The organism is Pseudocolwellia sp. G5-9 (genome assembly GCF_055808995.1).
Genome location: NZ_CM147893.1, coordinates 115343 through 173013 on the forward strand (window position 1 = coordinate 115343; position 57671 = coordinate 173013).

General features: G+C 35.9%; 44 protein-coding genes (2 of these 44 running past the window's edge). 27 read left to right on the top strand and 17 right to left on the bottom strand.

Annotated elements, in window-relative coordinates:
- Window positions 1-619, bottom strand: partial view of a LysR family transcriptional regulator ArgP gene (locus AC0L5Q_RS00475; RefSeq protein WP_473613554.1) — the 5' portion only. It extends 275 nt beyond the left edge of the window; 619 of the gene's 894 nt are visible here — the first part of the coding sequence; it begins with the start codon at window positions 617-619; its stop codon lies beyond the left edge, outside the window.
- Window positions 620-747: 128 nt separating this feature from the next.
- On the opposite strand from AC0L5Q_RS00475, the gene AC0L5Q_RS00480 reads away from it, so the two are divergent.
- Together AC0L5Q_RS00480 and AC0L5Q_RS00485 are read left to right on the top strand one after the other, a co-directional pair.
- Window positions 748-1365 (top strand): LysE/ArgO family amino acid transporter, encoded by a 618-nt coding sequence (locus tag AC0L5Q_RS00480; RefSeq protein ID WP_473613555.1) that lies wholly within the window; start codon window positions 748-750, stop codon window positions 1363-1365.
- Between the two features lie 86 nt (window positions 1366-1451).
- Window positions 1452-2045, top strand: coding sequence for a DJ-1/PfpI family protein (locus AC0L5Q_RS00485; protein WP_473613556.1), 594 nt, complete (start codon window positions 1452-1454; stop codon window positions 2043-2045).
- Here the strand turns inward: AC0L5Q_RS00485 and AC0L5Q_RS00490 are convergent.
- Window positions 2042-2878 carry an AraC family transcriptional regulator gene (locus AC0L5Q_RS00490; protein WP_473613557.1) on the bottom strand — a complete coding sequence of 279 codons (837 nt, stop codon included), beginning with the start codon at window positions 2876-2878 and terminating at the stop codon, window positions 2042-2044. The genes AC0L5Q_RS00485 and AC0L5Q_RS00490 overlap by 4 nt on opposite strands.
- A 129-nt stretch (window positions 2879-3007) precedes the next feature.
- Between AC0L5Q_RS00490 and AC0L5Q_RS00495 the strand changes: the two genes are divergently transcribed.
- The 5 genes from AC0L5Q_RS00495 (at window position 3008) to AC0L5Q_RS00515 (ending at window position 6155) form a co-directional block, all read left to right on the top strand.
- Entirely contained in the window at window positions 3008-3475 is a 468-nt protein-coding gene (locus AC0L5Q_RS00495) for a YHS domain-containing (seleno)protein (RefSeq protein WP_473613558.1), read from the top strand.
- 93 nt (window positions 3476-3568) lie between these two features.
- Window positions 3569-3856: a BufA1 family periplasmic bufferin-type metallophore gene (locus AC0L5Q_RS00500; RefSeq protein ID WP_473613559.1), complete on the top strand. Its 288-nt coding sequence runs from the start codon at window positions 3569-3571 to the stop codon at window positions 3854-3856.
- Between the two features lie 29 nt (window positions 3857-3885).
- Window positions 3886-4857, top strand: coding sequence for an MbnB/TglH/ChrH family RiPP precursor modification enzyme (locus AC0L5Q_RS00505; protein ID WP_473613560.1), 972 nt, complete (start codon window positions 3886-3888; stop codon window positions 4855-4857).
- Window positions 4850-5671 (top strand): HvfC/BufC N-terminal domain-containing protein, encoded by an 822-nt coding sequence (locus AC0L5Q_RS00510; RefSeq protein WP_473613561.1) that lies wholly within the window; start codon window positions 4850-4852, stop codon window positions 5669-5671. Before AC0L5Q_RS00505 ends, AC0L5Q_RS00510 begins: the two co-directional genes overlap by 8 nt.
- A gap of 46 nt (window positions 5672-5717) precedes the next feature.
- Window positions 5718-6155: a DoxX family protein gene (locus AC0L5Q_RS00515; RefSeq protein WP_473613562.1), complete on the top strand. Its 438-nt coding sequence runs from the start codon at window positions 5718-5720 to the stop codon at window positions 6153-6155.
- 159 nt (window positions 6156-6314) lie between these two features.
- On the opposite strand, the gene AC0L5Q_RS00520 is transcribed toward AC0L5Q_RS00515, so the two are convergent.
- The gene (locus AC0L5Q_RS00520; protein WP_473613563.1) at window positions 6315-6911 is read right to left on the bottom strand and encodes a class GN sortase; all 597 of its coding nucleotides are present in this window, start codon (window positions 6909-6911) and stop codon (window positions 6315-6317) included.
- Entirely contained in the window at window positions 6898-9174 is a 2277-nt protein-coding gene (locus tag AC0L5Q_RS00525) for a marine proteobacterial sortase target protein (protein ID WP_473613564.1), read from the bottom strand. Before AC0L5Q_RS00525 ends, AC0L5Q_RS00520 begins: the two co-directional genes overlap by 14 nt.
- Before the next feature lie 463 nt (window positions 9175-9637).
- Here AC0L5Q_RS00525 and AC0L5Q_RS00530 point away from each other — a divergent pair, with 463 nt between their 5' ends.
- The 4 genes from AC0L5Q_RS00530 (at window position 9638) to AC0L5Q_RS00545 (ending at window position 17606) form a co-directional block, all read left to right on the top strand.
- Window positions 9638-11947 (top strand): beta-galactosidase, encoded by a 2310-nt coding sequence (locus tag AC0L5Q_RS00530; protein WP_473613565.1) that lies wholly within the window; start codon window positions 9638-9640, stop codon window positions 11945-11947.
- 133 nt (window positions 11948-12080) lie between these two features.
- Window positions 12081-14489: an agarase gene (locus AC0L5Q_RS00535; RefSeq protein WP_473613566.1), complete on the top strand. Its 2409-nt coding sequence runs from the start codon at window positions 12081-12083 to the stop codon at window positions 14487-14489.
- 563 nt (window positions 14490-15052) lie between these two features.
- Window positions 15053-16135, top strand: coding sequence for a 2Fe-2S iron-sulfur cluster-binding protein (locus tag AC0L5Q_RS00540; protein WP_473613567.1), 1083 nt, complete (start codon window positions 15053-15055; stop codon window positions 16133-16135).
- A 55-nt stretch (window positions 16136-16190) separates the two neighbouring features.
- Complete coding sequence (locus AC0L5Q_RS00545) at window positions 16191-17606, top strand: fatty acid desaturase (RefSeq protein WP_473613568.1); 1416 nt, start codon at window positions 16191-16193, stop codon at window positions 17604-17606.
- Window positions 17607-17823: 217 nt separating this feature from the next.
- On the opposite strand, the gene AC0L5Q_RS00550 is transcribed toward AC0L5Q_RS00545, so the two are convergent.
- From AC0L5Q_RS00550 to AC0L5Q_RS00560, 3 genes are all read right to left on the bottom strand, one after another.
- A complete protein-coding gene (locus AC0L5Q_RS00550; protein ID WP_473613569.1) occupies window positions 17824-20292 on the bottom strand; it encodes a hypothetical protein in 2469 nt (822 codons plus the stop codon).
- A 90-nt stretch (window positions 20293-20382) separates the two neighbouring features.
- On the bottom strand, window positions 20383-21183 hold the full coding sequence (locus tag AC0L5Q_RS00555) for an alpha/beta hydrolase (protein ID WP_473613570.1): 801 nt from the start codon (window positions 21181-21183) through the stop codon (window positions 20383-20385).
- 59 nt (window positions 21184-21242) lie between these two features.
- Complete coding sequence (locus AC0L5Q_RS00560) at window positions 21243-22355, bottom strand: Zn-dependent alcohol dehydrogenase (RefSeq protein ID WP_077338432.1); 1113 nt, start codon at window positions 22353-22355, stop codon at window positions 21243-21245.
- Between the two features lie 157 nt (window positions 22356-22512).
- Here AC0L5Q_RS00560 and AC0L5Q_RS00565 point away from each other — a divergent pair, with 157 nt between their 5' ends.
- Window positions 22513-23373: a helix-turn-helix domain-containing protein gene (locus tag AC0L5Q_RS00565; protein ID WP_077338431.1), complete on the top strand. Its 861-nt coding sequence runs from the start codon at window positions 22513-22515 to the stop codon at window positions 23371-23373.
- Between the two features lie 13 nt (window positions 23374-23386).
- On the opposite strand, the gene AC0L5Q_RS00570 is transcribed toward AC0L5Q_RS00565, so the two are convergent.
- From AC0L5Q_RS00570 to AC0L5Q_RS00580, 3 genes are all read right to left on the bottom strand, one after another.
- On the bottom strand, window positions 23387-23758 hold the full coding sequence (locus AC0L5Q_RS00570) for a cupin domain-containing protein (RefSeq protein ID WP_473613571.1): 372 nt from the start codon (window positions 23756-23758) through the stop codon (window positions 23387-23389).
- A gap of 129 nt (window positions 23759-23887) precedes the next feature.
- Window positions 23888-26287 carry a glycoside hydrolase family 2 protein gene (locus AC0L5Q_RS00575; RefSeq protein ID WP_473613572.1) on the bottom strand — a complete coding sequence of 800 codons (2400 nt, stop codon included), beginning with the start codon at window positions 26285-26287 and terminating at the stop codon, window positions 23888-23890.
- A 206-nt stretch (window positions 26288-26493) separates the two neighbouring features.
- Window positions 26494-27264, bottom strand: a complete 771-nt coding sequence (locus AC0L5Q_RS00580) for an IclR family transcriptional regulator (RefSeq protein WP_473613573.1) — start codon at window positions 27262-27264, stop codon at window positions 26494-26496.
- A 726-nt stretch (window positions 27265-27990) separates the two neighbouring features.
- Here AC0L5Q_RS00580 and AC0L5Q_RS00585 point away from each other — a divergent pair.
- Entirely contained in the window at window positions 27991-30855 is a 2865-nt protein-coding gene (locus AC0L5Q_RS00585; protein WP_473613574.1) for a TonB-dependent receptor, read from the top strand.
- Between the two features lie 126 nt (window positions 30856-30981).
- Window positions 30982-32526 (top strand): tryptophan halogenase family protein, encoded by a 1545-nt coding sequence (locus tag AC0L5Q_RS00590; RefSeq protein ID WP_473613575.1) that lies wholly within the window; start codon window positions 30982-30984, stop codon window positions 32524-32526.
- A 67-nt stretch (window positions 32527-32593) separates the two neighbouring features.
- Here AC0L5Q_RS00590 and AC0L5Q_RS00595 read toward each other — a convergent pair whose 3' ends face one another.
- The 4 genes from AC0L5Q_RS00595 to AC0L5Q_RS00610 are packed head-to-tail and all read right to left on the bottom strand — an operon-like array spanning window position 32594 to window position 36831.
- Window positions 32594-33625 carry an SMP-30/gluconolactonase/LRE family protein gene (locus tag AC0L5Q_RS00595; RefSeq protein WP_473613576.1) on the bottom strand — a complete coding sequence of 344 codons (1032 nt, stop codon included), beginning with the start codon at window positions 33623-33625 and terminating at the stop codon, window positions 32594-32596.
- Window positions 33618-34286: a bifunctional 4-hydroxy-2-oxoglutarate aldolase/2-dehydro-3-deoxy-phosphogluconate aldolase gene (locus AC0L5Q_RS00600; RefSeq protein ID WP_473613577.1), complete on the bottom strand. Its 669-nt coding sequence runs from the start codon at window positions 34284-34286 to the stop codon at window positions 33618-33620. Before AC0L5Q_RS00600 ends, AC0L5Q_RS00595 begins: the two co-directional genes overlap by 8 nt.
- A gap of 27 nt (window positions 34287-34313) precedes the next feature.
- Window positions 34314-35624, bottom strand: a complete 1311-nt coding sequence (locus tag AC0L5Q_RS00605; RefSeq protein ID WP_473613578.1) for an MFS transporter — start codon at window positions 35622-35624, stop codon at window positions 34314-34316.
- Between the two features lie 52 nt (window positions 35625-35676).
- Entirely contained in the window at window positions 35677-36831 is a 1155-nt protein-coding gene (locus tag AC0L5Q_RS00610; protein ID WP_473613579.1) for a mandelate racemase/muconate lactonizing enzyme family protein, read from the bottom strand.
- 450 nt (window positions 36832-37281) lie between these two features.
- On the opposite strand from AC0L5Q_RS00610, the gene AC0L5Q_RS00615 reads away from it, so the two are divergent.
- From AC0L5Q_RS00615 to AC0L5Q_RS00675, 13 genes are all read left to right on the top strand, one after another.
- On the top strand, window positions 37282-38445 hold the full coding sequence (locus AC0L5Q_RS00615; RefSeq protein ID WP_473613580.1) for an extracellular solute-binding protein: 1164 nt from the start codon (window positions 37282-37284) through the stop codon (window positions 38443-38445).
- Window positions 38442-39620: a CaiB/BaiF CoA transferase family protein gene (locus AC0L5Q_RS00620; RefSeq protein WP_473613581.1), complete on the top strand. Its 1179-nt coding sequence runs from the start codon at window positions 38442-38444 to the stop codon at window positions 39618-39620. Before AC0L5Q_RS00615 ends, AC0L5Q_RS00620 begins: the two co-directional genes overlap by 4 nt.
- The gene (locus tag AC0L5Q_RS00625; RefSeq protein WP_473613582.1) at window positions 39617-40753 is read left to right on the top strand and encodes a CaiB/BaiF CoA transferase family protein; all 1137 of its coding nucleotides are present in this window, start codon (window positions 39617-39619) and stop codon (window positions 40751-40753) included. Before AC0L5Q_RS00620 ends, AC0L5Q_RS00625 begins: the two co-directional genes overlap by 4 nt.
- A 10-nt stretch (window positions 40754-40763) precedes the next feature.
- Window positions 40764-41543, top strand: coding sequence for an enoyl-CoA hydratase/isomerase family protein (locus AC0L5Q_RS00630; RefSeq protein ID WP_473613583.1), 780 nt, complete (start codon window positions 40764-40766; stop codon window positions 41541-41543).
- Between the two features lie 191 nt (window positions 41544-41734).
- On the top strand, window positions 41735-43186 hold the full coding sequence (locus tag AC0L5Q_RS00635) for an aldehyde dehydrogenase family protein (protein ID WP_473613584.1): 1452 nt from the start codon (window positions 41735-41737) through the stop codon (window positions 43184-43186).
- An 87-nt stretch (window positions 43187-43273) separates the two neighbouring features.
- The gene (locus tag AC0L5Q_RS00640) at window positions 43274-44035 is read left to right on the top strand and encodes a phytanoyl-CoA dioxygenase family protein (protein WP_473613585.1); all 762 of its coding nucleotides are present in this window, start codon (window positions 43274-43276) and stop codon (window positions 44033-44035) included.
- Window positions 44036-44340: 305 nt separating this feature from the next.
- Window positions 44341-45453, top strand: a complete 1113-nt coding sequence (locus tag AC0L5Q_RS00645) for a mandelate racemase/muconate lactonizing enzyme family protein (protein WP_473613586.1) — start codon at window positions 44341-44343, stop codon at window positions 45451-45453.
- Between the two features lie 11 nt (window positions 45454-45464).
- Window positions 45465-46487, top strand: coding sequence for a zinc-dependent alcohol dehydrogenase (locus tag AC0L5Q_RS00650; RefSeq protein ID WP_473613587.1), 1023 nt, complete (start codon window positions 45465-45467; stop codon window positions 46485-46487).
- Window positions 46488-46523: 36 nt separating this feature from the next.
- Window positions 46524-47288 (top strand): 2,5-didehydro-3-deoxy-L-galactonate 5-reductase, encoded by a 765-nt coding sequence (locus AC0L5Q_RS00655; RefSeq protein WP_473618347.1) that lies wholly within the window; start codon window positions 46524-46526, stop codon window positions 47286-47288.
- A gap of 4 nt (window positions 47289-47292) precedes the next feature.
- A complete protein-coding gene (gene aldA / locus AC0L5Q_RS00660; RefSeq protein ID WP_473613588.1) occupies window positions 47293-48756 on the top strand; it encodes an aldehyde dehydrogenase in 1464 nt (487 codons plus the stop codon).
- Between the two features lie 376 nt (window positions 48757-49132).
- Window positions 49133-51913: a TonB-dependent receptor gene (locus AC0L5Q_RS00665; protein WP_473613589.1), complete on the top strand. Its 2781-nt coding sequence runs from the start codon at window positions 49133-49135 to the stop codon at window positions 51911-51913.
- Window positions 51914-52072: 159 nt separating this feature from the next.
- Window positions 52073-53626, top strand: a complete 1554-nt coding sequence (locus tag AC0L5Q_RS00670) for a tryptophan halogenase family protein (protein ID WP_473613590.1) — start codon at window positions 52073-52075, stop codon at window positions 53624-53626.
- 15 nt (window positions 53627-53641) lie between these two features.
- Window positions 53642-54376: a SapC family protein gene (locus tag AC0L5Q_RS00675; protein WP_473613591.1), complete on the top strand. Its 735-nt coding sequence runs from the start codon at window positions 53642-53644 to the stop codon at window positions 54374-54376.
- Between the two features lie 66 nt (window positions 54377-54442).
- Here the strand turns inward: AC0L5Q_RS00675 and AC0L5Q_RS00680 are convergent, their stop codons facing one another.
- The 3 genes from AC0L5Q_RS00680 to AC0L5Q_RS00690 all read right to left on the bottom strand — a co-directional run.
- Window positions 54443-55471, bottom strand: coding sequence for an NHL repeat-containing protein (locus AC0L5Q_RS00680; RefSeq protein WP_473618348.1), 1029 nt, complete (start codon window positions 55469-55471; stop codon window positions 54443-54445).
- 400 nt (window positions 55472-55871) lie between these two features.
- Window positions 55872-56486, bottom strand: coding sequence for a GntR family transcriptional regulator (locus AC0L5Q_RS00685; RefSeq protein WP_473613592.1), 615 nt, complete (start codon window positions 56484-56486; stop codon window positions 55872-55874).
- Between the two features lie 200 nt (window positions 56487-56686).
- Window positions 56687-57671 carry the 3' portion of a beta-galactosidase gene (locus AC0L5Q_RS00690; RefSeq protein WP_473613593.1) on the bottom strand. 1349 nt of this gene lie beyond the right edge of the window, so only the last 985 of its 2334 coding nucleotides appear in the window; its start codon lies beyond the right edge, outside the window — the gene reads right to left on this strand; the stop codon is at window positions 56687-56689.

Consider the following 57671-nt stretch of genomic DNA (forward strand, 5'->3'; position numbering starts at 1 on the left):
TAAATTCAGCATGCATTCTATCTTTGTGATCAAATAATAAGCCAGGAGCTTTTATTAAAGTATTTTTATTAATTCCTTGCTTGAAGAACTTGTTTTTGAAGCTAGGCGAGGCAACAAGGGTATAATTCATAACTCCTAATTTATCCACAACACAGCCGGATAATGGTGTTTCTTGTGTACTAATAGCACCAAAAACCTCACCGTCTTTTAACTTGTAAATAGTATTGGTTTCATTCGCAACCTCTAAATTTAGCTCGATAGGGTGCTTGTTAATTAAAGGTGTTAATACAGGCACTAACCAAGTGGCTAAGCTATCGGCATTTGTTGCTAACGAGATTCTAATAGGCGATATAGGATCTTCAGGAAATATTTGAGGCAATAAATCAGCTTCTAATTGTTGAACTTGGTAGTAATGATTTAGTAATTTCTTACCTACCTCCGTAGCTACTATAGGAGTTGAACGAATAAGAATAGGTTGAGAAATTAATTGCTCTAACTGCTTTATACGTAGTGATACCGCAGGTTGAGTCAAAAATAAAAACTCGGCGGCTTTTTCAAAACTTTGTAGTTTAATAACCGCACTAAAAGCATGTAATAGTTTATAGTCAATATTTTTCATAAAGAATGTATTAATAAATTTTATGTCTTATAAATATTATTAATTATATTTATGATTAGTTAAAGGGTAATCTTCTTTTAATTCTATACACACAACGTTTATTTAAGAAATAGAGAGGTTAAATACACATGATATTGTCAGCTATGTTTCAAGGGATTTTTCTTGGTGCGGGAATGATCATTCCAATAGGTGCTCAAAATGCTTATATTTTAGGGCAAGGTATTAATCGTAATCATCACCTCTTGGCAGCAACTTTATGCATTATTTGTGATATTACCCTCATTTTGGTTGGAATATTTGGCGCCAGCGTATTAATTAGCAGTAGCGAATTACTGATGAAAATAATTACATGGGGAGGTGTTCTATTTTTATCTTTTTATGGGCTTATATCTTTTAAAAGTTTTTTTAAAAATGCTTATGAACAATCGACTAAAAAATCCAGTTTTAAAAGTAAAAAAGTTGTTATTGCTACAACCATTGCCGTTACTTTGTTAAACCCCCACGTTTATTTGGATACTGTTATGATTTTAGGTAGTGTTGGAGGTCAATTTGAAGGTGATGCGCGACTTGCTTTTGCCGTTGGCACTATTATAGCGTCAATCATGTGGTTTTATGGTTTAGCCACTGGTGCAGCTAAAATGGGACCTCTTTTATCAAAACCTAGCGTGATAAGAGGTATTGATTTTGCCGTAGGGTGTATTATGTGGTTTATCGCTTTTACTTTGTATATGAATACACTGAATTAAATCAGGGGCTGTTGATCTTTGTTGATTGTTTCGAACAAAATTTAAACATGAAAATCAACAGTTCCTAATCTTAATAAGGAAAATTAATGACAAATATTGGAATTTACATTTACGATAATGCTGAAGTTTTAGATTTTTCAGGACCGTTTGAGGTGTTTACAACAGCAGAAAGAATTTCTCAACAACCATTATTTAATACATTTTTAATTAATCAGGCTAATCAAATAGTTAATGCTAGAGCAAATTATAAACTTGTACCCGATTATCAAATTAATAATCATCCAGAAATTGATTTATTAATCATCGTGGGTGGCGATCATACAAACGAAGTGCACAAAAAACAGGTAATCAACTGGATTAAAGCGCAGAGTGAGAAAGCCAAGTTAGTCGCCTCTGTATGCACGGGGGCATTCTTATTAGCTAAAGCGGGCGTTATTCATAATCATAAAGTAACAACCCATTGGGAAGATATCGACGATCTACAAACGCAATACCCAAACCTAAAAGTTAAACGTAATGTACGTTGGGTCGAACAAGGAAATATCACCACATCTGGTGGCATTTCAGCGGGTATAGATATGAGCTTATATCTTGTAAGTAAGTTAGCATCTGAAGAACTTGCTATAGCTACAGCTAAACAAATGGAGTTTAGCTGGATAAAAAACAAGCAGGAAGATTAAGCCGGAGTTTGTAAACTATCTAACCATTCTTTTGGTGATAAACCACAGGTTTTTCTAAATACTCTAGCAAGGGCTGAAGCTGTTTCATAGCCTACGCTGTTGGCAACAATACTGACACTTTTTCCTTGTTTTAATAAGGTTTGCGCAACACCCACTCGCCAGTTGACTAAATACTCATTGGGTGTTTGTCCAATAACTTTCTTAAATTCTTCTGCAAATTTAGAACGAGACATAGCGGCATTTTCTGCCATTATTTCTAAAGTCCAACTTTCTTCAGGAGCATTATGTAATTTCTGTAATACCTTTTTTAATTGCGGATGCATCAGTCCAGACAACATACCTTGTGCTAACTCGCCTTTGTTTATTAAAGAACGGATCATGTTAATAATAAATATTTCCATAAGGCGATTCATCACGGCTTGTCTACCTTGTTGCTCTTCTTCTCCCGCTTCTTGAATAATCCAATCAATATTGGTTTGTAAAAAAGGGGATTGCTCTAAAGGAAGAATTAATAAGTCAGGTAATGTGTCAGCCAATAAACTAGAAGTGCTACTACCATAACTTAAGGTTGCACAAATCAGCTCGGCATTATCTATTTCTCTTGCTTGTAGGCCGTGCTTAAGAGGTCTAGGAAGAAAAATAAGTGAAGGTTTATCTAATACTATTTTTTGTTTATTTAACCCAACAATTGACAAAGTACCACTACGCAGTAAATGTATATGTCCCTCTAACGCATCATTATCGTTAAAGTTTGATAAGCCACAAAGCTTACCTGTGTAAAATACTCCAGCTTGTAATGTAAAGCGATCTATTATCTGAGAAAGGTGATCCATAGCAGTATCGGACGATATGATTCAAAGTGTGGACGATTGTATCCCACAGCAGTACCGATCAACACTATTATTTCATTCGTACTAAACACTAACTAATTATTTATTAAATAACGAATGAGGAAATACATTATGTATAAAACGACGTTAAAAACGCTTTTAGCTGGTTCAATTTTAGTGGTAAGCAGCTTATCTTTTGCTGCTGATGTAGACATGAATGCAGATGTTAATGATTTAGCTATTCAAGGCTACGATCCGGTAAGTTACTTTGAAAATTCTCAACCAACAATCGGTAATGCGAACTATACTGCAACTTATAAAGGTGGCATATATCGTTTTAGTTCAGAAGAAAATCGCGACACGTTTAAAAGCAGCCCAGAAAAGTATGCACCTCAATATGGTGGATATTGTGCATTTGGTGTATCAATGGAGAAAAAATTTGATACAGATCCATTAGCTTGGAAAATTGTTGATAACAAGTTATATCTTAACTTAAACAAAAGTGTTCAAAAGAAATGGTTAACAGATGTATCAGGATATTTAAACACAGCAAACGAAAATTGGCCTGAAATTAAAAGTGTTGAAGCAACAAAACTTTAATTAATTACCAATTAAATGAAATTTAGAATCTATTTGTTCGTTCTTATAGATTCTAAACAATAATATTTTATTTTAAAAAAAGAGGAAATAACTATGAGTCATAAAGTAGCATTATCAAGCGCATTAGCAGCAGCTCTTACTTTGGGTGTTGTTACAGATACAGTAGCTGGTGAAGAAAGAGTTAAGAAAGAAAAATGTTACGGCGTATCGTTAGCTGGGCAAAATGATTGTAGTAATATTGCTGGTACGCATTCTTGTGCTGGTCAATCAACTGTAGACAACGACCCAGGGGAGTGGCGTTTGGTAACTAAAGGTCAATGTAAAATTAAAGGCGGCTTAACGAGTAAAGAAGCTCGTGCAAAAATTAAGCAACAGTCTTAACTTTTTTCGATGTTTCTGGAGTAAAATTTATGATTTCTGAGAATCTAACAACATTAAATAAACTCCCTTTAATTGGTGTTGGTTTAAGGTATGAGCATTACGATGACGCCTTAAACACTCCAGCAAACATCGACTTTATTGAAGTTCATGCAGAAAACTTTTCTGCAGAGGGCGGTGCAAGTTATCAGCTAATGAATGATATTAGCCAACACTATGCTGTAAGTTTGCATGCAACATCTTTAGGATTAGGATCGGTAGTACAAAGCCCTCTTAAGCAAATTGAGCAGTTAAATACTTTAATAAAACGTTGTAAGCCTATTTTAGTATCAGATCATGCGTGTTTTAGTTGGGCAGATATTAATGATCATAATGTACATGGTGGCGATTTATTACCAGTCCCTTTTAATGATGAAAGCCTCAATGTGATGGCGGCCAATGTTTTACGTGTACAACGAATTTTAGGTCGAACCATACTGGTGGAAAATTTATCCGCTTATATCAAATTACCTGGCTCTACGTATACTGAAAGTGAATTTTTAACTAAGTTGTGCGAGCTTACAGAGTGTAAATTGCTCATAGATTTAAATAACTTGGTAGTTAACGCAACAAATTATGCTTTGTTAAATGAATCTCACGAAAAAATTAACGTTGTTGAATATGCTAAACAATGGTTAGCTGATATTCCAACGCATATCGTGGGAGAATTTCATTTAGCGGGTTGCACGCCTGTATCGGCTAATAATTTAATGATAGATGATCACAGTAAACCTGTATCTATTGATACATGGTCAATTTATCATTTTGCCCTTACACGATTTGGCGCTATACCTACATTGGTTGAATGGGATGAAAACCTTCCGTCATGGGAAACATTAATAGCAGAAGCGAACAAAGCTCGAGACATCGCAAAACTCGTTCTTGGCGACAATAAAGCACTTGATTTTGAAAAGATAGTTAATCAAGACGATAGTATTGAATGTGAGAGTTTTCAGCATGCTTAGCCAACAGCAATCAGTACTATTAAAGGCTATATTTTGGGGTGGAAACCAAGCAGGTACAGGAAGTAAAAATAAAGGTCTTGAAATATATCAACACAGTTTAATTGCTAATGCCGCACGAGCGTTATCAATAACATTTGCAACGGTTCATTCATACCTGGGTAAAAAAAAATTTGATGCAATAGTTGAAGCGTATTTAAAAACAGAGTTAAAACAAGAATACGATTGGGGCGAGTTTGGTTGTACATTTCCTCAATTTATTGAAGCACAGAGTGTAGATAATGCCTATTTACTTTCTCAAATTGCTAAGCTCGATTTTATTTGCCATCAATCAGAGCGTAGCCAAGATGTTGATGTTGACTTAACCACACTTAACTTATTAAGTGAGCGTGATGCATACGAGCTCTATATAACCTTTTGTGCAGGTATAAAGTTGATGCAATCATCTATACCATTAGACGAAGTAAATAATACTATTACTCAACTAACACAAGAGCAAAAAATTAATCAACTTGATGATGTTACTCAGCAACTTACTGAGTTTTCAACAAGGTATAAAAACGGCAATATTCAAAATAGCACACCCTACTGTTTTGTTATTTGGCGACCAGATTTTCAAGCGCAATACACCCGTATTACGACTGAAGAATACCAATGGTTTCATATTCTGTTGGACAAAAGTAGAAAACAAAAAGCTTCTATAGGGCAAGCACTTGATGAAATGCAAGATACAGAATTTTCATTAATTGAATGGTTACCTAAAGCGATAAAAGAACAGCTTATTAATGGTATTTATATAAATTCATTAACAAGTTAATAATTATAACAACCCCTATATTTATTCAAACACAAGGAACCTTAATATGACTTTTCAAAAAGTTAGGGATTTTCACAATCAAATTTTAGATTTTACGCAGATATTAGTTGCACCTGCATTTTTATTAACACGACTTTATATTGCGAATGTTTTCTTTAAATCAGGCTTAACTAAGCTACGTGATTGGGAATCAACATTAATGTTATTTGAATATGAATACGAAGTGCCTGTATTGTCGTTTGAAGTCGCGGCTTGGCTTGCAACCGCAGGTGAATTAATACTGCCTGTTTTACTGGTATTAGGCTTATTTACACGACTTTCAGCGGTCGGTTTATTTATTGTAAACGCTGTTGCTGTTATCAGCCTTGTTGAAATTGCACCTGCAGCATTTAATGAGCATGTGTTATGGGGCAGTTTAATCGTCATGTTAATATTAATGGGTGCTCAACGATTCTCGTTAGATAGAAAATTAAATATCATTTAATTTATTTTAATGATGTTTGAAGTTCCCCCCGCGATATAAAAAGGGGTATAAGTAAAAGCAAAGTGTGTTTTTAGCACTTTGCTTTTTTTGATCTAGGGTTTGCTGATCTTTAAGGGATAAGTTTGTAAGAGTGATATTGAAATAGTAACTGAACTTAAGCTAACTTACTTTATCGCTAAGCCTTTTAGCTCGTACTACATATCGAAGGCTTCCTCCTGCACGAAGTGCGTTAAAAGGGTAACAGGTAATTAACAGTAAATTAGGATCCTCAACATCTAACAATAAAGGGGTTTCATCACTGTCTACAATATCAATATTTTCTACTTCGTATAATTGTGTATTTCCATGAATATCATTAATGGCAATAACGTCTTTCATTTTTATGTCCTGTAAAAAGCTAAAATGCGTATCTCTATGGCCAGCTACAACAAATGGATTGTTACTTTTTAAACGGGAATATTGGTGCATTACCCCAGCAGAAAAAGCGAGTGTTGTAGGATCTGTTCCTTGCAGTAAAACCAACGACTTGTTTAATCTAGGTATACTCATTTTTGCAATAGCGGTTGTGTCGGCCCAAGGCCAAGGAGGCGATGGCTTTTTAGTTATTTGGCTCGCTTCCCAGCTATACGCAATTAATTGTTGTGATAACCATGCTTTAGCGGGAAGGTACATGCTATGTGCAATAACCAAAATGGCGATCACACAAAGCACTAGCGAGCTTTTTTGTATTGATGAATATTTATTAAACTGAAACATGAGTCGCTTTTTTATTAGAGATAACAAGCCAAATAAGAGAGAAAATCAGTAATAACAAACCTAATAACAATTGTGCTTGCCAACCTACAGCGGTTTTAGGAAATACCGAAGCATGTAACGTACTGTTTTGTGCGAGTTGCTTGTTAGCCATTTTATGTTGAGGCGCTTTTTTATCTGATCTCTTCAATTCTTTTAATGCTGCTTGTTTACGCTCTTCGAGTTCGTGAGCGCTTAATACTTCTTTTTCTACCGCGATAAAACTTGTGTAAGGCGACATAATTTGATGTTTTAGTGATGTTTGAATCACTTCTTTTTTTACTATCTCTGGTTGTTTTCCTATCACTAATCCATCTAGCAAATCTTCTATCTTGGCTCTAGCCCAAACCGAACTAATACCGCTGTTTTTATTTTTAATATTTGCGTTAGAAAAATCGATTTCTTGTTGCCATCCATCATTAACTAAATCGCCAAATAATTGAATGCTGGTAGGTTTTTGAGCAGTTTTAAAAGCAATAATCAAAGGTTCATTATGGTATAAGTCAGGAATTTTTTTCGGGTATTGTTCTATGTTACCTACGTGAAGCGGATGAAATTGCACGTTAATATTTGTTAAGGCAGGGCGGCTAATTTTATCGAGTAAAACCGACATGTTTTTTTCTACTTCGTTCACATTACCAATAAAGGTATAACTGCCTTGGCCAAACTGTGCGGCTTTGCGCATAAAAAAGCCATTAGGTGCGCTGCCTATTCCTACAGTAAAAAGCCTAGGTAAGTTATGTGTATTTTTAATCAATTTAAAAAGTGATAACTCGTTACTTACGGCGCCATCAGTAATAAACAATATTTGTTTAATGGCTTCTGAATGTTGTAACTCAGTTTGCGGCATAGTTAAGGCACTAGCTAACGGTTTGTACATCTCCGTTCCCCCGTTAGCAGAAAGCTGTGTAATAAATTTAAGTGCTTTTACTATGTTTTCAGGTGTTGCCATTTGAGTTTGGTTAAATAAGTTATGTGAGTTTGATTCAAAAGCAATAATGTTAAAACTGTCTTGAGGGCTTAACGTGTTAATAGCAAAGCGTAAACTTTGTTTAGCTTGTTTAATTGACTCACCTTGCATAGAGCCTGAAGTATCAATAATAAAAGTGATGTCGCGAGCAAATGAAGAGAGCGTTTTAGGGCTAACTGTCGTGTTAGATACTTCATTGGTAATAGCGTTAATTGAAGGAGGAAGCAACATAGCCAGCGTGTATTCTTCACCATCAAGGGTTTGATTAAATAAACTCAATTGTGGAGTGTTAGAAGGAGTAGGACGCCACTGCAGTATAAAGTCTTTATCCATAGGTACTTGTACATTACCCACGCTAATTTTTACAGGTTCACCATTTAAATGTTTATTGCTTAATTTTAGCGAATGAGAAGGGCTTGTTATTTCATCTAAAGTAACGCCTGCATTTAAATTTACACGTAAATTAATGTTGTTTTTATTTAAACTTTCGAATTGTGTAAGTGCAGATATTGCTTTGTTTTCATCTATATTTGCATTATGTTCTGGGTTTATAGGCGTATATCTAGGTGTAATACTCATTGGAAACCGTAAGCTAAATTCTCCATTGTTGTAGTCAACATGCTGCACATATTTTAAGGTAACGGTTATTTGCTCGTTAGGTGCAATATTCGCTATTTTATTGGTAAATAGGTTAGGGCGATGCTGTTCAATTAAACTCGCTTTTCGTCCAGTTGCTTTTGCGTGATTAAAAATTCTTTTTGCTTCATTTTTTTCTAAAATTTTCCCTTCTATTTCTCTGTTACCTATTTGGATCTTTAAATAATTTACCGCTGAATTTTCAGGTAATGGAAAGGTATATAAACCATTAGCTATACTGTTTCCTGCATTGAGAAATGACTGTGTAACGGTAACTGTAGCGAGTATGCCATTAATATCAAATGAGGCAGCAGAGTTAAGTAATATGGCTGATTGGTACAGACGCTTTTCTTTGTGGTTAGTTTTTACCGTTTCAGACGATTCAAATAATAACTGTCCGCTACCGACTTCATCTAAAGTTGAATAATTGTTATGAGTTGTCGCAAATAAGGGCACTGCATAAAAAGCCGACACAGCGAGTAAACCCAAAATCGATACCCATTTAATAAAAGATAAAAAAGTTGAATATTTTCGTCTGCGGTATCTTCTGTCGTAGTCTGGTGCGTAATCAATTAATACTCTGTTTCTACGTGCTTTTGACAGTAAGGTTTGTTTAAACATGTTGTTGTCTTCAAATATATGGAATGTAAATGTATTAAAACAAGCAACTTAGGCGTTTATCCGACAACAAAAAGGCAATATAGCGCTGAAATAAGGCGAAAATATGGCAACGTTTAAAATAACTAAAACTTAAGCCTAAAAATTTTAATAAATTAAAAAATCTGATCTTTTTATTTTGATAATTTTTCCTTCCTGTGTATCTCTTTGAAAACATAGCATAGAGCTAATTTTAAAAAATTATATAGATAAAGTTATACGTGATAATTGATTGTTTATTGTTGACAATTACGTGGTGTTGGTAGATTGTATATTAATGAAATTAAGTAAGCTGATGGTTTATTGGTCGTTGGCTTTTCTGTTTTTATTCTAATTGCAATGAAATAGTCGACAGAGCAGATGCTTTAGACATGTGCTTATTTTTGGCTCGCACATGTATTTAAATATAAATCGAATAGGGTAAATAATGAAATTTAGCTTTAAAAAAATAGGCTTTATAGTAAGTGGGCTAAGCCTTGCTGTCCTAATGGGATGTAATAGCACCACAATAAATAACACAAAAGTAGATAAGGAAAGTACTTTGTGGGATTTTGAAGCTGGCGAATTAAGTAGTGAAATAAAACTGTATGGAGCTGATGCGTCTATTATTACAGAAGACAATAATAAAAAATTATCAGTTAAGCTTAATTCTACCAATAACTATAAATCAAGTTTTGTATTTCAGCCTGAAACTCCTTGGGATTGGAGTCAGCAAGGGCCGTTTGCTTTCGCACTTGATATTGAAAACCCGCTAGATTCATCTATACATTTTTATGTAACCGCAACAGATGCAAGTGGTAAAACCCATAACCGCAGCCTTTCTATCCCTGAAAACAGTAGCGATACCTATTACCTTGAATTAGCTGGATCTGATTTAGATATTGAAACAGGTATACGCTCTAATCCTAAAAGTTGGATCTCTGATTACACACCTATTATTTGGCGTTGGGGTGTAAAAAAGATCGATCTTAAAAACATTAAAAGTATTGAATTTAAAATACTGGGTGTTTTAGAAGATAAACAAGTTGTTATAGACAATGTACGTTTAATTAAACCTGAAAAAATAGATGAAAATTATCTTGTCGGTTTAGTTGATGAGTTTGGACAAAATGCCAAAATGGATTTTATCGGTAAAGTACATAGTGTAGAAGAACTTAGGCAAGCTTCAGCTAAAGAGCAAAGCCAGCTTAGTACTAAACCACCTGTAGGTAGATCAAAGTTTAATGGCTGGGCTGATGGTCCTAAGCTTAAAGGTACAGGATATTTTAGAACCGAAAAAGTAAAAGGAAAGTGGTCTTTAGTTGATCCTGAAGGATATTTATTCTTTTCTAATGGTATTGCTAATGTACGTATGGCAAACACTTCAACTATTACAGGCTACGACTTTGATAGCAAATATATTGAGCAACGAGATCCTAATGATAAAACGCCTGAAGATTCTTTAGGGTTAAATCAAGCGCCTAAAGCCGCATGGTCATCTAGAGCCGTTAGCTCTGAACTTAGGGCAAATATGTTTTCTTGGCTACCTAATTACGAAGATGAATTAGGTGTACATTTTGGCTACCGACGCGAAGTCTTTATGGGGGCTATAGAAAAAGGTGAAACGTATAGTTTTTATCAAGCAAACTTAGCACGTAAATATGGTAGTAACGATACCAATGTATTTATGGATAAGTGGCGTGATACTACAGTAGACAGAATGCTAAGTTGGGGATTTACCTCATTTGGTAACTGGGTTGACCCATCATTTTATCAATTAAACCGTATTCCTTATTTTGCTAATGGCTGGATTATTGGTGATTTTAAAACATTGAGTAGTGGTAACGACTTATGGAGTGCATTACCTGATGTATTTGATCCTGTTTTTAAAGAAAGAGCACTTGCTACGGCTAAGCACATAGGTGAAGAAGTACAAAATAATCCTTGGTGTGTTGGTGTATTTATTGATAATGAGAAAAGTTGGGGAATGGAAGGTTCAACAGCAACCGTTTATGGTATACCCATTAACACTTTATCTCTAAATGCTGCTAAGAGCCCAACTAAATCTGAATTTGTAAAAGTATTACGTAAAAAATATCAAACTATTGAACAACTTAATTCAAGTTGGAATATTGAAGTAAGTTCGTGGGATGAATTTGCAAAAGGCATTAAGGTGACTGAATTTAATGAGGCATTAACGGCTGACTTATCTACATTATTAACGGTTTACTCTGAGCAGTATTTTAAAGTGGTTAAAGGTGCGGTTAAGCAGTATTTGCCTAATCATTTATATATGGGCGCACGTTTTGCTGATTGGGGGATGACCAGCGAAGTTAGAGCCGCTGCTGCCAAATATGCCGATGTAGTGAGTTATAACTATTATAAAGAAGGTATCAGCAATAATCATTGGAGCTTTTTAGCTGAAATAGACAAGCCTAGTATTATTGGCGAGTTTCATAATGGCGCTGTTGATTCTGGGTTATTAAACCCAGGGTTAATTCATGCATCTTCACAAGCCGACCGCGGTAAAAAATATCAAGAATATATGTACGGTGTTATCGACAATCCATACTTAGTGGGCGCTCATTGGTTTCAGTACATCGACTCGCCATTAACAGGGCGCGCATACGATGGCGAAAACTACAACGTAGGTTTTGTTAGTGTAGCCGATATTCCTTATCAGCCTTTGGTTGATGCAGCTAAAGAAGTAAATAGTCATATTTATTCTAGGCGTTTTGGACACTTAAAAACTAAATAAACTCCATGCTAATAAATGGTTAATTAACAATGACCTTTGTGTTTGTTAAAGCAAACATAAAGTGTGTTGTTAGTCATTATTGTATTTTTTAAAAATTTATTTAAATCAATATTATTAATTAAAAGGACTCTTTATGAGTATCAATAAAGCGTTAAGTGTTATTAAACCTAAAAATATTAAATATAAATATTTAGCCACATTGATCAGTGTAGCCTTAAGTACGGTTATTACTGGTTGTGGTAATGACTCTGTTCAAAATATTGAGTCAGCTTCAAGTTCTGACGCGACTAAAACAGCTTCAGCTGTTGATGTGTTTGCCAATGAAAAAGTGCTCACCTCTTTAATTAACTTCGACGGTGAAGAAAGAAATCAATGGGTAAATAGCAACAAAACGCAATTTACTTATGTTTCAGATAACAACAATCAAAAGTTAGCGATAGAATTTTTAAACACTGAAAATATCTCAGAGCTGGTTATTGAACCAACTACTCCATGGGATTTATCAGGCTTAAAAAACTACAATTTGGCCTTTGATGTTAAAAATACAGGTAAAGAGTCTGTTCATCTTTATTTGAATATTGAAACGCCAGAAGGAAAATATCAAAAGCGTTCAATTAGTTTACCAACTCATTATAGCGGTACCGTCTATTTTCCACTTGAAGGTAAAGAAGGTAAAACCGATACAGGAATGTGGGGAGACGCAAGACCATGGCAAACTAACAATAGTTTAATGGTATGGCGTTCATGGAAAAGTGATTCAGACGACTTCAGTGTTATTAAGTCGCTAACCTTTTCTACCATTGGAATACTTGAAAATAAATCGGTTGTTATAGATGACATAAGAATACGTGAAAACCCTGAAAGCGATCCTAAATGGATGGTGGGCGTTATAGATAAATATGGCCAAAATGCCAAACGTAGTACAGCTTTAGATATTAAATCTGACGAACAATTAAAAGAAATTGCTAACAAAGAGTTAGCCGAGCTAGCCAAATCAAAAGGTATGCCTGATCGTTCTAAATTTGGTGGTTATACCAAAGGCCCTAAACTTGAAGCTACTGGATTCTTTAGAACTGAAAAAGTCAATGGTAAATGGTGGATGGTAGACCCAGAAGGTAATATCTTCTTCTCTCATGGGCCTGCTAACGTGCGCATGGCGAATATGACCACTATCACAGGTATCGACTATAACGACAGTTCTATCCGAGAAAAATCAAGTGATGAAATAACACCTGAAGATTCAATGGGGATTATTAAAATACCTAACAGCATACGCAAAGATAATTATGTAATATCTGAGTTACGCAACAATATGTTCGAGTGGTTACCTAGTTACGACGACCCTTTAGCTGAACACTATAGCTACCGTCGTTCAACCCATAAAGGGCCAGTACCTTATGGTGAAACATTCAGTTTTTACCGTGCTAATTTAGAGCGGAGATACGGTGAAACAACGCCAGAATCTTATGTTAAAAAATGGCATCAAGTCACTGCAGATCGCATGCATGATTGGGGCTTTACCTCTTTTGGTAATTGGGTAGATCCTGCTTTTTATCAATCAGAGCAAGTACCTTATTTTGCAAATGGTTGGATTATTGGTGACTTTAAAACCTTATCGGGCAAGAAAAACCATTGGGGTTTAATGCCTGACCCATACGACCCAGTTTTTGCTGAGCGCGCTAAAATTACCATTGACGCTATTGCTAAAAATATACAAAGCTCACCGTGGTGTGCAGGTATATTTATTGATAATGAAAAAAGTTGGGGCGAGCGTGAAGGTTCAGTACATGCGCGTTACGGCGTTATTTTAGATGCTTTATCTAAAAGTGTTGAAGAAAGTCCTGCTAAAAAAGCTTATTCAGCTCACTTAAAAGCAAAATATAAAAATATTGCTACATTAAATAGTGCATGGAATACAGAAATAGCTAACTGGAATAGTTTCGATAAAGGGGCTGATTTTTTTGAACGCGTATCTTATTCAGATCAACATGTTAGCGACCTATCAAAAATGTTAGAAATGCTAGGCGAGCAATACTTTATTGTTGTGCACAACACACTTGAAAAAGCATTACCTAACCATTTATACATGGGCGCACGTATGGCTAACTGGGGAATGCCTGACGAAATTATAAAAGCGTCTTTAAAGTATTCAGACGTACTTAGCTTTAATATTTATGAAGAAGGTATGCAAGACCATTTCTGGAAGTTTCTTGAAGAGGTTGACTTACCTGTAGTTGTGGGCGAATTTCATATAGGAACGGCAACGGACTCTGGCATGTATAACCCCGGTATTGTACACGCAGCTAACCAAGAAAACAGAGCTCAAATGTACAAAAACTATATGGAAAGCGTGTTAAATAAACCGTATATGGTAGGTGCGCATTGGTTCCAATATATTGATGAACCAATATCAGGTAGAGCATTTGATGGTGAAAACGCTAATATAGGTTTTGTAACAGTAACCGATATTCCGTACCCAGAAATGATCAAAGCAGTAAAAGAAGTTACCTCAAATATGTATCAACAAAGATACGAGAACTAAGCTCCCGTTGGTTTTAATTAACTAATTTACCCCTAACCATTCAATATGCTCTGAAATACGCATCTTGAGTGGTAACGGGTATAGATAGTTGCCCTTATATCATTTGTATTTAGGGGCAACAAAACTTTTTCCCTCAATTAATTTCCTTTCTTATGTAACCTCAACTCGGGATAAGCAAAGTTACTCAACAAGTTATTTTTATGCCTAACTTCGTTGAATTTGTTACTAATAGCCAGCTATTAGATAGAAAAATCCGCCTTGTTATACACAAAAATATCAATGTTGAGATATTAATATAGCTTAGGAAAATAACGATACAGATTAAGTTTTGATAAAGAAGGGGTTTAATTCATTCTCTAACATTCATTAACCCGAGTTGAGGTTATGTAGACCGATAGAAAAACAACCAAATAACAAAATTACGATACATTTGGCGCTTATTTTTCATCTATTATGCTATATGAACATATTAATGATATTTTAAGCAGGGCCTTGACACTTTTTTTATACATTTTTTGATATAAATTAACTTATGTATTAATAGACGATGTATGAGTGTTGTTATGGCGAATAAAATTTTAACGGTTTCTAAAGTTGAAGAGCTCACAAAAGATAGTAAAGCTTTCTACTTTGAAGACGACTCAACAATTGATCCTGCACTAGCTGGGCAGTTTTTAACTTTAATCACTCAGCAAAACGACAAAGAGTATAGACGTTCGTATTCTATATTTACCCCAGCAGGTGGCGGGCTTGCTGTAGGTGTTAAAAGAGTACCCGGTGGCATTGTTTCAAATTACTTAAATACCTATATAAAGGCGGGCAGTAAAATTGAAGTGCAAGGGCCAGCAGGCAAGTTTTCGTTTGATCCAAGTATTGAGAACCCCTCTCATATTTTACTTATTGCTGGCGGTAGTGGCGTTACGCCTATGATGTCGATTTTAAAAACGGCATTAGCGCAATGTAGCGATACTAAAATTTCTATGTTGTTTGTTAATAAAACAAAAACCGACATTATGTTTGCTAACGAGTTAAAACAGCTTGAAGCAGAGTTTGCTGATCGTTTTACCTTAATTCATTACCTAGATGAAGAAAATAAGCAAACAAAACAGATCAAAAAGAAAGGTTTATCTGGCTTATTTGGGGGGAAAGAATTAATAGAAATTCCTGGTTTTATAACCGCTGATAAAATTAACGATATTTTTAATACCTTACAAATAAATGCCAATGTTAATGCTTATATTTGTGGGCCAGCAGGTTTTATGAACATAGCGGAAGACGCTTTATATTCGCTAGGTTTACCGAAAGCACAGGTTAAAAAAGAAAACTTTGTTCCTTCTGTAGAAGTTAGGCCTGAACCTAACTTTACACCAACACCTTGTACTGCCGTTATAGATATTAACAATACCACGCATGAGTTTGAAATTCCTGCAGGTAAAAGTGTTTTACAAGCTGCAGTAGAAGCCAATATTGATATTCCGTTTTCATGTCGTGAAGGTACGTGTACTTCTTGTTATGGCAAATGTTCATCAGGAGAAGTAGGTATGTTAACAGATGAAGCATTAACAGATGAAGAGCTAGCAGAAGGGGGCTTTTTACCTTGTGTAGCTTATCCTAAAAGTAAAAAATTAGTTATAAATATGAATTAATACAAAGTATTAAATAAAAAGTTCCTGTAAATTTAGAATTATATTGAGTACACACATGATAGAACCAAAAAATTATATTGTTGAAGAAGAGTGGTTTAAAGCTGAACTACCAAGGCAAGAATTTAGAGCCTTTATGCAAAAAAACAACTATAGAGGCATTATTGATACGCTAATATGGTTTACCTGTTTAGGGCTAACCGGTTATTTAGCTTTTTTAAGTTTAGGTACGGCTTGGGCTATTCCTGCCTTTTTTCTGTATGGTGTATTTTATTGTGCTGCCGATGCTCGCTGGCATGAAAGCTCGCACGGTACGGTTTTTAAAACACCTTGGCTAAACACCGCCTTGTGTTTTATTGCTACATCAATGCAACAACGCGACATTATTTTTACTAACTGGTCGCATGTACGTCATCATTCATACACGGTAATTAACGATATAGATCCTGAAATTACCGTAACGCGACCTCCTACATTTTGGGAACATTTCTTAAATTTTTGGAGCTTAGGCGAAACCAAATATTACGTACCTATTTTGTTTCAACACGCTTTTGGTATTGTATCCAAAGATGCGAAAAAATTTGTACCTGAAGAAGAATACACCAAAATGTTTTGGTGGGCTCGTGCTAGTTTACTTGTTAACTTACTACCAATCGCTTTAGCGGTTTATTTTCAAACGTGGTTACCTGTACTGTATTTTGGTTTACCTAAGTTATACGGTAACTTAATACAAAGAGCATTTGTATTAGCGCAACATGCAGGCTTAGACGACGACACATGGGACCACCGTAAGAACTCTAGAACCATTTACGTAAACCCATTTTTAGGTTTCTTATATATGAATATGCAATACCACATTGAGCATCATATGAATCCACTTATGCCGTTTCATCAGCTGCCTAAATTTTCACGCAGAGTAGCGGATCAAATGCCAGTACCTTACAAAGGCATGATTGAAGTGTATAAAGAAATGATACCTGCGTTAATTAAACAAGTAGACGATCCAACTTACTTTGTAGACCGTAAAGTACCTACAAAACCAGAAGTAAGAAAAGTAAAACGTATTAAAGCCTTAGCTCCTGAAGAAGCCATGATCCCACAAGCGGCTTCGTCTAAAAAGTACAACACAAACGATTCAGACGTTATTGTTACAGACAAACCTGATGTGGCATGGCACAAAGCGGTTGAAGCAAAAGAATTAGGCGAAAACGATGCGGTAAGCGTTTGTATTGAAGGTAGCTATTACGCTGTTTACCAATTAAAAGCGGGCGAGTATTACGCAACCGACGGTATTTGTAGTCATGAGTATGCCTACCTAGCCGACGGCTTAGTGGAAGACGGTAAAGTACTTTGCCCTAAACATAACTCTAAGTTTTGTATTAAAACAGGTAAAGCTATAAACCGCCCAGCAAAAACACCCGTAGCAACTTTTCCAATTAAAGATATTGACGGCGTTTTACATATAGGAATTTAACTAAGTACTCAATTAAATGCTCCTAAAATGATAAAAACGGACTGTTGAAAAGCAGTCCGTTTTTTGTTTGATAAATGTGATTAACAGATAAGTAGCTAAAATATAAATGTGTTATATCAATATATACCCGTTATCATTCAAGATGCAGGTTCCCGTGGGAATTTAAAAAAATTTAAGCACAGATTTCATGTTTCAGACGAAATATAAGTGACTATATTTAATGTTTAATTAATTTAACAAAGCCGATTAGCAGCTCACCTTTTTTTGTTTTACCTAGCATTTTACCGACAAAGTTATCTGCAGTAAAACCATGCGATTCACCATCAAATTCAATAACTAAGTGATTATCTTGCTTAATAGTTTTTAATACTTTGCTACCATTACCAAAGTCGACTTGTTCAGGTGCGCCAAAACGTAGTGAGGTTATATCAATATCGTTATGTGCGTTAAAGCCAGCCTCTGACATGACTAAAACTCTAATAACTGTAGTCTTATCATTAATAATATTATCATCTAATAGTTTTAGTCTGCGATGAACAGTTAGAGGTAAAATAATGTTTTTGGAATTATGTTTATCTCTAGCTAAATCATCTCTTTTGGGGACATCAATCGCGGCTAAAGAAAGGTGTGTAGCTCGACCATATTGATCGGTTAAAACATGTGGACGCTCTAACTTATACCAATAAGTACGTGTACCATCTTCATAGCCAGTACTATTAGGTGTATAAGCTGTACCTGAATTAAATTTCCAGTGTATACCGTCAATAGATCGTAGGTAAATAGCACGATAATCTAAAAATGCATTGATGATCATATGGTATTGCACTTCATCTTTCCAAAGTACAGGATCTTCATAATTTGAATTACGGTATTTTTGAGGAATAATTTTGTTATTTTGTAATGGACTTGTTAATACTTTATAAGGGCCTAATGGATTAGTATTCTTACTTATCATCATAGCACCTGCTTTCGTTACAAAGAGAAAGCGACCGTCATCTAATTGTACTCCTGATAAATTACGTTCAAAACGATAAAAGGCTTTTGGGCTTTCTGGTGCGTCAGTTGTATCAATGTCCATAACTCCTAAATACTGCCAAGGACCTTGAATGGTATCGGAAACCAATAGTATTGGCTGAAAGTTAATTAATGAATACAGCATGTAACGGCCATCGTTCAATAATATAATGTCTGGATTATGCCCTAGACCATTCATATATTTGTAACTTAGATCTTTTTTTACTAAATAAGGCCCTGTTGGTTTGTCTGATACCGTATAACTTACTGTTGAGTGAGGCCATTCCCAGTGGCCTTTAGTCGCATTTGCTGGCCAACGTGTAACATGCATATGGTACTTTCCATCTTTGCCTTGTATTGGTCGTCCACCCCAATACGACCAATTGGCATCTTCAATACCATTATCAGCGTCGCGTGGTAAAACACCATCAGCTCCCCAAAGATCTGTTCTTAAAGATTTATGTATTGGCATAGGCAAGATCAAATCATTAAACGAGGCACCTTTAATCATTTTAACTTTACCAAAAACAGACTTTGATGCTTTGCTTGTATTACCACTATAATCATGGGCATAAACCACATAACGGTTATTCGTGCTTTTTTTGGGCGTGAAATCAACAAAGCTAGTTTTGTTTATGTTATGAGCAATTACTTGCATGTTTTGGCTTGAAGCATCACCTCTATAAAGCGAATAGCTAGCAACATCAACATCTTGACTTTTTTTCCAGCTAATATTAATTTCAGCTTCATGCTCTGTTACGGTTAAGTTTGTTGGTGCTTTGGGGGCAATAAGATCTTGTTTAATTAAAGTAACTTTTTTAGAAACTGTATTACGAGTATTTTGAGAAGGAGTTATAACGTAGGTATATTCTATTCCATTAATGAGTTTGTTATCTAAAAAATGTGTAGCTTGGGTTGTTGCAATTTTAGTGTATTGAATACCTTTTTTATTTTTCTTACCACGATATACATTAACGCTATTTCCTGCTTTTAATGTTTTCGATTGCCAGTTTAAATATACTCCATTAGGTGTTACTTCGCCTTGTAAATTCAGTTCGTCTTTTACTGTGTCTTCAATACTAATATTTACATAATTAAGAAAGATTTTAATGCCGTGTGATGTGTAAAACGTTACTCTTACAAAAGGTAAACTTGCTTGAACATCTTCTTGTAATAGTTGATATTTACCTGAAAAATGTTCTACTAATTTATCTGAGCCAGTTAATGTAATATTTTTAGCTAAGATTCGTTCATGTTCACCAAATACTAAACTAAATGTTATTTTACCATCGCTGATATATTCCAAATCAGCGCCAAACTCCCAACGTATAATATCTCCAGCTTTCATTTGCTGATAATTAGGATGAGTATTTAGTATATTAGATTCAGCAATACCTACAGAAGCATTTGAATATAAACTTCCTAAATGCAATCCCATTTTACTGTCTTTTTCAGCAGAAACAATTCGAGTAGTCCAAAAAGGTGATTGTTTAGCCGCTCGCCAAGAAGACCAAACAGTAGTGAAGTTACCATCATTAACATTGGCGTAAGGAGTATTCTCTCCCATTAAAACAACACGCGCGTAGCTTGGAGAAATAAATATGTTAGCAATTATAGTAACTAAAAATATGTCTTTTATTTTTTTAACTAATCTCCACTTAAACTTTTGCATATCTTTATCCCTTCAAAAAGAATGGCTTTATTCGTGTTTTTAATATGCTATCCGATGTAAATCAATGCTAAATATAATAATTAGATAGCACTAATTATTCTTTTCTAGTGAATCAAAAAAGTGTAATGTTTTTGCTACGTTTTTATGCCAGTAAGGCCATTCGTGACAACCGCTTAATGATTCGAAGTGATGCTCAATATTGTTACTTTTAAGCTGTTCAACAAAGTTGAGGTTACTTTCAAATAATGTGTCTTCTGCGCCACAGTCTAAACGTAACGGGGGTAAGTTATTTTTGTTATTGTTAAGCCAATAAATAATGTCGCTTTCGTTGCTGTTGTCGCATTGGTATTGGTTAAGTGGTGTTTCGGTAAAGTGCTTTAAATCATCTAACTTGGTAATGGCTGAATGAGCTGAAATACCGTTAAATAATTCTGGGTATTTAGCGCCTAATCTTAATGCGCCATAACCACCCATTGAAAGCCCCGAGATATAAACATTGCTTGATTCAGACACTGCATTTACCGTTTGTTTTACCGCGGTTATTACGTCGTCTACTATCCATTGTTCATAGTTGCCATGATCTTTTAAAGGTAAATATGACGAGCCATCCCATAATCCACCGTCAGAAGGCATTACTAAAACAAACTCAGATAAGCCTTCTTGTTTGAGTTGTTCGTATACCTTATGTACGCCGCCTAAATCCATCCATACCCAGTTATTACCATATACACCGTGCAATAAAATCACTACAGGTACGTTTTTCCCCATGTTTTGTGCGTTGTAAATGGTAACGTCTGCGCGGCGTTTTAGGTGAGACGAATACACGGTAAGTGTTTGTGTATTCGCTCTTGAGTAATCAGGGTTAGAGACTTCTAATCGAAGAATGGTCATTTACACCTCAGTATTTTTACGGCTTGGTTCTTTACGGTATTGTTTTTGATCGTATTATTTTAAATATCGTCCATAACAATAACGCCTTTAGCGATACGGCCGTTAAGTAAATCGTCAAAACCTTGTGCTACGTCTTCTAATTTATAGGTTTTGGTCACTAATTCATCTAACTTTAAGTCACCTTTTGTATAAAGGTCGAGTACTTTAGTGAAGTCGCGTTCTGGGTTACACATGCCGTATAGCGGGTTGATGTAAATTTTGTCCCATTCAAACAATTCGCAATCAAAATCTATGCGTTGCTCAATACCACTTACTTGTACGGCGGTGCCTGCATTTCTTATTAAGGCTAAAGGAGCAGAGCCTAACGCCGGAATTGCTGTACATTCAAAAGCGTAATCAGCGCCACGTCCTGCGGTAAGGGCTTTTACTTTTTCTTTTACGTTAATAAAATCAGTATCATCTTTTTCAGCAATTATGCCGTGTGTAGCTCCAAATTCTTTCGCTTGGTCGATGCGTTCTTGGCTTATGTCTATCGCGATGATTTTAGCTGCACCTGAATTTTTAGCACCTTGAATTGCATTTAAGCCAACACCACCACACCCGATAACACAAACGGATGAACCCGCGTCTACTTTAGCGGCATTAACTACCGAACCCCAGCCTGTCATAACACCACAGCCAATAATTGATGCAGTAGCCAATGAAATGTCATGATTAATTTTTACTACGGCTGCTTGTTTTACTACCGCATATTCGCTCATGGCGCCTAAATGAAAAGAGCGTTCGATAGGTGTGTTTTCGTGTGTAGTGCTTTCAATATGGGCATGGCCCGATAAACCACAACCGCAAACAGGCGAGTTTTTTTCACAAATATGTAAGTTACCTTCGTTACACTGAAAACATTCGCCACAAGGGATCGCCCAGTTAAGTATGACTTTATCGCCAATGCTGACTTTAGTTACTTTGTCGCCAACCGCTTGAACAATACCCGCACCTTCGTGGCCTACAATAAAGTTTTTATTCCACGTTTGAATTGAATCCCAATCTGTATGACAAATGCCAGCAGCCGCAATTTTAACTAATACTTCGTCGTCTTTAGGTTGGTCTACGTCTACAGTGGTAACTTGATAGCTACCTTGTCCATTTGATACAACAGCTTTAGATTTTATCATTTTTAAATATCACATTTTATAATTACCTTTGGGTGATTTGACCATTGTTTTGAGAGTATTACTATTAATTAACTTTCAATAAATATCATAATTATGCTTTTTATTTTGTTTTTATCGTGGTATTTATTACGTAAGTGTAGAATATTTGTTGTTGATTATGCCTGATAAAAATAAAGTATATTGCGAACCTTTTTGTATAAAAGAGGGGTATCAGTTTGAAATTCATAAAGTGGAATATGGTGAAAACGACTCTTATTCATGTTTTATGCATTTTCATGAGGTGCATGAGTTTATTATTTTTGAACAGATAGAAGGGGACTATTACTATAATCAAGGTGAGTCAAAACTACTTGATAATGACATTGTTTATACACCCGCATTAGAAACTCATAACTTTGAATTAAGCGAGCGACCAAAGTCTTGGTATATTATTCAGTTTATTCCTGAAGTACTTAACCAGCCTGAACTGCAAAAAGTGAGTTTTTTATTACAGCAAGGCCAACAACTTAGGTTGAAAAAAGAAGATATTGCGATTGTTCAAATGCAAGTTAAATGGTTACACCAATGTTATTTAGAAAACCCATTAGATGGCAAAAGCTTGTTGTTACTAAGGCTGTTAATTTTATGGATTTCAGATAAAGCACAAGCCATAAAAATGCCGAATACTATTTCGCTAACATCTAGCCAAAATTACGAGAAGTTGTCTCCGGTTATCGACTTATTTAGACAAAGTCCTTATGTTGATATTTCTTTAACTGAAGCAGCAGAAATGTGCTTTGTATCGCCTTCGCATTTTTCACGTATGTTTAAGCGAATATTTAGGTGTAATTATTCTGAATACAGTTTAAATCACAAATTATATAGTGCGGCTCGATTGTTAAGCCAAACAGAAAGGTCGATAACTGATATTAGTTACGAGCTTGATTTTTCAAGCCCGTCTCATTTTATTGCTCAATTTAAAAAGCATTTTAATACAACACCTTATAAATATCGCATAGGCGTTAAAAGCCGTAGTTAAACTCCATGAAGCTTTAACAAGTTTTAGTAAATAGTATTTTACTGAGCTGCTTGTTGTTTTTCCAACCGTGGGGCGTGTCTGCTTCAAAGCTAATAAAATCACCTGCTTTGTATTCCATACTTTGTGTTTGCTCATTTTGACTATTACCCGCAATTAATGTTCCTGATCCACTAATCACATAGGCAAGCCATTTGTCTTGTGAGGAATGTATTGGAAACTCTGCAGCATCAGGTTGTATCGTAAAAATAAACATAAATACATCTGCATATTCAATTGATACGCCGTCCCATCCCTCGGGAAATTCATCAATGGATATATCGGGAGCATTTTTTCGAACAAGTTTACTGTTGCCAGAGTTGGCGAGCATTTCAATAACTGAAGCCATAAATCACCTATTTGTTGTGTCTGTTTGTTGTAATATAGGTGCTCTACTTAACCTGAAACGTTAAGTAGAGCACCTGTCTTTTGCTTTTGATTTTTTGTTGTTTTTATTCGTTTAATTGTGAGATGAGTGTTATAGCTCGTCTTGATCTTCCCACATTTCTGGCCAATACCTGTAGATACTATGACCATATTTTTCTAAACGTGCATCAGCCTCTGCTAAGTAAGCTAAACTTTTGGCCTTTGCTGTTTGTTGATCGCCAATAAGTAAGGTGTAGTTGTTGTCAGACAAAACGCTACCCTCATCATCTTTAATCACTAAAGCAACATCAAAGGTGCCTTCAGCATTGTCCGGTAGTTGCCAATCTATATCGATAAATGCAGTAGAGCTATCGCGATCAACATTGACTTTTTGACTGCCTGAAACATTCGTGTTTTTGCCTTCATATAATACTTTCCATTCAAGTGTTAAGTCGTTAAATGCTTTTTGGTAGTCGTTTACTATCCATAGCTGCCCAGTAAACGTACTGCCAGCATTCCAACGGCGTTTTTTAAATTGTAAACTTGGCAGTAAAGGGGCGTAAGAGCGTTTTAGCCAATCAAACGCTATTTTTTTCTTACCGTAATAATCAACCACTCCCCATTTTATATCAGGTACATGAGTAATAAAGTGGCATAAAGCGACACCACTCATTTTTGGTTTACGACGACGATAGGTCTCTAAAGCAAATTGAATAACTGTACCTTGTGCTATTTGTGTGGCTTCAACAAATTCAGCTAAAGACCCCATTTTGTAATCATTAAATACTTCAAAATTTAGGTTGATTAACATGTCGATATCGGCCCAATGATATGCCCAGCTTGGGCCCATTGGCCAAAGTTCATCTTCAGGAATAAACTTTTTGAGGCTTTCAATATTTGGTGCTGAAGCGGCTGTTAGCTCAGGAATAATGGCGCAATCAAGTGCAGGATAATATTCTTCCATATATTCTTTGCCACCCTGATAGTAATGCTCATTAGCATGCATTGATTCATTTGCTCTAAAGCCCATGTTTTGTGCAGACTCTGAACTTAATGGTGATGCCAATCCATAGGGAATATTGGTATTTTCTTTAACTTTTTCGCCTATAATCTCCATTAAGGCTTTATTGCCACTTTCTTCATGAGCACCAGAGAAAAATACTTCTTCTCCACCCATCCAGAATATTTGAGAAGGATGATTACGACGCTCTTTTACCGTAGCAATACACTCGTGTAGTACGCCATCAATAAATGATTGTTCTTTAGGGTAGGCTTGAGTCGCTAAGGTAAAGTTAGTCCATACGGTTATGCCTAGTTCATCACATATTCTATAAAAGTCAGGAATTTCAGGTGGATGCCAGCCAAAAATACGTAAGTTGTTAATGTTAGCTTCTTTAACCATGGCTAAGCGATCTTCGTATTTTTTAAGGCTATTTTTGCCATAGAAGAATGAAGGTTGTCCACCCCAGCAAGCAGAGCGTAAAAAGTGTTTGTTGCCATTAATAATAAATGTCCATGGGAATTCGTTATCGTAACCAGGATTAAAGTCCATAGTTACTTCACGTAGCCCAATGGTTTCTGAAGTACTGTCTAATGATAATATTGGTGCATCAGAGGTAGCGTTTTGAATAACGAGACCTAAGGTGTATAAGTTTTGATCACCCATATCCCAAGGCCACCAAAGCTTGGCGTTTTCAATAGAAATTGTTGTGTTGATTTTGCTTGCGCCTTTAGCAACTGTGACTTCTAGTGAAAACTCAGTAGTGCTTGTTTCGCAATTTTTACCTGTTAACGTACCGGAAAGTTTGATGTTTTGATCTGTATTGGTGTGGTTTTCAATATCAACAATTAGATTAACATTAGCATGGCCGCAACCATCGATAATAGAGTCGTTTTGCACAGTAATATCGGTGCGGACACTATCAATACGAACTTGTTCAGTTGCTTCTATTCGTACCGGACGCCAAATACCAAAAGGCACTAAACCTGAAAAGTAATCGCCAGAGAAGTTAACTTTTTTACCACCACAGTTACGATAGTTTTTAGGTGGTGGATCTAATTTTACCATCAACATATTTGCACCACCGCGCCAATCCGCCCAGCTAACACAATCGGTAATATCAAACTCAAACGATGAAAACATGCCTTCATGACGGCCTAGATAAGTGCCGTTAAGCCATACTTCACAACTATAATCGACACCTTCAAAAACAATTCTTATTTTTTTATTTTTCATTGTTTCTGTTACTGCAAAACGGTGACAGTACCACCATTCATATTCTGCAGCCCATTTGGCTTTATGCATGTTTCTACCAAATAAAGGATCATCTATTTCATTGGCGCGATGTAGATCTGAATAAACATCGCCAGGCACTGTGGCAAAATTCCAGCTGAAATGAGTACCTTGATACTCAGCGGGTAATAAGTGCAATCCTTCAATTTGACCTTGGCCAGGACGCATTCTTTCCATTTGCCATTTACAGCCACTTAAATCAATGATTTCTCTAGACATATTTATTCTCTATTTTGAATTTTAGGAAAATTAATTTATTTATGTATTAAACATTGAATGAATAATACACTTATTTTTATATGAATTTATTATTTAAATATGAATATGTCAACAAAAAACAGCAAAAAAAAATCCAAGCATTGGCTTGGATTAATCGTTAATATTTTTGAAATCATCAGTTAATAAGGAGGATCAGCATAAGCATTTTAACAGCCAACACGTGAACTTATTTTGTTTGCAGTTTCTTTTACTCTTTGAATTAATGATTGAATATTATCTTCGTCGCCTAGCGATGAAGTAAAGGTGGATACCGCTAATACCGCGATTACCGCACCTTCTGGGTGACCTATAATAGAAGCACAATCGGTAACTCCGTCAGTAAGTAAACTTTTTCTAAAACAATGTCCGTTAACTAAAATATCTTGTAGTTCTTGCTCAAGCTGTTTTTTATCGTTACTACTCATTTTTTGATAAGTGTCGTCGCGTTCATAAATTAAGTTTTTAACGGCCTCATTACTGTTTGCTAATAATACTCGTCCAGAGGTCGTGTCAACGGTATTAAACAATGTACCTTCGGCAATAGAAAGCGATATAGGTGCATGGCTGCGAGAATGAATAACAACCATGACTTTACTTTGATACAAAATACTCAAGTGAGCGGCATGGCCTGATTGGGCGGAAAAATCGTCCATAATAGGAATAGCGGTTTCACGCAATTGATCAATTGGCGATATTTTTCTCGATAAACTGTAAAGCTTTAGCGATACGCTGTATTTACCGGAAATTTCATCTCTAACTAAGTAACCACGGTTCTCTAAGCCGATTAAAACACGGTATATTTCATTGGCAGAACGGTTAATGCCGTGGGCTATTTCTGTTTGTGAAAGTGGCATTGCTTTTGATGCTAAAAACTCTAAAACATCCATGCCTTTATCAAGTGCGGGCACTGCATATTTATTACTTTTTTCTTCGCTCATGTTTTCCCTACGGATTGATTATTAATTATCTGAAAGGTACAAGGTAATGTACGTTTTTTGATTAAGTCTATTAAATCATAGCTTGAGGTAAGTATAAATGGATTTATATCCGTATTACAAAATTCATATGAGAATAAAAGTAAGCTAAAAGCTATTAATAAACCTGAACTCGGCTTAACAAATGCTTCTCTAGCAGCTATTTTTCCTGATTTCTGCGTTAAATTTACTTGCAATAGACTAGCTATTGACGCGAAATTTGCCTTGAATTAAGAAAAACTATGAAGCTAGAGGCTCAATGAATCTATTTTTTTATATTTCAATTTATTAAACATCTCTTAAACCGAGTTCAGGTTAGTAAGGTTTTTTTGGAGTCATCTGCTACTACTTTATGAATTAAATAGCTGAGTACCATTAATAAATGAAGACCCGTACTGATATGACTTTATTTGAATAAAAAAACCTTTAAAAGCAGACTCTGAGGTTATAGCGCTATTGTTATTATTCTATGTTTATAAGAAATGTACTTCTTTATTGTTAGATACTTAATCTTAAAATACACAATATCTATATTTTAGAATGTTAAAATATGTCAATTGATGATTGATATGTTAGTAATTGTGTGTAATATTATTTGTGGTTGGTTGATTAACGAACAATATAGCGTTAAAAATTAATTAAGGAATAGGCTTTAAATCTAATTATAAAAAATATTATTGAAGGGGAATCATGAAAAATATTAATCGGGAATTCACGCGTAGCAAGGTGGCAACAGCAGTTGCATTAGTGACATTAAATATGGCTCCAAATGCTTTTGCATTTGAAGATGAAAAACAAGAAACTGAAGTTATTGAAGTTGTTGGTATACGAAGCTCCCTTGCAAGCTCTGCTAATATTAAAAGAGAGTCTAGCGGTGTAGTAGATGCTATTACCGCGGAAGATATTGGTAAGTTTCCCGATACTAACTTGGCTGAATCTTTACAAAGGATCACTGGGGTTTCTATTGACCGTTCAAACAATGAAGGTAATCAGGTTTCTGTTCGTGGTTTTGGCCCTACCTTTAATATGGTTACGTTAAATGGCCGTGCGATGCCTACTTCTTCAACATTATCCACTGACGGTGCTATTAATCGTGCCTTTAATTTTCAGCATATTGCTGCTGAAGTTGTTTCAGGGGTAAATGTTTATAAAACAGGTAAAGCGCATATAAACAGTGGGGGTATCGGTGCAACTATCGATTTACAAACCGCGAAACCTTTAACTTATGGAGAGCAAAAAGTATCTTTGTCTGCTAAAGGAATTATGGATACAAGTAATGTAAATGGCGATGATATTACTCCGGAAATTTCAGGTTTGTATAGTAATGTATTCCTAGATGGTAAATTAGGTTTGTTAGTCGCTTATTCACGTTCTGAGCGTGATAGTCGTAAGGAAGCCGTGGTAAATGACGGTTGGTTAGCTGATGATGGCTCTACTTATACTGGAATTGATTCATCAGGTATAACTAACCCAGATAATCCTGACGGTATTTTTTGGGTGCCTCGTAACTTTGCTGTTGAATATGGCGATCATGAACGTAAACGAGATAATATGCAGTTTGTTGCCCAATATGCAGCAACGGATAATCTAACCCTTACGTTAGATTATACTGGCTCGCGCTTTGATGAATCTATTGATCGTATTTTAACTGGATTTTGGTTTGACTCTGATGTAAATACCACGGGTACGGTAGACAGTAACGGTACCGTTATTAATCCTCGCCATAAAAATCACCGTTTAAATTATACAAGTACTCATCAAGTTGTTGAAACTGAAAATGATTCAATGGGATTAAATATTGTTTGGCAAGCAACTGACAGTTTACAACTTAGCTTTGATGCCCACGATTCAACGTCGCAAACTCAACCGGGTGGAGAAATTAGTGAATTTACTACCGTTATTAGTACACCTGCAGATGCCAGATATGTTGATATTGGTTTAGATTTCACGGGCGCTGAAGTTCCCGCTGTTTTTGCTCAACCAACGTTAACAACGGAAGATCCTAGTGCTCCTGCACCTATTCCTGCTAACTATGACCCCTATTCACTTAATAACGTTGATGGAGATGTTGTGGTTGTTCGTGGTCATGAAATTAAAAATAATATTCAGCAGTGGGGATTAAGTGGGGAATGGGAAAACTTAAGTGATGGATCTTTAGCTAATATTAATTTTGGTATTGGTGGTCTTAAATACAAGTTTGACACGAATAAACGTTTTGGTTTTAGCGTTATTTATGACGTACTTGATATTGATAGTTTAGGTTTATCGTTTACACCGTCAAATGTTGGTAATAATTTTAGTGGCTCTGAACATTTATTTGATATGCAGTTTAATTCAGACCCTGGTATTGTTAATCAAGCGATAACTGATGGCGGTTATATTAATGAAGATCCAGTATCAATTGATAATATTACTGAAGATACTTTTTCAGCGTATATATCATTTGATTTGATCAATGAATTTAATGGCCTTCCTATCACTATGAACGTTGGTTTACGTTATGAAGATACCGACGTAACAGCTTCGTCAACGGCGACGTTACCTACGAGCTTGGTATATTTGCATGAAGAGGAAATTCGTGGGTATTTTCCACCAGGTAGTGAAGTAAGCCTTGATACATTACATGGCGGTTATACTGAATTTTTACCTAACCTCGATATCAGTTTAGAATTTAATGAAGATGTAGTAGGTCGTTTTTCTTATAGCAGAACGTTAACGCGTAGTGATGTTACGGCTATTGCACCCGCAACTAAAATTACCAATATGAGACCAGGTGGCCCTTTTAATGCAACACAAGGCGATCCTAATTTATTACCTTATACTTCAAATAATATCGATCTTTCTTTAGAGTGGTATTACGACGAGGGTAGTTATGTATCGTTGGGCTACTTCCATAAATTTGTTGATAACTTTATTGGTACCACTGTAGAGAATAGAACAATCAATGGTGCTGATGGTACACCCCTTACCGATCCTTCTGTCAATCCAAGGGCAGGTTGTCCAGATGCATCAACAGAGCCTTATAATACCAATTGTCTTTCTCAGCCAAGTGATCCTGATGTTAATTTTGCCGTGATTACCCCTAAAAACCTTGAAGATGCAGAGGTAAGTGGTTGGGAATTTGCTTTACAACATATGTTTGGTGAATCAGGTTTTGGTGGACAGTTTAACTTTACGTTAGTTGATGGCGATGTTGAGTTTGATCCTTCGTCATTTGAGCAAAGTGTTTCTTTAACTGGCTTAAGTGATTCAGCTAACCTTGTGGCTTTTTATGACAAAAACGGCTTTCAAGCACGTATCGCTTATAATTGGCGCGATGACTTTCTGTTGAATACTAATCAGTTTCATAGTCCAAATGAACCCGTATTTACAAAAGCTTATGGTCAAATAGATTTTAATATGAGTTACGATATTAATGAATCAATTACCATTGTTTTTGAAGGATTAAATATACTGGAAGAAACGGCTCATCGTTATGGTCGCTATGAAAATCAGTTTTTAGCAGCCGAAGACTTTGGTAGTAGATACGTTGTTGGTATTCGAGCGAATTTTTAAATACTTTTATACTAGGGTTATTTAAAAGCTGCAATTGTTTGCATGCATACGTATCTCCCACAGGAACTATGCATTTTGAGACTGCTTCTTTTCAGGGGGCAGTCTCTTTTTTTATGGAGTAGGGTTATGACTAAACTCATTAAAAATATCATTATTGTTGGAGGTGGTACAGCGGGGTGGCTAACCGCAGGTGTTTTAGCTTCAACCATTAAGAGTATGTATGGCGCTGACTCAATTAATATTACGTTAATCGAGTCGCCATCTATTGAACCTGTTGGTGTTGGCGAAGGAACGTGGCCAACCATGCGTAATACGCTAAGAAAAATGGGTGTGAGCGAGCTAGATTTTATACGTTCATGCGATGTTTCATTTAAGCAGGGATCTAAGTTTTGTCAGTGGAATAATGATAATTATTCAAACAGCTATTATCACCCATTTTCTTTACCCCAAGATTTTAATGAAAGTAATTTAGCTTGGCATTGGATGGCGAAAGATTATGAAATATCCTTTTCTGAATTGGTATCACCACAAGAAGTTATTTGCGAACATCATATGGCACCCAAGCAAATATCTACACCTGAATATGCCTTTGTTTGTAATTATGGCTATCACTTAGACGCGGGATTATTTGCTAAATTTTTGAAAGATTATTGCTTAAATAAGCTTAAAATTAATTACATAAGTGATGATGTGCTATCTGTGTTGTCGGACTTAAAAAATAATGACATAAAAGCACTTAACACTAGTAAAAATGGCGTAGTTAATGGCGACTTGTTTGTTGATTGTACGGGAAGAAGTGCGCTGTTAATTGGTAAGCATTATCAAGTCCCCTTTATTTCTAAAAAAGACACGTTATTTATTGATTCAGCACTTGCTGTACAAGTTCCTTATATAGACGATGAAAGCCCTATCGCCTCAGTAACATTATCTACAGCACAAGAGGCGGGGTGGATTTGGGATATAGGTTTATATAGCCGTAGGGGCGTAGGGCATGTATATGCAAGTGAATATATAAGTGAAGAAAAAGCTAAACAGCAATTACTTGATTATATTAAAAAAACGAATAAAAACAGCAAAAAAATAGATGAGCAATCTATTAAAAAAATTGTTTTTGAACCTGGATATAGAGAAGTTTTTTGGAAAAATAACTGCGTTGCTGTTGGATTGTCTGCGGGGTTTGTTGAGCCACTCGAAGCCTCATCTTTAGCGCTTGTAGAAATTTCGGCAAATATGATCGCGCAACAGCTGCCTCAAACACGACAGGGGATGGACGTGATTGCTCAACGGTTTAATGAACGTTTATTACATCATTGGCAATCAACGATAGACTTTTTAAAATTGCATTATGTACTGAGTCAACGTGATACGGGAATGTTTTGGAGAGATAATCGCGAGCTATCGAGTATTCCTGAAAGCCTAACTCGTTTGCTTAATATATGGCAGGAACAGGTTCCATGGCATTATGATTTTGATCGAATACAAATGTTTCCTTCAGCGAGTTATCAATATGTTTTATGTGGCATGGGGTTTAAAAGTCAACTTCACATCCGTCCTTCTATTATTCAAGAAACCAGTGCAGTTTCTCATTTTAATCTGGTTCAGCAACAAACAGCGCAATGCTTATCAAGGTTAAAGCAGAATCGTACTTTTTTGAAGGAAATTAGAGAGTAGCTTTTATATAAGGCCTAATTTTTATTGTGTTATAAAAATTAGGCCTTTATTTTTGATTAAATTGAAGTTACTTAAGCGCTACACTCATTAACGTGTTATGAGCGGTTAAATAAAGGGTCTTTTCATCGGCAGATAAGGTGCAATTAGCGGTAAGTTTACCGGTTTTAATTTTTGCTAATACTTTCCCTTTAGGTGTAATTAACCAAACTCCACCAGGGCCTGTAGCAAAAATAAGTCCGCTTGAATGAACCGCCATGCCATCTGGCATGCCTTGCTCTCCTGCTACACCTATAAATTCGCTTGCGTCTATCAGTACTCGTTTGTTACTTACTTTACCATCAGACGATAAATCGTAAGCTAACCAATGAGGGAATGATTGATCGGAAACTGCCACATATAAGGTTTTTTCGTCTGCTGATATAGCAATACCATTCGGGAAGCTAATTTTGTCGTCAAGTAGTTGTAAGTTACCATCTGGTGCTAAACGGTATATGCCTTGAAAAGTAAGCTCTTTTCGTTTGTCATCCATTATGTCTTTTAAGCCATAAGGAGGATCCGTAAAAAATAAGCTACCGTCAGAATGTAATACTGCATCATTAGGGCTATTAAGACGTTTGCCATTATAGTAACCCGCCAGAGTTTTAAAGTTATTGCTTGGTGATGAGGTAGGCGCATTCATTACTGCTATTCGTCTATCACCTTGTTGTAAAAGTATTAAATTATCATGTTGGTCAAGCAACAATCCGTTAGAACCTTGCGTGTGGTCACCTTTGTGTAATCCTGTTGAGCCAGAATTCTCTAAATAAACACTAACGCCTTCAAGAGGGTGATATTTCATGATCTTGTTATTAGGAATATCTGAAAAAATTAAGTAGCCTTCTTTTGTTAACCAAAGTGGTCCTTCGGTCCATGCAAAGTCAGACGCTAAGGTTTTAATAACAGCAGATTTATCTAAAATAGCATTGGCTTCTTGCGAGATAATTTCAATTGACGGCTTAATTTCGCTTGTGACTAAATGACCATCATTACTGTTAGCTGTGTTTGAAATAGCGCATGAAGTAAGCGCTAATATCATTAACGCAAACGTTAATTTATACATGTGTAGTCCCTTTGTTTTTGGGTAGTTTTGCAAGATAAGCTTGCACTAACGTTATTAATTTATTTTGTTGTTCCGGTGTTGTTACCGCACGGGTTAAGTCGTTACCCACTCCAACACCAATAGCCCCAGCTGAAAACCATTCTTCTATGTTATCTATATTTACGCCACCAACAGGCATTAAAGGTGTATTTGAAAAAGGTCCTTGAAGGCCTTTAAAATAGTTTACTCCTAAAGCTCCTGCTGGAAATACTTTAATTAAGTCAGCATTAAAGTGTATAGCTTGTGCAATATCGGTTGGTGTTAATGCCCCCATTAAAACAGGAATACCTTTAGAATGAGCCAGTTGAACAATAGTGCTTTCTGTATTAGGTGTCACTAAAAATTGTGCGCCTGCTTCAATAGCAAGGTTAGCTCTTTCGGTATTTATTACAGTACCAGCTCCTACGAGTATTTCAGGATAATTAGCGCGTGCTTTGCTGATTTCCTCACAATACCCTGGGGTGTTTGCCGTAATTTCTAATGTTGTAACACCACCTTCCACTAAGCACTTTATTACCGATTCAATCTCTGATTGCTGCGCAAGGCGTATTATAGCAACTAACTGACTTTCAATAATTTTATTAAGGGTGTTAGTACGTTGCTGGTTTAAATATAAACTCATTTTTTTACCTAAATGTTATGTGTTAATCTATTTTTCGGGTAATGGCTCATCAATACGCTGTATTTTTCCAACAAGAAATAAATAGGATAAGCAACCAATAGCAGCCAAGGCTGAAATGAATAATAGGGCAGGTTTAAAGTCGCCATCTTGAACTAAGTAACCAATAATAATTGGAACCGCTACAGCTGAAAGGCCACCAATAGAATTAAAGCATCCACCAACTAACCCAACTAAATGTTTTGGTGCAAGCAATGAAACAAACACCCAAGCAATTGACGATAAGCCATTACCAAAAAAGGCGATAGATAAGAAGGTGATTACCCAAAAGGTATCGTCTGTATAGTTTGCGCCTATAATACAGGTTGTTAATAGTAGCCCTACAATAATAGGAGCTTTACGTGAAAATTCTTTAGATACACCTTTTCTCACTAAATAGTCTGAACTGAACCCAGAAATTAATACGCCAAAAAAAGCAGCTAAAAAAGGAACCGATGCTAAAAACCCCGATTGAATAAAGTCTAAACCTCTATACTCAACTAAATAAGTAGGGAACCATGTAAGAAAGAACATTAATGTTCCACCTAAACAAAATTGACCTATATAAATTCCCCATAGCTTTTTACTTGAAAAAACAGAAATAAAGTCTGCACGGGTAAACTTGCTTTTTTCTTCTTTTTTTTCTTTGTTTTCTGCTGGTGCGGTGTCAGAAATTAACGTGAGTTCTTGCTTATTAATACTTGGATGATCTTGTGGATCTCGATAGAAGATATACCAGATTATGGCCCATACAATACCGATAAGACCTGAAATAATAAACAAACCTCTCCAACCAAAGTTGTCTTGAATAATCGCTAAAAATGGCATTAAAAACGCTAAACCAATAAATTGCCCTGACGTATACACTGCAATAGCAGAAGCACGTTCGTTTTCTGGAAACCAAGTAGTGATAATTTTGTTGTTACATGGGTAAGAAGGGGCTTCAAAAGCACCAATAGCCATTCTACAACCAATTAAAGCAGCAAATGAACTCACCATACCTTGTACTAAAGTAGCTAATGACCACATGACCAGTATAAAAGGATATAAAATACGTGTTTTAACTAAGTCTACGGTGATCCCTCCAGGTATTTGCAAAATAGAATAAGTCCAGCCAAAGGCTGAAAATATTAAGCCCATTTGAACCGAAGTCAGACTTAGTTCTTCAGTTAATGCCGCTGCTGCGACAGAAATGTTTGTTCTGTCCATGTAGTTAATAACAACACTCAAAAAAACAAGTGTTAATACGTGAAACCGTTTTTTAGTTGGTTTCTCTTTAGCAATCAATTCGGTGTTTTCCATATTTATTTCCGTTATTTTTATATTGTTATTTATATCGTTTTTTAATAGTGAATTACCAATTAGTGTACGAGCCATCACTTTTGTATAAGCGAGGAGCTTCCCAGTATTTAAAGGTTAAATCTTTAATTTCATCTTCATTAACGTCTATACCTAAACCTGGGGAGTCAGATACATTAAAGGCGTTATTTATAACTTCAGGACGATTGACAAAATAACGGTCGTAGTCAGTTAAATCACCATCGTAAGGTGGTAGCTCAAGCCATGCAACGTTTGGAATTGCAGCACAGTAATGAATTGAAGCGGCTGCGCATATTGGGCTTAACGGGTTGTGTGGCATCATGTCTATGTAATGTAATTCACACAATGCGGCAATTTTCATTGATTCGGTAAAGCCGCCCGCATTGCATATATCCACACGACCAAAATTAGTTAAGCCTGTTTCTGTATAGGGAGCAAAGTCCCATTTACTTGTTAGTTCTTCGCCTATTGCTAAAGGAATATCACACATTTGACGAAGTGCTTGGTAAGCCGTAGGAGATTCATTTCTAATAGGCTCCTCAATAAAGTCTATGGTGCCAACGGGCATTCGTTGAATAAAGGAGGCTGTTTCGGGTACCGACAATCTGTGATGATAATCAATTCCTAGCGTTATTTCAGGGCCAAGCGCTTCTCTTGCTTTAGTTAGCCATATCGCGGCTTGACTAATTGATTTTCTTGGATCAAAAAGCTCAGCTTTTTCGGCATCGCCTGCTTGGCCTGTTGTTGTTCTTATAACTTGCCAGCCTTCATTTTTGAGTCGTAATACATCATCAACTAATTCAGGGCCCATGGGAGCCACTGTTGTAGCAAATAAGGGGATCCTGTCTCGTTGTTTTCCGCCAAGCAATTGATATACAGGAATGTTTAAACTTTTTGCAACTAAATCATGTAAAGCAATATCAATGGCTGCAATGGCTGCTGATAAAACTCGTCCACCTTCAAAATATTGGCTGCGGTACATCTCTTGCCAAAGGGCACTTATATTAGTGGGATCTTTACCAATCAAAAATTCTCTAAAGTGTTCTACAGCGCCCATAACCGCTTTTTCACGACCAGATAACCCTGATTCTCCCCAGCCGTAAAAACCTTCATCTGTTTCAACTTTTACTAAACAAACGTTTCTGAAACCTGCCCAAAAACCATATGCTTTTATGTTTGTAATTTTCATGTAAATTCTCCGAAACTTAGATTTTTCGTGTAATTATCAGAGTTTCTATTTATGTAAAATGTAGTTAGTATGCTCAATATACAATAAATTACACATAATTTAACAGGGTTTAATGATTTATTTTGTTATACTTGAGCAGAAAAAGTCTTATTGTTTGTAGTTTATAGTACTTATATCTATAAACGTTATTTTTTTGTTTTTACTAAGTTTAATACGGATTATTAATCTTTTGTTGTTGTTTTTATTGTTTTTTTTGTTTTGTTTGTTGTTGATGTTATCTATTTTTTTAGCTGAAAAACAATAAAATAAGCGATTAAATCTAAGGATGTTTTATCAAAAATTAAAATTTTTTAAATAGAGTATTAAATCATCACTTGACACTAGCTTATCTGTATTTATACTCGTATATGGAATTTATATATAAATAATTAACCGTAATAGAAGATACTCATGACTCAAACAAAAAATATAGAATTACGCGGGATCACTTGGTGTCATACCCGAGGTTTTACACCGATGGCCGCAACCGCCCAACGCTTTGAAGAACTAAATCCACATGTACGCATTTCATGGGAGAAGCGCTCTTTACAAGCTTTTGCTGATGAACCTATTGATAAATTAGCTAAACGTTATGATCTTTTAGTTATTGATCATCCTTGGGCTGGGTTTGCGGCGCAGACAGGTGTTATTGTGCCGTTAAACGATTGGCTCCCTGAAGATTTTTTAGCAGACCAAGCTAATAATTCAGTAGGGCATTCACACGAAAGTTACTGTTTTCAAAATAAACAAGTCGCCTTAGCAATAGATGCCGCAACACCTGTTGCGTCTGCACGTTTAGATCTTTTACAAGAACTCGGTTTAGAAATCCCCAATACGTGGGAAGAATTAATGCATCTTGCTAAGCTAGGTAAAGTTGCTGTGCCATCTATTCCGCAAGATACCTTAATGAATTTTTATATGCTTTGTTCAACGCTAGGCGAAGATGTTTGCGTATCAGACACGCACGTTGTAAGCGAAGAAATAGGTATAAAATCGTTAAAGTTATTACGAGAATTGTCAATGAATTTAGACAAAGATTGTTTTGATTGGAATCCTATTCAAGTTTATGAAGCCATGACACAAACTGATAAATTTGCTTATTGTCCGTTTGCTTATGGTTATTCAAATTATGCAAAACCAAACTATGCTCGAAAGCTTCTTAAGTTCGCTGATACAGTTAGTTTACCTAATACTGATAGATTATGTACAACCTTAGGTGGTACGGGATTAGCTATTTCTGCTAACTCTGAGCATAAAGAAATTGCTGCGCAATACGCCCAATTTGTTGCTAATGAGAAAATGCAGCAGTCGTTTTATATAGATTTTGGCGGGCAGCCAGGACATAGAAAAGCATGGTTGTCTGATTACGCTAATGAAAATTGTGATAACTATTTTAAAGATACTTTACCAACGTTAGACCGCGCTTATTTACGTCCTAGATATCATGGTCATATGTTTTTTCAAGACAATAGTGGTAAACCTATCCGTGAATATTTAATGAATGGCGGCGATGAAAAAGCATTATTAGCTAAACTTAACGCTTTGTATTTAGAGTCAAAAGGTATCGTACTATGAAACTGCCCCTTGAAGGTATTACTGTATTAGAGTTTAGCCAATATTTGGCTGGTCCTTATGCAGGATTACGCCTTGCAGATCTAGGGGCACGCGTAATAAAAATAGAACGTCCAGGTACAGGTGATGCTTGTAGACAACTCGCAACTAAAAATATGTGGGTAGATGGAGACAGCGTTTTATTTCATACCATTAATCGAAATAAAGAATCTTTCAGTGCTGATTTAAAGAACCCTGATGACTTAGAGAAAGTTAAAGCGTTAATAAAAGAAGCTGACGTGATGACGCATAATTTTCGTCCTGGCATTATGGAGAAAATAGGCTTAGATCATAAAGCTGTTCAGGCGATTAACCCAAGCATCATTTATGGTGAAGTCAGTGGTTACGGTAAAACAGGGCCATGGCAACACAAGCCAGGACAAGATTTGCTTGCGCAGTCACTTTCAGGGCTTGCTTGGCAGTCAGGCAATAAAGATTCTGATCCTGTACCTTTTGGCTTAGCAGTAGCTGATATGATGTGTGGTACTCATTTTGCTCAAGCAATATTAGCTGGTTTGGTAAGGAGAAAGCGTAAGGGAATTGGTGCGCATATTGAAGTAAGTTTGATGGAATCTATTATCGACTTTCAGTTTGAAGGGCTAACAACATACCTTAATAATGGCTTCGATTTACCGATACGCAGTAAACAAGCTAATGCTCATTCATTACTTGCAGCGCCTTATGGTATTTATCAAACAAGTGATGGCTATCTTGCTATTGCGATGACAGATCTACAACAACTCATACAATTAATTGACTGTAAACCTATACCAGAAAATTATTTGGCAGACGCCTTTACTTATCGAGATGAAATAAAAAATACTTTACAAAAAGTACTAATAGAAAAAAGCACAGAGTACTGGTTAAATATCTTAGAAGCTCAAGATATTTGGTGTTCAGACGTTTATACCTATGCTCAATTATTACAGCACCCCGCGTATAAACAATTATCAATGGAACTACCTCTTGTTCGTGGTGAGAATCATAAGGTGATCACTACACGTTGTCCTATTCAATTAAATGGTGAAAAACTAGCTTCTTCAATAGCTGCCCCACGATTAGGTAACGCAAATGAAAGTTTAACTAAGCAGTTTTCATTAGACCTTATTGATCGCTCTGCAAGGGAGACTAAATCATGATAAAACCATTAGAAGGTGTTGTTGTTTTAGATTTTACTCAATTTTTATCTGGGCCATCGGCTAGTTTACGCTTAGCGGATTTAGGGGCTGAGGTGATTAAAATTGAACAGCCAGAACAAGGTGATTTGTGTCGCCGTTTGTATGTGTCCAATTGTGATATTTTAGGAGAGTCTTCTCTATTTCAAGCCATTAATCGCAATAAAAAAAGTGTAACCTTAAATTTAAAAAATGCAGAAGACAAAAAAATTATAGAAGCACTTATTACCCGTGCAGACGTAGTGATAAATAATTTTAGGCCCACAGTAATGAAAAAACTAGGGTTAGATTATGCCAAAGTACAAGTTTTGAATCCTCGCGTAATTTACGGTGAAATCACCGGTTATGGCTGCGATGGTCCGTGGAGTCATAAACCTGGACAAGATTTATTGCTGCAAGCGTTGTCGGGGTTAACTTGGTTGTCTGGTAACGATTCAGATGGACCTGTTCCTATGGGGGTTGCTGTAGCTGATATTTTAGCTGGTGCTCAGTTGGTACAAGGAATACTTGCTGCGTTAATTAACCAAGATAGCAATAACAGTTCAACCTTAGTACAAGTCAGTATGCTTGAAGCTATTTTAGACTTTCAATTTGAACCGTTAACTTTGTATTACCAAGATCAAGAACAACCGCGTCGAAATAAAATCAACGGGGCGCATGCTTTGGTTGGCGGTGCTTATGGTTTATACAAAACACTTGATGGCTATATTTGTATTTCAATGGGGGGGATTCCTCAGTTAGGCCAAATTTTAGGATGTGAGCCGTTACTTGCGTTTACTGATGCTAGCCAATGGTTTGCTCAACGAGATGACATTAAATTACTTTTAAAAACTCACTTAGTTAATCAAACAACTCAATATTGGTTATCGTTACTAGAACCTGCCGATATCTGGTGTTCAGATGTACTTAATTGGGAGGATTTATTAGCTCATGATGGCTTTAAAGCTTTGGATATGTTGCAAACAGTGTCTATGAGTGATGGTAGTCAATATGAAACTACACGCTGTCCTATCCGAATAGATGGTGAATTTTTATTAGCTGAACAAGGCGCACCAAAGCTTGGTGAACATAACGCAATTTATAAAAGCAATCGTTAAGGTAACACAAATGAATAATGAGATTTTATACCAAGTTATTGGATCTGTTGCGGTACTTTCATTAAACCGAGGGCCAGCTAATGCTTACCATCAAGGGATGTTAGCTTTGTTGGAAGAAAAACTGCTGTTAGCTGAAAACGATAAAAATGTTAATGCCATTATTATCAATAGCACCTCAGCGAAATTTTTCTGTGCTGGCGCAGACATTAAAATGTTTCAGCAAAACAGCAACGCAGAAAATCAACTTATGGTTGATCAAGCTCGTAAGAATTTAGCGTTAATTGAAAACAGTAACAAAATTTATATTGCAGCACTTAACGGTCATTGTTTAGGGGGCGGCTTAGAGCTTGCGCTTGCTTGTGATTTTCGACTAGGTATTGATGGTAATTACTTATTAGGGTTACCAGAAATAAAGTTAGGGCTAATCCCTGGCAATGGAGGAAGTCAACGATTAACCAAACTTATTGGTTTACCGCTTGCGTTAGAAATGCTTACCACTGGTGATCCTATTTCACCTCAACAGGCAATAAGCTATCACTTAATTAATCGGTTGATTGATAGTGAAACCTTTGAACAAGAAGTACTCGCTTATGCAACTAAAATAGCTCAGGGGCCCGCAAAAGCAATTGCGGCTACTAAAAAAGCAGTATATGGCGGTGCATTGTTACCTATTAATGAAGCGCTGGCATTAGAGCAAACATTAGTTTCACAGCTTTACGATACAGATGATGCAAAGGAAGGTTTTAACGCTTTTGTTGAAAAACGTTTACCAGTATTTACTGGTCGCTAATCTACTTTATACCCATTGAAGAAGCGCTTGATAAAAATCACTTACTCGTTAATGCTTCTTATAAAGGAATGACTCATTATGACAAAGCATTGCCTTGAATTGATATCGCTCAAGTGCTCTGAAATACGGACCTTGAATGGTAACGGGTATATATTAAATATTAAGAAAGAACACTTTTAAAGGAGTCAGTTATGACCAGTAATTCAATTAAACAATATGCATGCTATATCGATGGAGAGTTTGTTAATGCTTCATCAGGTGCAACATTTGCAGTTGAGAATCCTGCAGATGAAACCATTTGGGCAAGTGTTCCTGATTGTACAATTGAAGATGTGCAACGAGCGGTAGAATCATCAGAAAAAGCACAAAAGTCATGGCAATTACTACCTGCTATAGAACGTGGTAATTGGATACGAAAAATAGCTGATGCTTTACAAGAAAAGCGAGATCACTTTGCTGAGTTATTAGTTAAAGAACAGGGTAAAACATTAGCTGAAGCCTATGGCGAATTTGACGACACTATCAACTACTTAACTTATTCTGCTGAAGCGGCTCGACGTATTGAGGGGAATATTTACCCAAGCGAAAATGCTAACGAGCAATTGTGGATACAAAAAGTTCCTTACGGCGTTACATTAGGTTTATGTGCTTATAATTATCCGCTTGCTTTAATTGGCCGAAAAATTGGTCCTGCACTTGTTACTGGAAACTCCATGATTTTAAAAGCTCATGAAGCAACGCCTGTTACAGCGGTTGAGTTTTGTAAAGTGGTAGATGAAATAGGATTACCTAAAGGCGTTATTAACTTAGTGAGTGGTCAAGGCATTGAAGTAAGTTCTGCTTTGGTAACGCATAAAAGTACGCGCTTAGTTTCTTTAACGGGAAGTACTCGTGCAGGGCAGGCAATCTACAAAGCGTCGGGCGAAAATGTTTCTGGTTTAGTGTTAGAACTTGGCGGTAAAGCATCATTTGTAGTACTTAACGATGCTGATTTAGATAAAGCTGTAGAAGCCGCAGTTATTTCTCGTTATGCCAATTCAGGACAGGTGTGCATTTGTAATGAATTAGTTCTTGTGGAAAAAGGAATTGCAGAAGAATTTACTAAACGAGTTGTTGAACGCGTTAAAGAGATCACTTTTGGTGATCCTATGAGTAATGTAAACATGGGCCCTAGTGTAACAGGCGCGAGTATTGAGCGTATTGATGGCTTATTAAAAGACAGTGTTGCCATGGGGGCAAAAGTTGAAGTCGGCGGTAGACCTCAAGGTGAAGAATATAAAAAAGGTCATTGGTACATGCCAACGGTAGTGAGTGATGTAAAACGAGATATGCCGTTAGCAACCAGCGAAATTTTCGGACCTATTATGCCAATTGTTGTTGTTGACAATTATCAAGAAGCCCTTGAAATTTGTAACGATCGTGAAGATGCCTTATCAGCTTATATTTTTACACAAAGTATGAAAACAGCTTTCCATGCTATTAATCATATGCAAGTTGGTACTGTTTTTGTCAATAAAATGATATGTGGATACATACAAGGGTATCATTCAGGACACAAACGAAGCGGTACTGGTGGAGAAGATGGTATCTACGGTATTGAAGGGTATTTACAAAAAAGAGCTGTCTATTTCAATTATGATTAATTCATTTTTGTTGACAATTAATATTTTACGTTTATTATTCTTATATAAATCCAATGTTCTTATATGAATAATTTAAAGGGGCAGAACATGTCTAAAATTGCGTTAACAGCAGATCAAATAAACGAGTTTCATAAAAATGGTTATGTCATTGCTAAAAACTATTACAGTAATGATGAAATATCTCTTATTCAAAATAAAGCGTTTAGCGATGACTCTTTATATGAAAGAGCATGGGATAAAAAAGATAGTTCAGGTACCGTGAGTAAAGTGTGTATTTGGCAAGAGTTGGATGACGGGCTTTATAGCATGTTCTCTCGAGGTAGACGTTTAGTTGACTCAGTAGAAGCTATTTTGAATGAAGAAGCTTACCACACAAGTACAAAAATAATGATGAAAGAACCTTACGTAGGTGGCGCTTGGGAATGGCATCAAGATTTTGGTTATTGGCATAACGATAATTATTATTTATACCCTAAACAAATTAGCTGCATGGTAGCTATTAATAAAGCGACTATTGAGAATGGCTGTTTACAAGTGTTAAAAGGTTCGCATCATATTGGTCGTCTCAACCATACTAAAACAGGTGATCAAAAGGGAGCTGAGCTTGAGTTTGTTGAGGAAGCATTAAAGCATCATGAATTGATTGATGTTGAACTTGAGCCTGGCGATGTATTATTTTTCCATGCAAATTTATTGCATAAATCGAATCAAAATAAATCATCAGAGCCTAGGTGGTCAATGATTTGTGCTTATAACGCATTAAGTAATAAATCTTTCAAAGAGAATGAAGCTATTTATTATCCACTTAATAGAGTTGAAGACGACGCTATTATTAATTGGAAGGCATAAACCTACTATCTATTGATCTTTCTAAGAAGAATAATTTAGAAAGATCAATAGATTAATTGAACACTACAAATTTAAATCCTTTCTTTTTTATATCTATTTAACGATTATTAATGGTGAAGCTTTTAGTAAGTATTGGTTTTCATTGTGATTTATAATGTCTTCTTGATGTTTCGGGGTTTTATATATAAAGTAATGCTTGTATATATGAGATATCTTCATGTTGGCTTTATTTATTTTCTTTACAAAACCTTCGTCAAGGTGTAAATTGTTAACAATAAACTGTTTTTGTAGTGTTAGGTAGAACTATGGATTTAAATGTGAATAAAATTAGCTCCGTAAAAGTTGAATATTATCAAGTACCTCTAGCGGAAGTTTTATCTGATGCTAAACATGGTGATCATACGCATTTCGAATTAATTCTTTTAAGAGTTATTTGTGAAGATGGATTAGAAGGTGTTGGTTACACATACACTGGAGGTAAAGGTGGTCGTGCCATTTATTCTCTTTTGAATGATGAATTAAAACCTTTGTTGTTGGATCAAGACGCTTCTCAAATTGAAAAAATTTGGGATGAAATGGAATGGCATCTACATTATGTAGGTCGTGGCGGTTTAGTCAGTTTTGCTATGTCTGCTGTCGATATCGCGTTATGGGATGTGCATTGTAAACGTTTAGATAAACCGCTTTGGCAAGTTGCTGGTGGGGCAAGTAATACAACTGCTTGTTACGCAGGTGGTATTGATTTGAACTTTTCACAAGAAAAATTATTAAGTAACATTCAAGGTTACCTTAACAAAGGCTTTAAAGCCGTAAAGATTAAGGTAGGTAAAGAAAATTACCTTGAAGACGTTGCACGTGTTGCAGCGGTTAGAGAGCTTATTGGTTCTGATATTGTATTTATGGTAGATGCAAACTACTCACTATCGGTAGATCAAGCCATTGTATTTGGTAAAGCGATAGAAAAATACGATATTTCTTGGTTTGAAGAGCCAACAATACCTGACGATTATTTAGGGTTTGCAAAAATTGCAAACAATATCAATATCCCACTTGCTATGGGTGAAAACTTGCATACAACTCATGAATTTGGTTATGCCATCGCACAAGCTAAGTTGAGCTTTTTACAGCCAGATGCTTCAAATATTGGTGGTATTACTGGGTTTTTGAGAGTGGCAAAAATGGCTAAAGACAATAACTTGCCTCTTTGTAGCCATGGTATGCATGAATTACATGTGTCTTTGTTAGCTTCTCAAGCTCACTCAGGCTACTTAGAAGTACATTCGTTTCCAATCGATCAATACACAAAACATCCTCTTCAGTTAGATGAAAATGGAAGAGCTATTGCTCCAGAAGTTGCAGGAACAGGCGTTGTATTCGACGACGCGCTACTTAGTCAATATTTAATTAAACATTCTTAAGGGTAAAAAAAATGGTTGCTGCTCGTTATATAGGTAATAAAGGTTTTGATTTAGTTGCTGGTGAAGAACTAGCGCCTCAAGCTGGTGAAGTACGTTTAAACGTAGGTTATGTAGGTATCTGTGGTACAGATATGCATATTTATCACGGTGTAATGGATCAACGTGTTTCTATCCCACAAACGATAGGTCACGAAATTTCAGGTGTTGTTGCTGAAATTGGAGCTGGTGTTACTGGTTTTGCTGTGGGTGAAAAAGTAGTTGTTCGTCCACTTGATTGGTGTGGCGAATGTCCTACGTGTAATGCAGGACACACCCATATTTGTCAAAACCTTAAATTTATGGGTATAGATACCCCTGGTGCTTTCCAATCAAGCTGGACAGTTAAAGCACGTACATTACATAAATTACCTGCTGGTGTTGATTTAAAACAAGGTGCATTAGTTGAACCTTTATCTGTAGCTTGTCATGACGTACGTCGTTCACGTTTAAAAGCGGGCGAAAAAGTTGTTGTTCTAGGTGGTGGTCCAATTGGTCAATTAGTTGCTGCTGTTGCGAAAAGTGTTGGCGCAGAAGTATTAGTGTCTGAACCTAATGAAAGCCGTCGTGCATTTGCTGACGAATTAGGTGTTAAATCAGTTAACCCTATTGATCAAGATTTAGCTGCTTACGTTGACGAATGGACAGCAACTAAAGGTGCTGATGTAGTATTTGAAGTATCAGGCGTTAAACCAGCAATTGATGCAATGACTCAAATAGCAGGGCGTCGTGGTCGTATCGTTATGGTGGCGATTCATAGTACTAAACCTGAAATTGATTTGTTTCAATTTTTCTGGAAAGAACTTGAGTTACTTGGCGCTCGTGTATACGAAGCCGCAGACTTTGATTGGGCAATTGAATTAATTGCTTCAGGTCAAATTGATCTCAAGCCATTTATTAGCTCAGTAAGTCCGTTAGCTGAAATTGGTACAGCATTCGCTAGCATGGATGGTAATCCAGAAGGCATGAAAGCACTTGTTGAATGTAACGCAGAATAGTTTGATATTAGATACAGGGTTTTAGAAATGAATAACATGTTTGAGAAGTTTAGTTTAGAAGGCAAAGTAGCCTTAGTTACCGGTTGTAAACGTGGTATTGGTAAAGGTATCGCATTAGGTTTGGCTGAAGCTGGCGCTGACATTATTGGTGTTTCAGCATCGTTAGAACTTGAAGGTTCTGACGTTGAAAAAGAAGTAAAAGCACTAGGGAAAAACTTTAAAGGTTACCAATGTGATTTTTCTGATCGTGATTCTTTATATGCTTTCATCAAAGAAGTAAAAGCTGACTTCCCTAAAATTGATATTTTAGTGAACAACGCGGGTACTATTTTACGTGCTCCTGCAGCTGAACATGGCGATGACTTATGGGATAAAGTGATTGACGTTAATTTAAACTCACAATTTATTCTTAGCCGTGAAATTGGTAAAGAAATGGTTAATCGTGGTGCAGGTAAAATTATATTTACGGCTTCTTTATTAACATTCCAAGGCGGTATTACTGTTCCTGGCTATGCAGCAAGTAAAGGCGCTATTGGCCAATTGGTTATGGCTTTGTCTAACGAATGGGCTGGTAAAGGCGTAAACGTTAATGCTATTGCACCGGGTTATATCAATACAGATAACACGGAAGCACTTCGTGCTGATGCAGAACGTAATGCGGCTATTTTAGGTCGTATTCCACAAGGTCGTTGGGGTAATCCTGAAGACTTTAAAGGACCAGCAGTATTTTTAGCTTCTGAAGCTGCTAGTTATGTTAACGGCGCTATCTTATTGGTAGACGGCGGCTGGATGGGGAGATAATTCCATGGCTACGCAAAATTTTAAATTTCAAAACAATGTAAACTTTATTAATGGTGAATATATTTCATCGAAAGTAGACGGTAAAATTGATATTTTAAGTCCGTCTACAGGTGAAGTGATTGGCGCTATTCCAAAAGGTTGTGCTGAAGATGCACAACACGCGCTAGAATTAGCTGATGCTGCTCAAAAAAAATGGGCTAAATTAACTGCACGCACACGTCAAAGTATTCTTCGTAACTTTGCGAATAAAATTCGTGAAAATAAAGATATTCTTGCGCCGATGTTAGTGGCTGAACAAGGTAAATTATTATCTGTTGCTCAAATGGAAGTAGACGTTACGGCTACATTCATTGATTACGCTTGTGATCATGCGTTAACCATTGAAGGTGATATTCTTCCTTCAGACAACGAAGATGAAAAAATTTACATTCACAAAGTACCACGTGGTGTTGTAGTAGGTATTACAGCTTGGAATTTCCCGTTAGCATTGGCTGGCCGTAAAATTGGTCCTGCGTTAATAACAGGTAATACTATTGTATTAAAACCAACTCAAGAAACGCCTTTAGCAACAACCGAATTAGGTCGTATTGCTAACGAAGCAGGTATTCCTGCTGGTGTACTTAACGTGATTAATGGTTCTGGTTCAGTTGTTGGTCAAGCATTGTGTGAAAGCCCAATCACTAAAATGATCACTATGACAGGGTCTACTGCTGCAGGTAAGCAAATCTACAAAACATCAGCTGAATATATGACTCCGGTTATGTTAGAGCTAGGTGGTAAAGCGCCTATGGTTGTAATGGAAGATGCTGATTTAGATGCAGCGGTTGAAGGTGCTCTTTGGGGACGTTTTGCTAACTGTGGTCAGGTTTGTACTTGTGTTGAACGCTTATATGTTCAAGAAAGTGTGTATGAAAAATTCATGGATAAATTTTTACCGGCTGTTAAAGCGTTAAGAGTTGGTGACCCTATGAACCCTGATACACAAATGGGACCAAAATGTAACCAACGTGAAATTGAAAACATTGATCATATTGTACAAGAAAGTATCAAACAAGGTGCTACTGTTGCGACCGGTGGTAAAACTGCAACGGTAACTGGCTATGAAGGTGGTTGTTGGTATGAACCTACCTTGTTAGTTGATGTGGCACAAGACAATATTGCTGTGCACGAAGAAACCTTTGGCCCTGTTTTACCTATTATTAAAGTAAAAGATATGGACCAAGCAATCGAATTCTGTAACGACAGTATTTATGGTTTAAGTGCTTATATTTATACGAAAAATTTCTTCGATATTAACAAAGCAATCAACGAATTAGAAGTTGGTGAAGTATATGTTAATCGCGGAATGGGTGAACAACATCAAGGCTTCCACAATGGTTGGAAACAAAGTGGTTTTGGTGGCGAAGACGGTAAATTTGGTCTTGAGCAATACCTAGAGAAGAAAACAGTATACATGGTAGAAAAATAGTTAAGTTTTTACATTTTTATATTTTTACATAACTCCCCCCTGTGTGAAAATTGACCCTTAATAGTTTTTATTAAGGGTTTTTTTTATCCAAAAAACAATGTTTTTTATCCGTGAATTAGAGGTTTTATATACTGAAATAAAATATGTTTTTTAATTAAAATTTTTAATAAATAATTTATAAAAAAATATTGTTAATCTTCTTTATATTCAATTATTTACGTATTTTTATATAGCAAGTTTTTATTGTTGGTAATCTTTATTTTACTTTGGTTTTATAACAAGTTGACCAGTACCAATTCTAATGATAGATTGTTAACAATTAAATAATTATTGTGTATTATTTGATTACAAAAAAACAAACTAAAGGGGAAGTCAAATGAAACAAAGTCAATTTAAATTAAATTCGATTTTTGCAGCAATGTTAGTTGCTAGCAGTGGTCAAGTCTTTGCTGAAGAGGCAAAAACGGATACAAGCGAAGTTGAAGTTATTCAAGTTACTGGTATTTTTAGTTCTTTAAGTAAATCTACAGCACTTAAACGAGATGCGTCAGGTGTTGTTGATGGTATTTCAGCGGAAGATATCGGCAAGTTTCCAGATACTAACTTAGCTGAATCGTTACAACGCATTACAGGTGTTTCAATAGACCGCTCAAATAATGAAGGTAACCAAGTTACGGTTCGTGGTTTTGGACCTAGCTTTAACCTAGTTACCTTAAATGGTCGTCAAATGCCTAATTCATCTGCACTGGCATCAGAAGGCATTACACGTAGCTTTAACTTCAAAGAAATTGGTGCAGAAACCGTTTCTGCTGTTGAAGTTTATAAAACAGGTCGTGCCGATCTCAATTCGGGTGGTATTGGTGCTACGATTAATATTAAATCAGCTAAGCCTTTCGATTATGACGGCTTTAAAGCAATAGCTAGTGCAAAAGGTATTATTGATACTAGTGTTGATACAGGGAGTACCGTCACACCAGAAGTTTCAGGGATGATTAGTAATACATTTATGGATGACACTTTTGGTGTTTTATTAGCTCTTTCTCATTCTGCTCGTGATAGCCATTCTGATCGTATAGGGACACAAGGCGGATGGGCTACTGGATACCCAGGGCAAGCAAACCCAGGTACTGCTAATATTGATACATCAAAAAATCCTGATTTAAATACTTGGAGAGTGCCAACAGTTGATGTTGATGATCGAGATACAGAACGTGAACGCCAAAATGCTCAATTAGTATTACAATTTGCACCTACTGATAATCTTATTATTAGTACTGATTATGTACTTTCTCGTTTAGATGATAAAAGTACTATGAATCGTACAAGTTTTTGGTTTGATAATGTTGAAACGGGTAATGCTGATGCCAATGGTACAATTATTAATCCAAGTAGACAAAACGATGAGTTAAACTTCTGGGCATGGGAATATCAATATGAAACTGAAAATGATTCTGTTGGAATTAATATAGATTGGCAAGCAACTGACTCTCTTTCATTTACAATTGATGCTCATAATTCTACATCGCATGCAAATCCAGGTGCGCTTCCTGCAGAAAGAATCGCTAATTTGAAAAACCCATTTGGTGCTGCTGCGCCTGTAACTATAAGTGCTGATTTTTCTGGAGATATTCCAACGGTGTCTTATGATGACTCAGGGTTTGCTGCGGCAGGTCTAACAGGTGGAGCATTTGATAAGGCTAATATTGAAGGTGATTTATATCAAGAACGTGGTTTTGAAATTGAAAATAATATTAAACAAATTCAAATTGATGGCCGTTGGGAAAACATGGGCGACGGTGATTTAACCGCGATTAATTTTGGTATTTCAAATACGGTTTATAAAGTAGATACAATTGATATTTACGGTGCTAACTTTGGTTTAGGTGGCGGTGCATTGGATATTAGTGATTTAGATCTAACATTCGTACCTGGTGAAATTGGTTTTGATCAACTTTCACGATATAGCGCCGATCAATTCTTAGATTTAGTTGAAGCGCAAGGTTTACTTAATGAAGAATCAAAAGATATTAATGGTATAGAAGAAGATACTGATGCTATTTATATTTCATTTGATATTGCGACAGAATTTAATGATATGCCATTTAATGCGAATTTAGGTTTGCGTCATGAAACAACAAATGTAAGTTCATATTCTGTTATTCAACCTGTAGTAGGATTGAATTGGATAACACCACTTGAAATGTCGAAAATTTTATCTCCTACGACAGAGGCTAGTGAATTAAAAGGTAAGTATAGTCACTATTTACCTAGTTTAAACTTAAGTTTAGAAATTCAAAAAGATCTTGTAGCGCGTGTTTCATACAGTAATACAATTTCTCGAAGCAGTATTGATGCTATGTTTCCTGCAACTTCTTTGGATAATCATTTTTCTACAGGACCATTTAGAGCAAGCCAAGGTAATCCTAACTTATTGCCTTACGAAGCTAAAAACTTAGATCTTTCGTTAGAGTGGTATTATGGAGAAGGTAGTTATGTTTCTATTGGGCATTTCCGTAAAGAAGTAGATAACTTCATTGCTAATGGTGAAGAAGAACGTATCATTGAAGGACCAGATGGTCCTATTACTAATCCAAGTATAAATCCAAGAGGTATTTGTCCATCAGGAAGTGTAGCTTTGCCTAACCCTGATTGTGTATCTCAACCTACAGATCCAGCAATTATTTGGACTGTAACAACGCCTGTGAATCAAGATGAAACAGAAGTGAATGGTTGGGAATTTAACATTCAACATATGTTTGGAGATTCAGGTTTTGGTGGTATTGTTAACTATACAGTAGTAAATAGTAGTGATGAATACAACCCTTACAGTTTAAGTAATGATTTTGCATTAACAGGGCTGAGTGATTCAGCGAATGTCGTTGCATTTTATGAAAAAGATGCTATTTCATTCCGAGTTGCTTATAACTGGCGTGATGACTTCTTGCTTCAAGGTGGTACTTCTCCAACGTTTACTGAAGCTTATTCGCAAGTTGATATTAATGCTAGCTACGATATTAATGATACGGTTTCTGTATTTGTTGAAGGTATCAATATTACTGAAGAAACAACACGACGTTATAGCCGTTTTTCTCGTCAACTTGTTGATTTTGAAGAATATGGTGCACGTTATAATGTAGGCGTTAGAGCTAAATTTTAACGAATACACTGATTGTTCATATGTACTCGTTATTATATGAAGTACTAATCAGTATTAGTATGTATTTTATTTAATTGAGTATAATGGGAGGGGAACACCATATTTTGGGGTTCCCCTTTTTTGCTTTATAAATATCCTTTAAATGTAGAGGTCTTTAATATGACTAAACATATAAAAAATATCGTAATTGTTGGAGGAGGCACTGCAGGTTGGATAACTGCAGGTATTTTAGCTTCAACACTCAAAAAAGAAGTAGATTCGGGCTTTTCTATTACATTAATTGAATCTCCTGATATCCCTATTGTTGGTGTTGGTGAAGGTACTTGGCCAACGATGCGTAATACTTTAAAAAATATGGGAATACGAGAAACTGATTTTATTAAAGAATGTAATGTGTCATTCAAACAAGGTGCTAAGTTTTCTCAATGGGTTACGGGAGCTAAAGATGACTTTTATTATCATCCGCTTGTGTTACCCCAAGGTTACGATTCAATTAACTTAGCTAAACATTGGAAAAATAATAATGACGAACAATCATTTTCAAATACAGTTTGTTATCAAGAAGCTATCTGTGAGTTAGGATTAGCCCCCAAACAAATGATAACGGCTGAATATGCAGCAGTTGCCAATTATGCTTATCATTTAGATGCTGGTGTTTTTTCTGAATTTTTGAAAAAGCATTGTATTAATACCTTAGGTGTTAACTATGTTTCAGCGAATGTTGTTAAGGTTAATTCAGATAATAACGGCGATATTTCCTCATTAACAACGTCTTTAGATACAGAGTTAGTAGGCGATTTTTTTATTGATTGTACGGGGTTTAAATCCCTCCTTTTAGGTGAACACTTTAACGTTCCTTTTGTTTCTTGTCGTGATACTTTATTTGCTGATACGGCACTTGCAGTGCAAGTACCTTATGAAGATCAAAATAGTCCAATAGTTTCACATACACTTTCTACAGCACAATCAGCAGGTTGGATATGGGATATAGGTTTATCTACTCGTCGTGGTGTTGGCCATGTTTATTCAAGTCGTTATATTAGTGATGATAAAGCTCATCAAGAATTACTCAATTATCTTAACCTTTCTTCGGTAGAAGCTGAAAAACTATCTTTTAGAAAAATAGCTTTTAATCCTGGCCATAGAGAAAAATTTTGGGAAAAAAACTGTGTCGCTATCGGTTTATCTGCAGGCTTTTTAGAGCCGCTTGAAGCGTCTGCTTTGTTATTAGTAGAAATATCTGCGCAAATGATTGCTGATAAGTTTCCAACGAATAGAACTACAATGGATATAGCCGCTAAGCGTTTTAATACAACTTTTAGTTACCGTTGGGAGCGCATCATAGATTTTTTAAAACTACATTATTGTTTAAATAAAAGAACGGATAGCCAGTTTTGGATTGATCACCGAGACCCAAATACACTTTCTGATTATTTAAAAGAACAGTTATTATTATGGCAATATCAAGAACCTAGCGATACTGATTTTGAACAATCGTTAGAGGTTTTCCCTGCCGCAAGTTATCAATATATTTTATACGGTATGGGATTTAATACAGAACCGAACCCTTTCGGTATTTCAGAGCAAAGCCAGCAAGTTGCAGCAGAACATTTTCAACAAGTTGCTATGCAAACTAAAGAATATACAAGCACATTGAAAACAAATCGCGAATTGCTAAATAAAATATACCAATATGGCTTACAGCGCGTATAAAAATAGGATAGATATATGACAAATTTTACAGTTTTAGATACAAATAAGCATAAAAATACACGTGTAATAAAGGGACGAGGCGCTAAATTTGGAGAGAATATTCATTTAGTTCCTGTTGTTGCTGCTGAATTAAATAAACTGATACTTGAATACCCTGTGTGTTTAATTAAAGACAATGAAACAGGTCAATTTGGTTTAAGTGCTTTATTAGGTTTTGAGGCAGGCGAAAATTTATTTTTAAATGAAGAACAGTGGGATGCTAATTATATTCCGCTTCATATACGCCGTCAGCCATTTATGGTGGCAGTTAATAGCCCTGCAGGCGCCAATCCTACGCCAGAGAATACCGTAATTACTATTAATATGGATAATACCCGTGTTCAAGAAGCCGAAGGTGAACGGATCTTTGATGACGAAGGTAATACAACCGCTTATATGAATGAGGTTAATAATCAGCTAGCAACACTGATTAACGGCATGATTCAAACGGAAGCTTTTATTAAAATACTTTCTAAACATGATTTAATTGAAGCGGTACAACTCACGGTTTCTTTTAATAATGAAGATAAGCGTTTTGATGGTATATACACAATAAACGAAGATAAGCTAAAAAAACTATCAACCGAAGTATTAACTGAACTCCATCAAAAAGGTTATTTACAAGCATGTTATTTACTTATGGCATCAATAGGACATGTACAAAAACTGATAGTTCTTAAACGTAAGCGTTTAACAAGTAATAAGAAGTAATTGAACTTTCAAATTCAAATAAAAAGCGTTGAATTAATTTAACTGTACTCAACGCTTTTAAATGTTTTAGAGACGTTCTAGTTTATAGGGAAGGGCGTGATGAGAGTTCCATTGGCCAACGTATAAATTTTCTTCATCATCTATACAAATACCATGGCAATGTTGGAACACATCCCATGAGCTTTGCATCGGTTGAAGTTGACCATTTATATATTCTGGTTGCGTACCACCTAAGTTAGCAATAACTTTATTTTCTTTATTAAATATAGAAATAAAACCAGACTCTTGAGCATTAGTGTTATCAATATGTGACCAACATACAGGAGCGAAAAAGTTTTCACCGCTAAATTTAGGTCCACCTATATAGGCTCCAGCTACATCAATTGTTGAACGATAGTCACCATTCATTTCAAATAATTTAAGAGATTGTTCTGCACGCGAACTTATAATAAGGTGAGGATCGTTTGGTGTGCGTAAATCTATTGCAATGCCATGGGTATTTTTTAAATTTAGTTTGTCATTTTTATTTTCATGACCGCCCCAACAACGAATAAAGCGTCCTTGAGAGTCATATTGCAATACAAAGTCAGAACCATAGCCATCAGTAACATATAAGTCACCATTAGGTGCTATGGCTATGTCTGTTGGCCTAAATGGCATGTCAGGTGTATATACATCAATTGTTTGTGGGTGACCTAGGGTAAAGATCAGTTTGCCATCGAGCGTTAACTTTGAAATAAAACCTGATTGAGCAATAACTTTATTGAAAGGTGACTCCCAAGCGTCAGTTGATTTTCCATCCCAGTTTTTATTTAATATCCAGCCGCTGTCTACAACATAGATAAAATCTTCACCGTTTTCGTTTACTATTTTTATAGCATGCGCTCCAGGATATTCTGTTCCCCATGCGTCAATAAATTCACCGTCTTTGTTGAATATAATGAAATTATTAGCGATATTATCGGTCACTAAAATAATGCGACCTTGTGAGTCTATTGCTAAGTCATGACAGTTTTCTACAGGTGTTTTTGAAGTATCTAGTTTTGCCCATTGTGTATTTACCCGGTAGGTAAAGTCGCCTTGTCCAACAACCATACCGTGAGGATCAACTGAAGATTTTGGAAATGTAGCGGCTTGATTATGAGTTATCACGTTTGTATACCTTGAGGTTGAATTAATATTTTAAAATAGAACAAGTATGCATTTATCTACCTTACTAATAAATCAATCATTCCTAGTCTAAATACTAGCTAGGTTATTTTTAATAAAAATAGATCAACTTAGTAATGAAATAGATATTATTGTATCAACTTTAATCTTATTGTGAAATTTAAATTGTTAACAATGTTGTTTGAGGGAATATAACAGAAATCAACAACGTTTTAGCTGGGGATTGGTATCCATTTAAAAGCGTTTTATTTGATGTTTTTATGAAAACGCTTTTAAATTGAATAGATTAGGCGATTAAATGAATTTATGCCACTGAATAAATGTTTTATTTAATGTTAGCTTTAACAGCTTTAGAGGCTTTGTTTATATCGCCACTTTTTAATGCATCTAGAATAAGTCTATGTTCGTTAACACAAGCAGAACTTGTAGTTAAGCGTTTGTAATTTAAGCGCATTCTCATTACGTAGGGATACCAAATGTTAACAAGTTCGTCACCACCTGCTTTGTATATAAGGTAGTTATGAAAAGATATGTCTACTTTCGTTACTTCGGTATAGTCTTGATTATCAAAGGCTGCTTGCAGTTCAGTCAAAATATTTTCAAGCTCTTGGAAATCTTCTTCGGTAAGAGAGTCTTTTAATTGATCAATAGCAAATAACTCAATGTTTCGTCGTAAGTTGATCATGAGTTTTTGTAATTTAGGATCTAATAAACTGTTAACTGAAGCGCCACAGTTATTTTTAGATATGAGTAAACCTTCTTTGGTTAACTGTAATATTACATCGCGAATAGGACCACGTGATAAACCAAAACGTTCAGCTAACTCTTTTTCGTTCAATTTGGTATTAGGAGCTAACTCTCCTGAAATTATATCTGAGCGAAGCTGCTCTGCAATTTGATCTTTAACGGATAAAATTTTTGTTGGTCTTTTCGCAACCATATCTTTGCCTTAGTGATTATTTATAGGTTATATCTTATGTAAAAATGATTTTTTTTACAATTGCTTTATGTTTTATTGTTTACAAAAAACAGGTCTTTTGCTTTTAAAACATAATATTAATGATAGAAACAATAAATTAAAGTTTACTTTGTAGAAAATAACGGAATTTTGTTAACAAAATTCCGTTATTTAAAACAGTATTACTTACCAAATCGCTGTTGATACATTTGTGAATGAAGCTCTTTAGCAGCTTTAATCATAGGAGGATAAGGTGAATCGGTTACTGAAATAAAGCCAACGTTATAGTTTTCACCATCATAAGCTCTACCTGTAATAGGTGAGTCAATGTATTGAAACCAATGAGCACCTATAAAGTAAGGATTATTAATTACTGAGTTCATGTAATCTTTATACATTTTTGCTCTATCTTCTTGATCTGATGCTTGGATCAAACCAGGATGGAATAATCCAGTATCTCGAGCGCCAACATGAAATTCTCCAATAATACTTGGCATATCAATTTCTTCTAAAAATTTCCAAGATTCAGGATGAATACCTTCTTTATAGATGTTGTAACTGACTACATCTACATATTTAGCTGATGCTTTTACTACTTCCATAGGTTTACCCCAATCAGGGAATCTAGCGCCTAAATACATATGATTTGGTACATAAGTATTTAAAGCTGAGTCAACAACACTAAAGTATTTATCAGCATAGGCACTCAATAATAGAGAGTAGTCTTCAACTTGTTTTTCCGTTTTAAACGTTGAGTCAATGCCTGTGTTAAACTCGTCCCAAGAAGCAATTTTTTTGTTCCATGCGGTATTTAATTGCTGAATATCTTTGTACTTGTTCTTCATTAAGCGTGTAAATTCAGCTTTAGTTGGTACTGTTTTACCGTCGCGAGTTAAGGTGTTAATCACTATACCGTATAAAGATTCTTTAGATTCACTTCGGCCGAAGCTTTTTTCATTATCAATAAAGATACCGACACACCAAGGGTTTGCTTTAATTTGTTCCGATATAGTTTTAGCGGTAACTAATGCTCTTTCTTTAAATACGGGATCAAAAACATCTGGTAAAGGTGCCCAAAAGTCATTGCCACTTGATACGGTTTTAAAGTCACCAATAATCCATCCATTAGCAAAATAAGGAACTTGGTTATTGTCGTAGTAGCTTGGA

What these genes read in the sequence shown, in the direction of transcription:
- AC0L5Q_RS00680 (WP_473618348.1), bottom strand. Translation starts at nt 55,471, where the DNA reads ATGGTTGTTGGACAAGGCGACTTTACCTACCGGGTAAATACACAATGG.
- AC0L5Q_RS00575 (WP_473613572.1), bottom strand. Translation starts at nt 26,287, where the DNA reads ATGTCTAGAGAAATCATTGATTTAAGTGGCTGTAAATGGCAAATGGAA.
- AC0L5Q_RS00485 (WP_473613556.1), top strand. Translation starts at nt 1,452, where the DNA reads ATGACAAATATTGGAATTTACATTTACGATAATGCTGAAGTTTTAGAT.
- AC0L5Q_RS00650 (WP_473613587.1), top strand. Translation starts at nt 45,465, where the DNA reads ATGGTTGCTGCTCGTTATATAGGTAATAAAGGTTTTGATTTAGTTGCT.
- AC0L5Q_RS00605 (WP_473613578.1), bottom strand. Translation starts at nt 35,624, where the DNA reads ATGGAAAACACCGAATTGATTGCTAAAGAGAAACCAACTAAAAAACGG.
- AC0L5Q_RS00570 (WP_473613571.1), bottom strand. Translation starts at nt 23,758, where the DNA reads ATGGCTTCAGTTATTGAAATGCTCGCCAACTCTGGCAACAGTAAACTT.
- AC0L5Q_RS00535 (WP_473613566.1), top strand. Translation starts at nt 12,081, where the DNA reads ATGAGTATCAATAAAGCGTTAAGTGTTATTAAACCTAAAAATATTAAA.
- AC0L5Q_RS00595 (WP_473613576.1), bottom strand. Translation starts at nt 33,625, where the DNA reads ATGTATAAATTAACGTTTGCGTTAATGATATTAGCGCTTACTTCATGC.
- AC0L5Q_RS00645 (WP_473613586.1), top strand. Translation starts at nt 44,341, where the DNA reads ATGGATTTAAATGTGAATAAAATTAGCTCCGTAAAAGTTGAATATTAT.
- AC0L5Q_RS00525 (WP_473613564.1), bottom strand. Translation starts at nt 9,174, where the DNA reads ATGTTTAAACAAACCTTACTGTCAAAAGCACGTAGAAACAGAGTATTA.
- AC0L5Q_RS00615 (WP_473613580.1), top strand. Translation starts at nt 37,282, where the DNA reads ATGACTCAAACAAAAAATATAGAATTACGCGGGATCACTTGGTGTCAT.
- AC0L5Q_RS00640 (WP_473613585.1), top strand. Translation starts at nt 43,274, where the DNA reads ATGTCTAAAATTGCGTTAACAGCAGATCAAATAAACGAGTTTCATAAA.
- AC0L5Q_RS00555 (WP_473613570.1), bottom strand. Translation starts at nt 21,183, where the DNA reads ATGACCATTCTTCGATTAGAAGTCTCTAACCCTGATTACTCAAGAGCG.
- AC0L5Q_RS00490 (WP_473613557.1), bottom strand. Translation starts at nt 2,878, where the DNA reads ATGGATCACCTTTCTCAGATAATAGATCGCTTTACATTACAAGCTGGA.
- AC0L5Q_RS00505 (WP_473613560.1), top strand. Translation starts at nt 3,886, where the DNA reads ATGATTTCTGAGAATCTAACAACATTAAATAAACTCCCTTTAATTGGT.
- AC0L5Q_RS00610 (WP_473613579.1), bottom strand. Translation starts at nt 36,831, where the DNA reads ATGAAAATTACAAACATAAAAGCATATGGTTTTTGGGCAGGTTTCAGA.
- AC0L5Q_RS00600 (WP_473613577.1), bottom strand. Translation starts at nt 34,286, where the DNA reads ATGAGTTTATATTTAAACCAGCAACGTACTAACACCCTTAATAAAATT.
- AC0L5Q_RS00560 (WP_077338432.1), bottom strand. Translation starts at nt 22,355, where the DNA reads ATGATAAAATCTAAAGCTGTTGTATCAAATGGACAAGGTAGCTATCAA.
- AC0L5Q_RS00510 (WP_473613561.1), top strand. Translation starts at nt 4,850, where the DNA reads ATGCTTAGCCAACAGCAATCAGTACTATTAAAGGCTATATTTTGGGGT.
- AC0L5Q_RS00655 (WP_473618347.1), top strand. Translation starts at nt 46,524, where the DNA reads ATGTTTGAGAAGTTTAGTTTAGAAGGCAAAGTAGCCTTAGTTACCGGT.
- AC0L5Q_RS00665 (WP_473613589.1), top strand. Translation starts at nt 49,133, where the DNA reads ATGAAACAAAGTCAATTTAAATTAAATTCGATTTTTGCAGCAATGTTA.
- AC0L5Q_RS00590 (WP_473613575.1), top strand. Translation starts at nt 30,982, where the DNA reads ATGACTAAACTCATTAAAAATATCATTATTGTTGGAGGTGGTACAGCG.
- AC0L5Q_RS00620 (WP_473613581.1), top strand. Translation starts at nt 38,442, where the DNA reads ATGAAACTGCCCCTTGAAGGTATTACTGTATTAGAGTTTAGCCAATAT.
- AC0L5Q_RS00675 (WP_473613591.1), top strand. Translation starts at nt 53,642, where the DNA reads ATGACAAATTTTACAGTTTTAGATACAAATAAGCATAAAAATACACGT.
- AC0L5Q_RS00545 (WP_473613568.1), top strand. Translation starts at nt 16,191, where the DNA reads ATGATAGAACCAAAAAATTATATTGTTGAAGAAGAGTGGTTTAAAGCT.
- AC0L5Q_RS00520 (WP_473613563.1), bottom strand. Translation starts at nt 6,911, where the DNA reads ATGTTTCAGTTTAATAAATATTCATCAATACAAAAAAGCTCGCTAGTG.
- AC0L5Q_RS00480 (WP_473613555.1), top strand. Translation starts at nt 748, where the DNA reads ATGATATTGTCAGCTATGTTTCAAGGGATTTTTCTTGGTGCGGGAATG.
- AC0L5Q_RS00550 (WP_473613569.1), bottom strand. Translation starts at nt 20,292, where the DNA reads ATGCAAAAGTTTAAGTGGAGATTAGTTAAAAAAATAAAAGACATATTT.
- aldA (WP_473613588.1), top strand. Translation starts at nt 47,293, where the DNA reads ATGGCTACGCAAAATTTTAAATTTCAAAACAATGTAAACTTTATTAAT.
- AC0L5Q_RS00635 (WP_473613584.1), top strand. Translation starts at nt 41,735, where the DNA reads ATGACCAGTAATTCAATTAAACAATATGCATGCTATATCGATGGAGAG.
- AC0L5Q_RS00495 (WP_473613558.1), top strand. Translation starts at nt 3,008, where the DNA reads ATGTATAAAACGACGTTAAAAACGCTTTTAGCTGGTTCAATTTTAGTG.
- AC0L5Q_RS00685 (WP_473613592.1), bottom strand. Translation starts at nt 56,486, where the DNA reads ATGGTTGCGAAAAGACCAACAAAAATTTTATCCGTTAAAGATCAAATT.
- AC0L5Q_RS00670 (WP_473613590.1), top strand. Translation starts at nt 52,073, where the DNA reads ATGACTAAACATATAAAAAATATCGTAATTGTTGGAGGAGGCACTGCA.
- AC0L5Q_RS00565 (WP_077338431.1), top strand. Translation starts at nt 22,513, where the DNA reads ATGCCTGATAAAAATAAAGTATATTGCGAACCTTTTTGTATAAAAGAG.
- AC0L5Q_RS00630 (WP_473613583.1), top strand. Translation starts at nt 40,764, where the DNA reads ATGAATAATGAGATTTTATACCAAGTTATTGGATCTGTTGCGGTACTT.
- AC0L5Q_RS00540 (WP_473613567.1), top strand. Translation starts at nt 15,053, where the DNA reads ATGGCGAATAAAATTTTAACGGTTTCTAAAGTTGAAGAGCTCACAAAA.
- AC0L5Q_RS00530 (WP_473613565.1), top strand. Translation starts at nt 9,638, where the DNA reads ATGAAATTTAGCTTTAAAAAAATAGGCTTTATAGTAAGTGGGCTAAGC.
- AC0L5Q_RS00625 (WP_473613582.1), top strand. Translation starts at nt 39,617, where the DNA reads ATGATAAAACCATTAGAAGGTGTTGTTGTTTTAGATTTTACTCAATTT.
- AC0L5Q_RS00515 (WP_473613562.1), top strand. Translation starts at nt 5,718, where the DNA reads ATGACTTTTCAAAAAGTTAGGGATTTTCACAATCAAATTTTAGATTTT.
- AC0L5Q_RS00580 (WP_473613573.1), bottom strand. Translation starts at nt 27,264, where the DNA reads ATGAGCGAAGAAAAAAGTAATAAATATGCAGTGCCCGCACTTGATAAA.
- AC0L5Q_RS00500 (WP_473613559.1), top strand. Translation starts at nt 3,569, where the DNA reads ATGAGTCATAAAGTAGCATTATCAAGCGCATTAGCAGCAGCTCTTACT.
- AC0L5Q_RS00585 (WP_473613574.1), top strand. Translation starts at nt 27,991, where the DNA reads ATGAAAAATATTAATCGGGAATTCACGCGTAGCAAGGTGGCAACAGCA.